The organism is Streptomyces omiyaensis, from assembly GCF_014650895.1.
GTDB lineage: Bacteria > Actinomycetota > Actinomycetes > Streptomycetales > Streptomycetaceae > Streptomyces > Streptomyces omiyaensis.
Window position 1 is genome coordinate 1 of sequence record NZ_BMVV01000034.1, and the last position, 54573, is coordinate 54573.

Here is a 54573-nt window from a genome sequence, read left to right on the forward strand (position 1 = left end):
CTGCAGGGGGGACCCTGTGGGAGAGTAGGACACCGCCGAACAATCATTGTGGGAAAGCCCCGCACCGTCATGGTGCGGGGCTTTTCTGCGTTCACCACCCCCTTCGAAGAGGTGCAGGCGGCCAACGAATTCTGCCTCGCCTGATTTCCCTCCGGGACCGCGAGGGGGAACATCGGGGCACTCTTCAGGCCGGGAGGAGCCGGCCCCTGCCGATGCCGACGACGGTCCGGTGGCACGGCCCTGAGCTGGGAATTCCCCTTGTGGGTGCCGGGGGCGGCGAGTCAGGATGCGGCATGAGCTTCGAGATCCGTACCGTCCTGGCCGACGAGTGGGAGAAGGCGCGCGAGCTGCGGCTCGCCGCGCTGCGGGACCCCGTCGCGCACCTCGCCTTCCTGGAGAACCACGAGGACGCCGCGGCGCGTCCCGACGACTTCTGGCAGGGGCGGACGGCGGACGCGGCGGAGACCGGCGCGGGGCGGGTGCGGCAGTTCGTCGCCGAGGCGCCGGACGGGCGGTGGCTCGGCACCGTGACGGTCCTCGTCGAGCGCCCGTCGGACGAGGTGCGGTTCGGGGAGCCGGCGAAGGTCGACCAGACGCACCTGGTGGGCGTGTACGTGCGTCCCGAGGCGCGGGGCGGCGGGGTGGTCGACGCGCTGTTCCGGGCGGCCGTCGCATGGTCCTGGTCGGTCGACGGGATCCGGCGGGTGCGGCTGTACGTGCACGAGGAGAACGCGCGGGCCGCCGCCTTCTACCGGCGGTTCGGCTTCGTGCCGTCGGGGGAGCGGGTCCCGATGCCGGGCGGTTCGGGTGCCTTCGAGGACGAGTACGAGCTGCTGCCGGCGGCCCGGCACGGGGCGTACGCGCTCCGGGCGATCCGCTCCGACGAGTGGGAGCGGGTGCGCGAGCTGCGCCTGGCGGCCCTGCGGGATCCGGTCGCGCCGCTCGCCTTCGTGGAGTCGTACGAGGAGGCGGAGGCGCGTCCGGACTCCTTCTGGCGGGAGCGGGCGGAGGGCGCTTCACAGGACCGGGGTTCCCGGATCCGGCAGTTCGTGGCCGAGGGGCCGGACGGCGGCTGGGCGGGCACGGTGACGGTCTTCGTGGAGCTCCCCGAGGACGGCACGAGCCTGTTCGGCGACGCGGTGACGGTGCCTCAGGTCGACGTGGTCGGGGTGTACGTGCGTCCCGGGGCGCGCGGGAGCGGTCTGGTGGACGCGCTGCTGCGGACCGTCCTGGAGTGGGCGTGGGGGCTGGACGCGGGCATCGAGCGGGCGCGGCTGTACGTGCACGAGGAGAACGCGCGGGCGGCCGCCGCGTACCGGCGCTTCGGCTTCGTGGCGACCGGGGGCCGGGCGGACACGGTCGGTTCGGGCGAGCCGCACGACCTCGAGTACGTGCTGGCGCGGCCGGGGCTCTAGGGGGTGTCCGCCGGCCGGGCTCCGGTCCGGCGGGGCTCCCTCTGGTGGAGCGAGCGCTCGGGCCAGCGGGCGCGGCCCTGTTCGGGGGAGCGCATCAGGGCCAGGGCGGGCAGGCCGCGGGCCGGGCCGTCGGCGAGGAGGTCCGGGAGCTCGGGGAGCGGGGCGACGGCGGCGACGTCGTCGAGGACCAGGGTGAGTGGTGGGTCGAGCCGACCGTCGGATGACCGTGCGGCCATGCGGCGGCCGTGCTCGACCACGTTCGACGCGAGCGCGGTGAGGAGGGGCATCGCGCCCGGGTGGGTGCGCGGGTCCTCGATCGGCTCGCCCACCACGTAGAGGGTGCCCCCTTCGGCGAGGAAAGATGCCAGGGCCAGCGAATCCGTTCGATTCGGGGTGCAGGCCTCGCGGATGTGGACCGAGGAGAAGGCGGAGAAGGCACGGGCCGTCAGTTCCTGGGCCAGGCGCCGGCTCTCGGGGTGGGCGGTGAGGGCCGCTTCGAGCAGTCCGGCGAGGCCGGCCGCGGCCTTGGGGTGGCCGCGGAGGATGCGTACCGGCTCGTGGGCGTCGGTGCCCTGGGCCCAGCGGTGGACCTGGCGGAAGGGGCGCCCGTCGACGGCCGCGGCGTGCAGCCAGCAGCGCAGGAGGGTTTCGGCGGTGGTGACGGTGGCGGCGTCGAGCCGTGCGTGCGGGCGGACCGGGGCGAGGAGGGCGGTGGCGCGGTCCCGGGCGGTGTCCGGGTCGGCGCAGCCCTCGGCCGGGGACCAGTGGAGGCGGGCCGGGGTGTCGCAGAGGTGGCCGGGGTCGTAGACGAGGACCGGGCCGAGCTTGCCGCGCACGTCCTTGGTGTCGGCCCAGACGGTGGGGTCGGAGGTGACGACCACCACCGGGCCCTCGGCGTCGCGGACGGCCTGGACGGCGAGGGGGCGGCGGGTCTCCGGTGGACCGTAGACGGTGCCGGAGGCCTCCGGCGGCAGGACGGGTCCGGGCGCGGGTGCCGGGGGCGCGGTCTTCTGGAGGGGTACGGACACGGGGGCGGGCCCGGGGGCGGACCGGGGCTCCTCCGCCGGGGCGGGCTCGGGGGCGGGCCTCTCCCGGACGGGCGCCCGCTCGGGCTCGGGTGCCGGGGCGGGGACTCCGGCGCGGGCGGCCGCCTTGCGGTGGGCGCGGACCGCCCGCCAGCGGGCGTAGGTGCCGAGGAGGAAGACGGCGAGGACGGCGAGGATCATCGCCTGGCCGATGACCAGGCCCCAGAAGAGGCCGTAGCCGGAGAGGCGGCCCGGCGGGGTGGCCGGCCAGGCGGCCGCCAGGTCGGTGGGGGCGGTTACCAGGGAGCGCAGGGCCTCCGGGGTGCTGGTGAGCGCGACCCCTTCCGGCCAGGCGCCGTGCGCGAGGAACGCGGACAGGCCGGTCGCGGACCAGACGAGCAGCGACAGGCCGAGGATCAGGACGAACAGCCCGATCAGGAAGCCGTCCGAGACGCCGCCGCCCTGTCCCTGGCGTGCCTGGGCCACCTCAGGCCACCGTCGACTGCGAGCTGTCGTTCATCTGCCGTTCCATCAGGAGCGCCCGCTGCTCGGTCTCCCACTCCAGTTCCGGGTCGGAGGGGCCGGAGGACTCGGTCATGGCGCGGTCGGTGTAGACGAGCGGGCGTTCCCGTTCGGTGATCAGGTGCTTGACCACCTGCACGTTGCCGTTGACGTCCCAGACGGCGATGCCGGGGGTGAGGGTCGGGATGATCTCGACCGCCCAGCGGGGCAGGCCGAGGACCCGGCCGGTGTTGCGCGCCTCGTCGGCCTTCTGGGCGTAGACGGTCCGGGTGGAGGCCATCTTCAGGATCGCCGCGGCCTCCTTGGCGGCGGCTCCGTCGACGACGTCGGAGAGGTGGTGGACGACCGCGACGAAGGAGAGGCCCAGGCGGCGGCCGAACTTGAGCAGGCGCTGGAACAGCTGGGCCACGAAGGGGCTGTTGATGATGTGCCAGGCCTCCTCGACGAGGAAGATGCGCTTCTTCCGGTCGGGGCGGATCCAGGTGTGTTCCAGCCACACGCCGACGATCGCCATGAGGATGGGCATGGCGATGGAGTTGCGGTCGATGTGGGAGAGGTCGAAGACGATCAGGGGCGCGTCGAGGTCGATGCCGACCGTGGTCGGGCCGTCGAACATGCCGCGGAGGTCGCCGTCGACGAGCCGGTCGAGCACCAGGGCGACGTCCAGGCCCCAGGCCCGCACGTCGTCTATGTCGACGTTCATGGCCTCCGCCGACTCGGCCTCGGGGTGGCGGAGTTGCTCGACGATGTCGGTGAGGATCGGCTGGCGGTCGGCGATGTGCTCGTTGACGTGGGCGTGGGCGACCTTGAGCGCGAAGCCGGAGCGCTCGTCGAGGCCGTGGCCCATCGCCACCTCGATGATGGTGCGCAGCAGGGCGAGCTGGCCGGTGGTGGTGATGGCGGGGTCGAGCGGGTTGAGGCGGATCCCGGAGTCGTTGGCGACCATGGGGTCCAGGCGGATGGGGGTTATCCCCAGCTCCTGGGCGATGAGGTTCCACTCGCCGACGCCGTCCTCGCCCTGGGCGTCGAGGACGACGACCTGCCGGTCGCGGAAGCGGAGCTGGCGGAGCACGTACGTCTTCTCCAGCGCCGACTTGCCGTTGCCGGACTCGCCGAGGACGAGCCAGTGGGGGGCGGGGAGCTGCTGCCCGTACAGCTGGAAGGGGTCGTAGACGTACCCCTTGCCGCTGTAGACCTCGCGGCCGATGATCACGCCGGAGTCGCCGAGGCCGGGGGCCGCGGTCGGCAGGTAGACGGCCTGGGCCTGTCCGGTGGAGGTGCGGACGGGCAGGCGGGTGGTCTCCACCTTGCCGAGGACGAAGGAGGTGAAGGCGTCGGTGAGGACGGACAGCGGATCTCGCATCGGTCGGTGCCCCTTCGGCCCTAGCGGCGGATGCCGGTCGCGAACGGCAGGGTGTTCACAAAGGCCCGGTGGTGCTCGCGGTCGCACCACTCCAGCTTGAGGTACGACTTGCCGGCGGAGGCCCTGATCGTGCGCTTGTCGCGGGCCAGGGCCTCGGGCGAGCGCGCCGATACGGTGATGTACCCGACGAGGTTGACCCCTGCCGCGCCGCTGGCGAGATCTTCACCCCGCTGGTCGAGCCGGCCGTGGGCGGCGATGTCGCGCGGGTCGACGGTGCGGTTCATCTTGGCCTGGCGGGAGGCCTCGGCCTCGTCGTTGGTCTTCTCGGTGAGCATGCGCTCGATCGCGACCTCGGTGGGCTCCAGGTCCATGGTGACGGCGACGGTGCGGATGACGTCGGGGGTGTGGACGAGGAGCGGGGCGAGGAAGTTCACGCCGACCGGGGTCATGGGCCACTCCTTGACCCAGGCGGTGGCGTGGCACCAGGGGGCGCGGGTGGAGGACTCGCGGGTCTTGGCCTGGAGGTAGGTGGCCTCCATGGCGTCGAGTTCGGCGGGCCAAGCGTTTCGTTTCGTCATGGCCTGGATGTGGTCGATCGGGTGGTCCGGGTCGTACATGGAGTGGACCAGGGAGGAGAGCCGGGACTGGCCGAGGGGCTGGCGGACGCGGATGTCGGCCTCGGTGAGGCGGGCGCAGATGTCGGTGAGCTCGCGGGCCATGACGACGGCGAGGCCGCCGTCGCGGTCGAGGCGGCGGGCGCCGGTGGCGTGCCGGGTGGCGTGGGCCATGGCGTTGGCCTCGGCGGCGAGTTCGCGGGTGTAGTGCATGCACGCGACGAGGTAGGCGCGGTGCTGCTCGCTGGAGGTGGAGACCATGGACTGGAGCTGGTCGTACGACTCCTGGAGCCAGCCGGGGGCGGTCGGGTCGCCGCGCTGGGCGACGTCCTTGGCGTGGGCGTCGGGGTCGGCGGGGAGGGTGCGGGCCAGCATCTGGAGGCGGGTGACGAAGCCGTCGCCGTTGGCGACGTGCTTGAGGAGGGTGCCGAACCGGTCGACCAGGGCCTCCTGGTCCTCGGAGTCGCGCAGGCCGACGCCGGGGCCCTCGATCTCGATGGCGGCGGTGACGGTGCGGCGGTCGGCGTGGAGGAGGACGGCGATCTCGTCGGGGCCGAAGGGGGCGGAGAGCCAGCTGACGCGGCCGATGCCGGGCGGCGGGCCGACCTCGACCTCGCGGCCGTCGAGGCGGGTGCCGGCCTCGGTGGCGGCGGAGCGGTAGGCGGTGCCGCGCTTGAGCATCCGCTTGTAGCTGCGGTTGATCTCGAACCACTTGTAGAAGGTGCGCTGCTTGTACGGGAGGTACACGGCGGCGATGGCGAGCACGGGGAGGCCGGCGAGGAGCGCGATCCGCAGGGGGAGGAGGGGGACGAGGAGTCCGCTCATCATGCCGAGGAAGGCGCCGACGACGATCAGGGCGATCTCGCCGGTCTCGCGGTTCTTGCCGACGATCGCGTTCGGCCGGGCGCGGCCGATGAGATACGTGCGGCGGGGCGTGACCGGCTGGGACTGGGTCGTCAACGCCCTGCACCTCCTGAGTTCTTGCGGTTGCTGTGCGGGGTGCCCGCGGTGGGGCTGCTGCTGCGGGGCGGGGGCGTGGAGCCGCCGCCCTGGGGGGTGCGGCTGCTGTGGGCGGCGACTCCGCCGGAGAGCTGGTTGGCGGGGCGGGGGGTGGCGGAGGAGGCCTGGCCGCCGCCGGGGCCGCTGTCGCGGGTGCTGTGGGTCTTGATGCCCTGGGAGACGAGGGAGGCGGGGGAGGAGATGACGGCCGCGGCCGCGTTCTCGCCGGAGCGGTGGAGGCGGTTGTTGCGGGAGGCGACGATCTCGTCGCCGAAGCCGGGGACGAAGCGGTAGATCATCGCGGAGGCGAAGATGGCCAGGAGGATGATCGCGAGGCCGGAGACGACGGCGGAGAAGGCGTCCGGGCCGGTGCCGGAGGAGAGGGCGCCGGCGAGGCCGAGGACGATCACGATGATCGGCTTCACCAGGATGACGGCGATCATGATGCCGGCCCAGCGGCGGACGTGGCCCCACATGTTCTTGTCGACGAGGCCGGAGTAGACGACGACGCCGAGGAGGGCGCCGACGTAGAGGAGCACGGCGCGGAGGAAGAGCTCCAGGTAGAGCACGCCGGCGGCGAGGACGGTCACCAGGCTGACGATGATCAGCATGATCGGTCCGCCGCTGATGCTGTCGCCCTTCTGGAGGGCCTGCTTGAACGCGCCGAAGAACACGTCGGTCTGCTGGCCGGTGCCGGAGGCGATGACCTCGGTGATGGCGTCGGTGGCGTTGACGACGGTGTAGAGGATCAGCGGGGTGAAGGCGGAGGCGAGGACCGTCAGCCAGAGGAACCCGATGGCCTCGGAGAGCGCGGTGGTGAGCGGCACGCCGCGCATGGCCCGCTTGGCGACGGCGAGGAGCCAGAGGAGGACGGTGAGGAAGGTGGCGGCGGCGAAGACGACGGCGTAGCGGGAGAGGAACTCGGTGTTGGTGAAGTCGACCTCGGCGGTCTCCTTCACCGCCTTGGAGAGGTAGTCGACGACGGCGACGGCGGCGTCGGCGCAGCCGCGGGCGAGGGAGGAGAGGGGGTCGAGGGCGCCGGCGGGGGCGTCCCCGGTACCGCCTCCGGTGCCGCCCGTCCCGCCGCCGGCCTGGCCCCGCTCGCAGATCTGACGGGCCTGGCCGAAGAGGAGGCTGCAGTCGTTGTTGCTGGGGGTGGGAGACGGGGTGGGCGTGGGCGTGGGCGCCGCGTGGGCGCGGGAGGCGAGGAGGAGGGGGAGGGTGAGGAGCGTGGTGGCGAGCACGGCCTTCACGCGTCCCGCCCGGCTGCGGTTAGCGGGCATAGGTGAACCCTCCGTACTGCTCGACGGCCTCGGCGATCTCGTCCGCGACGGAGGCACGGCTGTCTCCGTTGACCGGTGTCGGGCCCTCGTGCTCGTCGGTCGACGTGAGTCGCCAGCCCTGCGCGGTCCAGCTGAGCTTCTGGGTGCTGGTGAACCAGGCGGAAGTGACCGGCTTGGTGGAGCCCTCGCCCGCGAGGCCGGTGAGGTTGACGTACCAGACCTCGACGGTGGCCTTGTCCTCGGAGTAGGCGGTGACCTTGGTGCCGATCGGGACGGCGCGGGCGACGAAGGTGAGGCCGCTGGGAGCGAGGCCGTTGGGTTCGAGCCCGGTGTTCGCCATGAGCTCCGGCGAGTACGAGGCGTCGAGGCGCTTCACGAGGTCGTCGGCCACCTCGGGGGCGTAGACCGCGCGGACGAGGGCTTCGCGGGGGCCCTTCTGGAACATGTCGGTGGAGCCCAGGGCCGTCGCGTAGTTGGCGGCTGCGCTCTGGGCGCCCTGTTCGTCGTGGGCGTAGCCGGTGGGGACGGTGCCGTCGGTGCCGGTGACCGGGCGGGTGCCGGTGGGGGCGGTGGCGGACGTGCCGGGGGTGCCGGAGGAGGGGGACGAGTCCGCCGGGTCGCCGCCACCGCGGTTGGCGAAGGCGATGGCGGCGACGAGCAGCACCACCACGCCCACGGCCGTCAGGAGGGAGCGGGAGCCGCGGGCGGGGCGGCGGGCGCCGCCGTGGACGTCACCGGTGTTGCCCTCGGGCAGGCGGGTACGGGTCTGGCCCGAGCCGCCGTAGCCGTCGTGCTCGTCGCCGGGACTCATGCCGGGTACGCCCCCTCGTTCGTTCGAGTCGTGACAGTGGTGCGGGATGACCGGCCGTCGGGGGACGGGAGGTCAGATCGCCATTCCGTAGACGATGGTGAAGAGGGTTCCGAGGGAGCCGATGATGAAGACGCCGGTGAGGCCGGCGACGATCAGGCCCTTGCCCTGTTCCGCGCTGAAGGTGTCGCGGAGCGCGGTCGCGCCGATGCGCTGTTTGGCCGCGCCCCAGATGGCGATGCCGAGGCAGAGCAGGATGGCCACGGCCATCACGACCTCGATCATGATCTTCGCTTCGGCGCCCAGGCTCCCGAAAGGACCCCAGTTCGGGGCGATTCCACCGATGATGGTGGTGATGTCGCCCTTCTCGGCCGCCAGGTACATATAACTCACCGCCCCTGTCGGGTCGTTGGTCACCCCTGCCGGACGGCATGGGTCATCGCCACTATCTTCGCTGATGAAACCGCTCGCGTGTGACGGCTTGGCGGCTCTCTTTACCCGATCCCCGCACACTTGACCGGTTCGACCGTCTTGACCTGCGGCGGCGCGGCCGGATTCCATGCGAAGAAGCGTATGGTCACTCTGTGTATCACGGAGGGTGACTCCGGGCAATGATTGTCGTTGTTGCACTCTTGGGGCCGCGTCGGACGCGCACCGTCCCCAGGAGGGGGCGTCCCGCCTAGACTGGCGTCCCGGGGCGTACTGCCAGGAGCCGAGGGGTGGTTGACGGTGCGTAGGGCGGGCAAGGCGTGGCTGCTGACCGGTGGGGCCTTCGGGCTCTGTGCCGGGTTCCTGGCCCTGCTGCTGGTCGGCACGTACGCGGCGGCGGCCGGTCTCCTCGGCGGCGCGGGTTCGGCCGCGGTCGGCACGGTGTCGCTGGCCAAGGGCGCGGTGCCGGCGATGTACCAGGGGCTGGTGCAGAAGTGGGGCAACCTCTGCCCGGCCATCAACCCCGCGCTGCTCGCGGCGCAGCTCTACCAGGAGAGCGGCTGGAACCCGCGGGCGGTGTCGCCGGCGGACGCGCGGGGCATCGCGCAGTTCATCCCCGGGACCTGGGCGAGCCACGGCGTCGACGGCGACGGGGACGGGGACCGCGACATCTGGGACCCGAAGGACGCGATCCCCTCGGCCGCCTCGTACGACTGCGCGCTGGCCGGCTACGTGAAGAAGGTGCCCGGCGACCCGGCGAGCAACATGCTGGCCGCGTACAACGCCGGTGCCTACGCCGTCATCAAGTACGGCGGCGTCCCCCCGTACCGCGAGACGCAGAACTACGTGCGGATCATCCGGTCGCTGGAGAAGAGCTTCGCCCGCCCGCAGGGCCGGGTGGCGCCCTCGCAGCAGGCGGCCGGCGCGATCCACTTCGCGCAGGGCAAGCTGGGCACCCCGTACCTGTGGGGCGGGACGGGCACGGCGGCGCAGGGCGGGCGGTTCGACTGCTCGGGCCTGACCCAGGCCGCGTACCTCTCGGTCGGGGTGGAGCTGCCCCGGGTGGCGAACGACCAGTACAACGCGGGTCCGCATCCGCGCCGCGACGAGCTGCTCCCCGGCGACCTCGTCTTCTTCTCCGACGACCTGACGAACTCGCGGGCGATCCGTCACGTGGGCATCTACGTGGGCGGCGGCTACATGATCGACGCCCCGCGGACCGGGGCGGTGATCCGCTTCACGCGGATCGACACGCCCGACTACTTCGGGGCGACCCGGGTCACGAAGGACGGCGCCGCCGCCCTTCCGACCCGTCCGCCCGGGACGTGGGCGTGATCTGACGGGCCGCCTGGCCGGAACTCTCCGTCAGGCACAGGCCCTGAGCTGCGGGGCCGCGTCACTCTTCGGTAACGTCATCATGATCCACCGGCGACGGCGGAACGGGTGCCTCAGCGGGTTCGTTCCCCCTTGCGACGGCTCCGACCGCGTCGCGGCGCGTCCGGTGCGTCCGACCGGCCCGGCGGGTCCGACCGGTTTCGACCCGTCCGACCACGGGGGTTGGCGACCAGCAACGAGAGAGCAAGGGGCCGCGGCAGATGGCTGAACTCGCATCGGACGGTTCGAGTCCCGATGTCGGCCTGCTGTACGACATCAACGGGCTGGCCGAGGACGCTCCCCCGTGGTTCGACCGGGTCATGGGGTTCGCCGGCGAGTACGGGATCATGCTCGCGATGGTCCTCGTCGTGCTCTGGTGCTGGTGGACCGTCCGCCGGAGCGGCGCCCTCACCGACTCCGTCTCGGCCCTCGCCGGCATCGTCTGGGCCCCGCTCGCGGCCGGCGTCGCCCTCCTCGTCAACATCCCCATCCGCGGCTTCGTGGAACGGCCCCGCCCCTTCGAGGACCACGAGGGCCTGGAGGTCCTGGTCGAGGGGAAGACGGACTACTCCTTCGTCAGCGACCACGCCACGATGGCGATGGCGATCGCCGTCGCCCTCTTCGTCGCCCACCGCCGCTTCGGCCTCGCCGCCATCGGCCTCGCCCTCGCGGAGGGCTTCGCCCGCGTCTACATGGGCGTCCACTACCCGACCGACGTCATCGGCGGCTTCGCCCTCGGCACCGCCGTGGCGCTCCTGCTCGCCCCGCTGACCCTGGCGCTGCTCACCCCGCTGGTCTCCGCCGTCGCCCGCTCGCGCCGCGGGGCGTGGCTGGTCCGCTCCCGGCGGGCCGACGCCCCCGACGCCGCCCGCCCCGAGGCGGTCGGCATCCCCGAGCCGCGCCTCGGCGGCCCCGCCGAGGAGGGCCGGGACGAGAGGGGCCTCGCCGCCTGAGCCACCTCGGGCGGGAACGGGCCGGGGAACGGTTCCGGTGGGGACGCCCCGGCCCTGCGCGACCGTCTAGGTGGGGACGCCCCGGCCCTGCGCGACCGTGCCCCGGTGGGAGTCGGCGTCGGTTCTCGCGCGTTCGCGGGAGCGGCGCGCCGGCCCGGTCCAGCCGCAGGTGCAGCGGGCCAGGGCGAAGGAGCCGCGCTCCGTCGTCGTCGTGTCATGCGGGCCGGTCGCCGACTGCTCGTGCACGCCCCCACCGTACTGCGCGTGACGGCTCGCCCGTGCCGTCGTTATCCGCATCGGGAATCCAGGATGCGGGGGTCGGCGGGCGATGGTGGTGCACAGGGACGGGCGTCCTCGCGGGATCGGCGGCGGGGCGCTCGCCGTCACCGCCTCCCTGGTCGCCGCGGCGGTCGCCGGGTGCACCGCCCCCGAGGCCGCCGAGCCGCCGCCGGACCCGGCCGGCGCCGTGCGGGGAGCCGCCGACGCCCTGGTCCGCGCCGGCAGCTCCAAGGCGTCGACCGCGATGGAGATGGCCGCCGGAGGGACCCGCGTCACCATCCGCGGCGAGGGCGGCTACGACTTCCGCCGCCGCACCGGCCGGCTCCGGGTGGTGCTGCCCAAGGACGCCGCCGGCACCAGCGAGCACCGGCCGATCACCGAGCTGCTCACCCCCGGCGCGCTCTACATGAAGAACCGCGGCGCGGGCGTCCCCGCCGACAAGTGGGTCCGGGTCGACACCACGGCCCTCGACGACGGCAACCTCGTCACCGGCGGGGCCACCGACCCGGGCGCCGCCGCCGAGCTGCTGCGCGGGGCGCGGGACGTGACGTACGTGGGGGAGACCGAGCTCGCGGGCGTGAGGGTCCGGCACTACCGGGGCGTCGCCGACATCGGGGCGGCGGCCCGGCTCGCCGCGCCGCAGCTCAGGGGCGCGCTCACGGCGGCGGCGAAAGGGTTCACCACCGACGCCGTCCCCTTCGACGCGTATCTCGACGGGGACGGGCGGCTGCGGAAGGTGCGCCACCAGTTCAGCTTCAGCAACCAGGGGCGCACGGTCGCCGTCGCCTCGACGACGCTGCTCTACGGCTTCGGCGCGCGGGTCGAGGTGACGCTGCCGGAGGGGCGGGACATCTACGCGGGCAAGGTCGAGGTCTGACCGGGCGGGCCGGGGCCGGCGTGGTTCGGACCATCGCCAAATGGTCCGTCCGTGTCATGCGCGGTCCGTGGCCCGATCCCTACGCTGGGACACCGACTCCGGCAGGAAGAGGTGAAGGCGCGTGGCTCCGCCCGGTACCGCAACCGTGACCGCTGACCCCGACCGCGTCGCCCTCGCCGAGATAGAGCTGTGCGGCGAGCTGATGATCGCCGCCTCGGCCGCGGACGGGGAACGGCTCAGCGCCGACCTGATCGACGCGGTGCTCCGGGTCGAACCGGCCGGACGCTAGGCGCCTCCCGTGGGCCGCGGCTCAGGTGCGGAGCATCCGGCCGATCGCCTTGGTGGCCTCCTCGACCTTGGCGTCGAGGTCGCCGCCGTGGGCCGCCGCGTCCGCGACGCAGTGCCGCAGGTGTTCCTCCAGGAGCTGGAGGGCGAAGGACTGCAGCGCCTTCGTGGAGGCCGACACCTGCGTGAGTATGTCGATGCAGTAGACGTCCTCGTCGACCATCCGCTGGAGACCGCGGATCTGGCCCTCGATCCGCCGCAGCCGCTTGAGGTGCTCGTCCTTCTGCTTGTGGTAGCCGTGCACCCCGTGGGCGTGGTCGGCCGGCTCGACGGATTCGACGGCCTCGGGGGTGACCTGGTCCGCCTCGGTGGTCGTCATCGCGTCCTCCCGTTGTCCAGATAAGGGGGTGTATACCCCTCGTGGGTATATGGTACCGATCCCCGCCGACAGGGCGCGGGGGTCTCGTGCAGATCACTGTGCCTGATGGGCGACACTGAGAGGACGCCGGTTAGCCGTGGCCGGATGATGCGCCTAGCATCAGCCTGACCGAAACCCAGCACCCCGAGGACCTCACGTGCGATTTCGTCTGACCCCCAGGGAGACGAGCTTCTACGACATGTTCGCCGCGTCCGCGGACAACATCGTCACGGGCTCGAAGCTCCTGATGGAACTGCTCGGAGCGGACGTCTCCGCCCGGGCCGAGATCGCGGAGCGGATGCGGGCAGCGGAGCACGCCGGCGACGACGCCACCCACGCGATCTTCCACCAGCTGAACTCCTCGTTCATCACGCCGTTCGACCGTGAGGACATCTACTCCCTCGCCTCGTCCCTCGACGACATCATGGACTTCATGGAGGAGGCCGTCGACCTGGTCGTCCTCTACAACATCGAGGAACTGCCCAAGGGCGTCGAGCAGCAGATCGAGGTCCTGGCGCGGGCGGCGGAGCTGACCGCCGAGGCGATGCCGAACCTGCGGACGATGGCCAACCTCACCGAGTACTGGATCGAGGTCAACCGGCTGGAGAACCAGGCCGACCAGATCCACCGCAAGCTGCTCGCCCACCTCTTCAACGGCAAGTACGACGCCATCGAGGTGCTCAAGCTGAAGCAGGTCGTGGATGTGCTGGAAGAGGCGGCCGACGCCTTCGAGCACGTGGCGAACACGGTGGAGACCATCGCGGTCAAGGAGTCCTGAGGCTTCGTGGACACCTTCGCCCTGATCGTGACCATCGGTGTCGCGCTCGGCTTCACGTATACGAACGGCTTCCACGATTCGGCCAACGCGATCGCCACCTCGGTGTCGACGCGGGCGCTGACCCCCCGCGCGGCGCTCGCGATGGCCGCGGTCATGAACCTCGCCGGTGCCTTCATGGGCAGCGGCGTCGCCAAGACGGTCAGCGAGGGCCTGATCGAGACGCCGCACGGCGACAAGGGGATGGGGATCCTCTTCGCCGCGCTCGTCGGCGCGATCATCTGGAACCTCGTCACCTGGTACTTCGGCCTCCCGTCCTCCTCCTCGCACGCGCTGTTCGGCGGCATGGTGGGCGCGGCGCTCGCCGGTGGCACCGAGGTGATCTGGGGCGGCGTCCTCGACAAGGTCGTCATCCCGATGTTCATCTCGCCGGTCGTCGGCCTCGTCGCCGGTTACCTGGTGATGTGCGCGATCATGTGGATGTTCCGCCGGGCCAACCCGCACAAGGCCAAGCGCGGCTTCCGCATCGCGCAGACCGTCTCGGCGGCCGGCATGGCCCTCGGCCACGGCCTCCAGGACGCCCAGAAGACGATGGGCATCGTGGTGATGGCCCTGGTCATCGCCGACGTGCAGCAGGCCGGCGACGACATCCCGGTGTGGGTGAAGATCGCCTGTGCCGTGATGCTCTCGCTCGGTACGTACGCGGGCGGCTGGCGCATCATGCGCACCCTCGGCCGCAAGATCATCGAGCTGGACCCGCCGCAGGGCTTCGCGGCGGAGACCACCGGTGCCTCGATCATGTTCGGCTCGGCGTTCCTCTTCCACGCGCCGATCTCGACGACCCACGTCATCACCTCCGCGATCATGGGCGTGGGTGCCACGAAGCGGGTGAACGCGGTGCGCTGGGGCGTCGCGAAGAACATCATCCTCGGCTGGTTCATCACCATGCCGGCGGCCGCGATCGTGGCGGCGCTCAGCTTCTACGTGGTGCAGCTCTTCTTCGGCTGAGGTGGCCGTCCCGGCCGTCTCGGCCGAGGCGACGGATGGCCGGAAATGGTCGGGCCCGGCTCCCCCTGGGGGGAGCCGGGCCCTTCGTCGTGCGGTGGCACCGCCATGCAGCACCGCAGACGAGTCTCTATCCGAAGCGGCCGGAGATGTAGTCCTCGGTCGCCTGGACGCTCGGGTTGGAGAAGATGCGCTCGGTGTCGTCCAGCTCGATGAGCTTGCCGGGCTGGCCGACGGCGGCCAGGTTGAAGAAGGCGGTGCGGTCCGAGACGCGGGCGGCCTGCTGCATGTTGTGCGTCACGATGACGATCGTGAAGCGCTCCTTCAGCTCGCCGATCAGGTCCTCGATCGCGAGGGTCGAGATCGGGTCGAGGGCCGAGCAGGGCTCGTCCATGAGCAGGACCTCCGGCTCGACCGCGATGGCGCGGGCGATGCACAGGCGCTGCTGCTGGCCGCCGGAGAGGCCGGAGCCCGGCTTGTTGAGGCGGTCCTTGACCTCGTTCCAGAGGTTGGCGCCCTTGAGGGACTTCTCCACGATGTCGGCCAGCTCGGACTTCTTGTACGAGCCGTTCAGGCGCAGGCCCGCCGCCACGTTGTCGAAGATCGACATGGTGGGGAAGGGGTTGGGGCGCTGGAACACCATGCCGACGGTGCGGCGGACCGCGACCGGGTCGACACCGGAGCCGTACAGGTTCTCGTCGTCCAGCATCACCTTGCCCTCGACGCGGCCGCCGGGGGTGACCTCGTGCATGCGGTTCAGGGTGCGCAGGAAGGTGGACTTGCCGCAGCCGGAGGGGCCGATGAAGGCCGTCACCGAGCGGGGTTCGACGGTCATCGAGATGTCGTCGATCGCCTTGTGGCTGCCGTAGTAGGCGGAGAGGCCGCTGACGTCGATTCGCTTGGCCATATCAGTTCACATCCAGTTGCCGCGGTCAGCGGCCGGTCTTCGGGGCCTTCCAGCGGGCGATGCCGCGGGCCACCAGGTTGAGGATCATGACGAAGGCGATCAGGACGAGCGCGGCGGCCCAGGCGCGGGCCACGGCGGCGTCGGTGCCGACCGCGTACTGCTCGTACACGTAGAGCGGCAGCGAGGACTGGGCGCCTTCGAAGGGGTTCGGGTTGATGAGCTTCGTACCGAACACGAGGAGCAGGACGGGGGCCGTCTCACCGGTGATGCGGGCGACCGCGAGCATGACGCCCGTGGTGATGCCGCCGATCGCGGTGGGCAGGACCACCTTCAGGATCGTCCGCCACTTCGGGACGCCGAGGGCGAGGGAGGCCTCGCGGAGCTCGTTCGGGACGAGCTTGAGCATCTCCTCGGTGGAGCGGACGACGACCGGCATCATCAGGATGGCGAGGGCCATCGCGCCGGCGAAACCGGAGGGGCCGAAGCCCAGCATCAGGTTCCAGGTGGCGAGGATGAAGAGGCCGGCGACGATCGACGGGATGCCCGTCATGACGTCGACGAAGAAGGTGACGGCCTTGGCGAGCTTCCCCGTGCCGTACTCGACCAGGTAGACCGCGGTGAGCAGTCCGATCGGCGCGGCGATCAGGGTCGCGATGCCGACCTGCTCGATGGTGCCGAGGAGGGCGTGGTAGACGCCGCCGCCGGCCTCGGCGTCGAGGACGCCGTTCATCGAGTGGGTGAGGAAGTAGCCGTCGAGGACTTCCATGCCCTTGCTGACCGTCACCCAGGCGAGCGAGAGCAGCGGGACGACGGCGAGGACGAAGCTGACCCAGACGAGGCTGGTGGCGACGCGGTCCTTGGCCTGGCGGGCGCCTTCGACCTTGGCGGTGACGGCGTAGGTGGCCAGGACGAAGAGGAGCGCGGAGACCAGGCCCCACTGCACCTTGCTGTGCCAGCCGGCGAGGAGGCCGATACCGACGCCGGCGGCGACGGAGCCCGCCGCGACGGCGATCGGGGTCCAGCGCGGGAGGCGGGCGTGGGAGAGGGGACCGCGGGGCTTGGCGAACGCGACCGGGCGTTCCTGGACGGCGTGGCTCATGCGTTGGCCCCCGAGTACTCCTTGCGGCGGGCGATGATCATGCGCGCGGCGCCGTTGACCAGCAGGGTGATGACGAAGAGGACGAGACCGGAGGCGATCAGGGCGTCCCGGCCGAACTCGTTGGCCTCGTTGAACTTCGCGGCGATGTTCTGCGCGAAGGTGCCGCCGCCCGGATCGAGCAGGTGGCCGGAGAGGAGGAAGCTGGGGGAGAGGACCACGGCGACGGCCATGGTCTCGCCGAGCGCGCGGCCGAGGCCGAGCATCGAGGCGGAGATGATGCCGGAGCGGCCGAAGGGCAGCACCGCCATGCGGACGACCTCCCAGCGCGTGGCGCCGAGGGCGAGCGCGGCCTCCTCGTGCATCTTCGGGGCCTGGAGGAAGACCTCGCGGGTCACGTTGGTGATGATCGGGAGGATCATGATCGCCAGCAGGATGCCCACGGTGAACATGTTGCGGGCGACGCCGTCGCTGGACTTGTCGAAGATGTACGTCCAGCCCAGGTACTGGTCGAGCCACTTGTTGAGGCCGTCCAGGTACGGGACGAGGAAGATCGCGCCCCAGAGGCCGTAGATGATGCTGGGCACGGCGGCGAGCAGGTCGACGACGTACGCGAGCGGCTTGGCCAGCTTGCGCGGGGCGTAGTGCGAGATGAAGAGCGCGATGCCGATGGCGACCGGCACGGCGATGAGCATGGCGATGACCGACGAGACGATCGTGCCGAAGGCGAGGACGGCGATGCCGAAGACCGGCGGGTCGCCCGCCGGGTTCCACTCGAAGGTGGTGAAGAAGTTGACGCTGTCCTTCGAGATGGCGAGGACCGCGCGGTAGGTCAGGAAGCCCGCGATCGCGGCCATGATGACGAGCAGGGTGATGCCGGATCCCTTGGAGAGGCCGCTGAAGATGCGGTCTCCGGGGCGGGCCGCGCTCTTGGCGCGCCTGCTCCTGTTCCGGTCCGTTGCTGGTGGTGTGGTGGTAACCATCGGTTTCTCCGGTCTGCGGAGCCGTACGGGGTACGGATCCTGGCGGCGGTGCACCGGATGCCGGGGGCGGCACCTCCACGGGAGGTGGGGGGCCGCCCCCGGCCGGGGGTCAGGACAGGGTCGGGACGATCGCGCGGACCTTGGCCGCGATCTCGGCCGGGAGCGGGGCGTAGCCGGCGTCGGCGAGGACCTTCTGGCCCTCGTCGCTGACGGTGTAGTTGAGGAACGCCTTCAGGGTCGGCAGGGTCTCCGCCTTGTTGCCCTTGTCGCAGGCGATCTCGTAGGTGACGAGGATGAGCGGGTAGGCGCCCTCCGCCTTGGTGGCGTAGTCGAGGGAGAGGGCCACGTCGTTGCCGGTGCCCTTGACCTTGGCTGCGGCGATGGCCTTGGAGGCGTTCTCCGAGGTGGCCGCGACCGGGGCGGAGGCGCCGGTGTTGAGGCTGACCGTGGAGATCTTGTTCGCGGTGGCGTACGAGAGCTCGAAGTAGCCGATGGAGCCCTCGGCGTCCTTGACGGCGGTGGCGACGCCGGAGGAGCCGTTGGCGGCCTGGCCGCCCTGGGCCGGCCACGACTTGGTCTTCGGGTCGTGCTTCCAGTCTGCCGGAGCGGCGGTGGAGAGGTACTTGCCCAGGTTCTGGGTGGTGCCGGACTCGTCCGAGCGGTGGAAGGCCTGGATGGAGGAGTCGGGGAGCTTGGCGCCCGGGTTCAGCTTGGCGATCGCCGGGTCGTTCCACTTGGTGATCTTGTTGTCGAAGATCTTGGCGAGGGTGGAGGCGTCCAGGACGAGGTTGTCCACGCCCTCCAGCTTGTAGCCGATGGCGATGGGGCCGCCGACCATGGGCAGGTTGACGCCGGTGCCGCCCTTGCAGATCTTCTTCGACTCGGCGACCTCTTCGTCCTTCAGGGCGGAGTCGGAGCCCGCGAAGGCGACCTGGCCCTGGTTGAACTTGGTGATGCCACCACCGGAGCCGATGGCCTGGTAGTTGACCTCGACGCCCTCACAGGCGGCCTGGAAGTTCTTGACCCACAGGTCCATCGCGCCCTTCTGCGCGCTGGAGCCCGCGGCGAGCAGCTGGCCCTTGGCGCCGTCGCACTTGATGTTCGACGCCGCGGCGGAGGTCTTCTCGCCGCCCTTGGTGGGCTCGGTGTTGTTGTCGGAGCCACACGCCGACAGGACGAGCGCACCGGAGACGACGAGGGCACCGATCGCGGAGGCGCGAAGCCCGTTCTTGCGCGAAAGCTTCACTTTCGGGTGTTCCTTCCAGAGGCCGCCGTGTCCGGACCGGGTGTCCGTTGCGTCGAGGGCGGCGCGTGTCGGGTTGTGGGTGCATCGTCAGGCTCCGTGCACCGCGTAAGGCCGAAATTAGGCAGATCAGGTGAAGCCGTCAGCCGTGGAGAGTGAACGCGAGGTGAACCGTGCCGTAAGCCACGGTGCGGCCCGGCACGGGGTGCCGGTCCGGCGCGCCCGCGCGGCACGGGACGCCGTGCCCGCGCGGACCGGCCGGCCGGGGCGGGACCGGGGCGGTACGGGGCGGCGGGGCACGGTTCCGGGGACGGGGCCGGTACGGCGGGGTACTGCTCCGGGGCGCGGCCGGTACGGGGCGGCGCCCGTGCTCCGCGGGCCGGGCCGGACGGCCGGTGGGCGGGCCGGTGCGGCGGGGAGGGGGGCCGGTGCGGCGGGGAGAGGGGCTAGCAGGCGTCGGGTGGCTGTCGGTGCGGGGGCGCGGCGGTCGCCAGGAAGGCGTCGAGCAGCTCGCGGTCGCGTGGCTGGGTCAGGAGGGTGCGGGCCTCCTCCGGGGCGGGCCAGCGCAGCCGGTCCACCTCCCGGCCCGGCACGAAGGTGCCGCCGAGGGCCCGGGCCGCCCAGTAGACGACCTCCTTCGGCCGCCCGTCGACCAGGTAGCGGGCGGTGGGCAGCCGGGCACCCAGCGCGCAGCGCTGCCCGGTCTCCTCCAGGACCTCGCGGAGCGCGCACGCCTCGGCGCTCTCGCCGCGCTTGCGCTTGCCCTTCGGATGGGACCAGTCGTCGTACTTGGGCCGGTGGACGAGGGCGATCTCGATGTCCGGGCCGCCCGCCCCGGCCACCGGGCGCCAGAGGACGCAGCCGGCGGCGAGGACGGGGGGCGGGGCGGAGGTCACGGGACCGGGACGGCGGCGGTGAGCCAGGCGCGCTGGAAGGCGAAGCGGGCGGCCTCGACCTCGTGGCGCTGGTCGGCGTGGAGGACGCCGAGGGCGTAGGCGGTGGCCGGGGCGATGCGGGGGGTGCGGGCGGCGGCCGCCGCGGCCGCCGCGGCGTCGGCGGCGTCGCGGTGCCGGTCGAGGGCCCGGGCCGCCTCGTACAGCGGGGTGTCGGGCTCGGGGCCGAGGGCCGTCACCTCGGTCGCGTACCGGTGGAGCCGGAGCAGGAGGCGGGTGTGGTGCCAGGGCGCGTCCTGGCTCTCGCCGGCGGCGAGGGCGAGCGCCTCCGCGTTGTACGGGTGGGCGGCGCGGGTCAGCGGCAGGGCGTCGACCGCGTCGAGGAGGCGGCGGCGGGCGACCGAGGCGGAGGCGTCCAGGACCTCGGGGGCGGGCGCGGTCCCGGCCGGGCCGAGCGGCAGCTCGGAGGCGAGGAGGGCGACGGCGTCGGCGAGGGCGTGGAAGCGGGAGGAGCCGAGGGCCTGGAGGGCGGCCGAGTGGGCGCGGGTCCTGGCCAGGGTGAGCTGCCGCTCCAGGAGGGCGCCGGCCCGGGCGGCGCCGACGGTGAGCCCGGCGCTCTCCGAGCCGCGCGCGGCCGGCACCGGGCCGCTGCCGCCGGCCAGCCGGTGGAGCGCGTCCATCAGCCGGACCAGCCGCGAGGTGCAGGCCTGTTCCAGGGCGAGGGTGCCGGAGAGCCAGGCCAGCTCGGTGCGGAGCTGGTCGGCCCAGGCCGCGTCGAGCAGGGGCCGGAAGGTGTGCAGGCTGCCGCTGATGCGGCGGGCGGCCGCCCGCAGGGTGCCGGCGGCCTCCTCCGCTCCGGAGGTGTCCGCGCCGCTCTCGCCGTGCTGCCGCAGGCCGCGGAGGAAGTCCGCGGCCCGGGCGTGCAGGTAGGGGGCGAGGACTTCGCCCGCGGTCGCGTCACGCGTCGGTCGCGCGGCCTGCGGGGACTGCGTGGGGTCAGGGTTGTGCACGCCGGCGCCTCCGCGCGTCGATGAGCATCTCCTGCACGTGCCGCAGCGGCTTGCCCTCGGGGTCGGTCGCGTGGCGCGTCCAGTTCCCGTCCGGGCCGAGGTGCCAGGAGGAGGTCGTGTCGGACATCCCGGTCTCCAGGAGCCGGGTGAGGGCCGCCCGGTGGGCGGGGTCGGTGACCCGGACCAGGGCCTCGATGCGCCGGTCCAGGTTGCGGTGCATCATGTCGGCGCTGCCGAACCAGACCTCGGGCTCGCCGCCGTTGCCGAAGGCGAAGACCCGGGAGTGCTCCAGGAAGCGGCCCAGGACGGAGCGGACCCGGATGTTGTCCGAGAGGCCGGGGACGCCGGGCCGGACGGCGCATATGCCGCGGACCCAGATGTCGACGGGGACGCCCGCCTGGGCGGCCCGGTAGCAGGCGTCGATGACGGCCTCGTCGACCATCGAGTTGACCTTGATCTTCACGTAGGCGGGCCGGCCCGCCCGGTGGTGGGCGATCTCCTTGGTGATGCGGGAGACCAGGCCGTCGCGGAGCGACTTCGGCGCGGTCAGCAGGCGCCGGTAGGTCTCGCGCCGGGAGTAGCCGGAGAGCCGGTTGAAGAGGTCGGAGAGGTCCGCGCCGACCTGCGGGTCGGCGGTGAGCAGGCCGAGGTCCTCGTAGAGCCGGGCGGTCTTCGGGTGGTAGTTGCCGGTGCCGACGTGCGAGTAGCGGCGCAGCAGCTCGCCCTCCTGGCGGACGACGAGGGAGAGCTTGCAGTGGGTCTTGAGGCCGACGAGGCCGTAGACGACGTGGCAGCCGGCCTCCTCCAGCTTCCGCGCCCACTTGATGTTGGCCTGTTCGTCGAAGCGGGCCTTGATCTCGACGAGGACGAGGACCTGCTTGCCGGACTCGGCGGCGTCGATGAGGGCGTCGACTATGGGGGAGTCGCCGGAGGTCCGGTACAGCGTCTGCTTGATCGCGAGGACGTCCGGGTCGGCCGCCGCCTGCTCCAGGAAGGCCTGGACGGAGGTGGAGAAGGAGTCGTACGGGTGGTGCAGGAGCACGTCCCGCTCGCGCAGCGCGGCGAAGACGTCGGGCGCGGACGCGGACTCGACCTCGGCGAGGTCGCGGTGGGTGCCGGCGACGAACTTGGGGTACTTGAGCTCGGGCCGGTCCTGCGAGGCGACGCCGAAGAGGCCGGTGAGGTCGAGCGGGCCGGGCAGCGGGTAGACCTCGGCGTCGGAGATCTTCAGCTCGCGGACCAGCAGGTCGAGCACGTACGGGTCGATGGACTCCTCGACCTCCAGGCGGACCGGCGGGCCGAAGCGGCGCCGCATGAGCTCCTTCTCCAGGGCCTGGAGCAGGTTCTCGGCGTCGTCCTCCTCGACCTCCAGGTCCTCGTTCCTGGTCACCCGGAACATGTGGTGCGCCAGCACCTCCATGCCGGGGAAGAGCTCCTCCAGGTGCGCCGCGATGACGTCCTCCAGCGGCACGTACCGCTGCGGGGAGGCCTCCAGGAAGCGGGAGAGCAGCGGCGGCACCTTGACGCGGGCGAAGTGGCGGTGGCCGCTGACCGGGTTGCGGACGACCACGGCGAGGTTGAGGGAGAGCCCGGAGATGTACGGGAAGGGGTGCGCCGGGTCCACGGCGAGCGGGGTGAGGACGGGGAAGATCTGCTGCCGGAAGAGGGTGAAGAGCCGCGCCTGTTCCTTCTCCGTGAGGTCGGGCCAGCGGATCAGGTGGATGCCCTCGTCGGCCAGGGCCGGGGACACGTCCTGCTGGTAGCAGGCGGCGTGACGGGCCATCAGCTCGCGCGAGCGGGTCCAGATGAGGTCGAGGACCTCGCGGGGCTGGAGGCCGGAGGCGGAGCGGGTGGCGACGCCGGTGGCGATGCGGCGCTTGAGGCCGGCGACCCGGACCATGAAGAACTCGTCGAGGTTCGAGGCGAAGATCGCGAGGAAGTTCGCCCGTTCGAGGAGGGGGGTCGACGGGTCCTCGGCGAGTTCGAGGACGCGCTCGTTGAAGGCGAGCCAGCTGCGCTCGCGGTCGAGGAAGCGGTTCTGGGGCAGCTCCCCGCCGGTGCCGTCGCCGTCGTCGTCCCCGGCGTAGACCTCGTACGCGTCGAGGTCGGAGTCCAGGTCGGGCTCCAGGTCGCTCCCCGCCCCGCCGCTTTTGGCGTGCGGGCGGTGGGCCGCTATGGAACCCAGGGACGGCTGCGGGGACGCGGTGGCGGAGGTCTGGACCGGGACCTCGGCGGGCTGCTGGCTCATGGGCCCATTCTTCCGCGTGAACGGGTCCTCGGGCGCGTCGGAGCGGGCCGTGGGGGAGGGCAGTCTCCCCTTGGGGAGCCCTCCCGGAGAGATCACCCCGCCGGGCGTGGTCACGGATCGCTTCATTGCGTGAGCGTCGCAAGCGCGTCTGAATGGCGGGTGACGGCGACATGACGTACGGGAATCGGGGGCGGGGCCTGTGACGGGCCCCGGCCCCCGATGCACCCGTGCGGGTGAATCCTCGCTAGGGATGCCGGGCGCGGAGCACGCGGAAGGCGGCGAGGGCGGCGAGGGCGGCGAGGGCGAGGACGATGCCGGTCTCGATGAGCTGGGTGGGCCAGAGGTGGGACGAGGGGTGGAACTCGACGTACTCGGTGGTCACGCCGTTCCGGACGTAGCACTGGTTCGTCAGCTTGTCCCAGAGCCCCTCCTGGGTGTCCACGCCGGGGGCCTGCTGCACCTCGTTCCAGCAGATCGACGGGTCGAAGTCGGTGCCGGCCGGGGTGAGCATCCCGGAACCCATGTGGAGGTCGTCCGGGGTGATCCGGGGGCCGGAGTGGAGGGGGCCGGTCACCCGTTCCGTCGACAGCAGGGACCAGCGGTACGCGCTGAACGCGGCCAGCACCGCGCCCGTCACCAGACCCGCGAGGCTCATGGCGAGGAGGGTGCGGCGGACGAGCTGGCCGACGAGCGCGCCGACCGCGACGGCGGCGAGGACGTGGGCGAAGACGGTGATGCCGGAGGCGGCGTAGGTCCCGGGGTGGCCCCAGTGGTAGTCCCAGCCCTGCCGCACCCCGAGCCGGCCCAGCCAGTAGATCCCCATCACGGCGAGGGCGGCGAGGGCCGCGAAGGCGGTGGCGACGGTGAGCTTGGAGCGGAGCCACTCGGTGGGGCTCACCGACTGGGTGAGGGAGAGCTGGTACGTCCCCGACTCGTACTCGCGCGCCACCATCGGGCCCGCGACCACCGCGGCGACGACGCCGGGGAGGGCGATGGCGGCGAAACCGACGTACTCCAGGATCCAGCGGAGCTTGAGGTAGCCGTCGTTGTAGGGGGACGCGATCCAGACGCCGTCCTCCGCGGGGGCCACCGGGTCCTGCGCCGTCCAGATCCGCAGCCCCGCGACGACCGCCAGGGCGAGCAGGGCGAGGGCGAGGGCGAGCCACAGCGTCCGCCGGTACTGGCGGACCGTCACCCAGGCGGGGCCCTTGAGGGCGAGGGTGCTCACGCGGCGGCTCCTTCGGGGTGGCGGAGGTGGGCGAGGAGGAGTTCCTCCAGGGAGGGTTCCGAGGTCTCCCAGGGGCCTTCGACCGGGCCCTCCCGGCGGACCAGCGCGGTGAGCTGACGGCCCGTCGTGCGGGTGTCGACGACGGTGTGCGGGGCCAGGTCGCCGACGGGGCCGCGGAGCAGGGTGTGCGCGGCGAGGAGGTCGTCGACGGCGCCGTCGAGGCGGACGGCGCCGCGGGCGAGCAGCATCAGGTGGTCGCAGGAGCCCTCCAGCTCGGTGAGGATGTGGGAGGACATGACGACCGTGGTGCCGCGCTCGGCGGCGTCGGACATCAGCAGGCCCATCAGCTGGTGGCGGGCGAGCGGGTCGAGGTCGGCCATCGGCTCGTCCAGGAGCAGCAGTCCGGCGCGCTTGCCGAGGGCGAGCGCGAGGGCGACGCGGGTGCGCTGGCCGCCGGAGAGGTGGTGGACGAGGGTGTCGGAGGAGAAGCCGCCGCCCTCGATCACCCGGAGCGCGGCGGTCTCGTCCCAGCGGCCGGGGTTGAGCTCGCGGCCCATGCGGAGGGTGTCGGCGACGGTGAGCCGGGGGTGGAGCGGCTTGCTCTGGGCCACGTAGGCGAGGTCGTCGCGGGCGGGGCCGTCGAGGGTGCCCTCGGTGGGCCGCAGCAGGCCGGCGGCGAGGGCGAGGAGGGTGGACTTGCCGGCGCCGTTGGGGCCGACGAGGGCGCAGATCCGGCCGGCGGGGAGGGCGAAGGCGCACTCCCTGAGGGCCCATCCTCCCCTGCGTCCGCCGTATTTCATGCCCAGGTGGTCCGCCCGCAGGGCGATCCCCTCGGTGGTCGTGCTCATGCTTCGTCGTCCCCCTCGAAGTGCTGTGTCAGTACGGCGGTGAAGAGCGCCGCCACGTCCTCGCGGTCCATTCCCTCGGCGCGTGCGCGGCGGGCCCAGGCGTCGAGCTCGCCCCGGAGGGGGGAGTCGGCGGGGGCGGTGGTGCCGAGCGTGGCGCGGACGAAGGTGCCGAGGCCGCGGCGGGCCTCGACGAGTCCTTCGCGTTCGAGTTCGCGGTAGGCCTTGAGGACCGTGTTCGGGTTGATGGCCGTCGCCTCGACGACCTCGCGTGCGGTGGGCAGTCGGTCGCCGGGCTCCAGGAGGCCCATCCGGAGGGCCTGTTTCGTCTGCTGGACGATCTGGAGGTAGGTGGCGACGCCGCTGCGCCGGTCGATGCGGTACTCGACCACGTCCTTCCACCACCCTTTCACTAATCAAGTAGTGAAAGGGTGGTGGAAAGAAGGGGGCGGTGTCAACCGCCCCCTGGGAAACAGGCGTTACGACTCCGAGCGGTACATCAGGTCCACCTCGTGGGTCCGGAAGCCCAGCCCCTCGTAGACCCGCACCGCCGCCGTGTTGTCGGCGTCGACGTAGAGCATCGCCGTCGGCAGCCCTTCCGCCGCCAGGTGCCGCAGGCCGGTCGCGGTGAGCGCCTTGCCGAGGCCACCACCCTGCGCCTCCGGCAGGATGCCGACCACGTACACCTCGCCGAGCCGCTCCTCGGCGTGCGTCTTCGTCCAGTGGAAGCCGACCAGCCGGCCGCCGGCGTCCTCCGCGAGGAAGAAGCCCTTCGGGTCGAACCACGGCTCCGCGATCCGGTCGTCGAGGTCCCGCTGGGTCAGCGAGCCCTGCTCCGGGTGGTGGGCGAAGGCGGCCGCGTTGACCGCGAGCCAGGCCGCGTCGTCCCGGCCGGGGACGAAGGTGCGGAGGGTCACGCCCTCGGGGAGGACCGGCTCGGGGATGTCCAGGGGAGCCAGCGGGCGGCGCAGCTGGCGCAGTTCGCGGAAGAGGGTGAGCCCGAGGACCTGGGCGAGGTGGCGGGCGGACGGCTTGCCGCCGTGCGCCCAGGCCCGCAGCCGCTTGCCGGAGGCGCCGAGCAGGGCGGAGCCGAGCGCGCGCCCGTGGCCCCGGCCGCGCTGGTCGGGGTGGACGACCAGTTCGGCGGCGGGGGCCTCGACCGGGTCGGTCTCCTCCAGCTGGGCGTAGCCGTGGAGGCGGGGGCCGACGGTGAGCAGGAAGTGGCGCACCCCCTCGCGGCGCCCGTGGCGGAGGTAGAGGCGGCCCTGCTCGGACACGGCGTGCACGCCGTCGGCGCGGTCCGCGGCCGCGAGCAGGTCCATGACCTCCCGGACCTGCTCGGGGGTGAGCTCGTCGTACGTCTGGATCTGCCGTCCCGGTTCGAGGGCCGGTGCCGCGTCGGAAGTCATGGGACGAGCCTACGGCGAACACTCCGTCAGCCGGTGGCAACTGTCTTGTAACCGGCTACCCCCTGTTGCGCTACGCGCGTTGACTCTAGGCTGCGTCCGCAGGACGGGGGAACGATCAAAGCCGCGAATCGGGGCAAGGGGAAAAGGGGACCACGGGAGAGATGGCAGTGAACCGCAGGAAGAGCAAGGCCGGACGGCGCATTCTGGCCGTCGGCGCGGGGCTGGCGACGGTCGGGGCGCTCGTCGCCGCGATGCCGGCGGGCGCCGGGCAGTCGGACGACGGCGGCCACGGGACGAACGGCAAGGGCTGGGGCCGGATGGTCGACGTCCAGCTGCTGTCCTTCAACGACCTCCACGGCAACCTGGAGCCGCCGACGGGCTCGTCGGGCCGGCTCACGCGCCTCAAGGCGGACGGCTCGACCGAGCTGGTCCCCGACGTCGGCGGTGCCGAGTACCTCGCCACCCACCTGGAGCGGGCCCGCGAGGGCCACCGGTACTCGATCACGGCCGCCGCCGGCGACATGATCGGCGCCTCGCCGCTGCTCTCCGGGCTCTTCCACGACGAGCCGACCATCGAGGCGCTGAACGCGATGAAGCTCGACGTGAGCTCCGTCGGCAACCACGAGTTCGACGAGGGCGCCCGCGAGCTGAGCCGCATCCAGAACGGCGGCTGCCACCCGACCGAGGGCTGCTTCGAGGAGGGCAAGCGCTTCGAGGGCGCGGAGTTCCCGTACCTCACGGCCAACGTGACGGACGAGAAGAGCGGCAAGCCGCTGCTCGACCCGTACTTCGTCTGGGAGAAGGACGGCGTCCGGATCGGCTTCATCGGCGTCACGCTCGAGGGCACGGCGAACATCGTCTCCGCCGAGGGCATCAAGGGCCTGAAGTTCGGCGACGAGGTCGAGACGATCAACAAGTACGCCAAGGTGCTGGAGCGCAAGGGCGTGAAGTCGATCGTCGCCCTGCTCCACGAGGGCGGCCTGCCCGCCTCGGGCGCGTACAACTACGACTGCGACGCCCCGGGCGCCGGCGCCGGCATCTCTGGCCCGATCGTCGACATCGCCAAGAACGTCACCCCGCAGGTCGACGCCCTGGTCACCGGCCACACCCACCAGGCGTACGCGTGCACGATCCCGGACCCGTCCGGCAAGCCGCGCACGGTGACCTCGGCGGCCTCCTTCGGCCGGCTCTACACCGACACGACGCTCACCTACGACCGTCGGACGAAGGACATCGTCCGCACGGCCGTCGCCTCCGCTAACCACGTCGTCACCCGTGACGTGGGGGCGCACGGCAAGATCACCAAGCTGATCAACCGGTGGAAGGCCCTGGCCGCGCCGATCGCGAACCGTCCGGTCGGGCACATCGCCGAGAGCATCGAGAACCCCATCGACGTCTACGAGAAGCCGCTGGGCAACCTCATCGCCGACGCGCAGCTGGCGGGCCTGTCCCCGGCCGACAAGGGCGGCGCCCAGCTCGCGCTGATGAACCCGGGCGGCGTCCGCGCGCCGCTGACCCTGGGCGACGGCGTGGTGACCTACGGCGAGGCGTACACCGTCCAGCCGTTCACCAACATGATGACGGTGGTCGACCTGACCGGCGCCCAGCTGGTCACGGCGCTCCAGCAGCAGGTCAGCGGCGCCAACCTGGCGGCCCCGAAGATCCTCCAGGTGTCGAAGAACTTCACCTACACCCTGGACACGACGAAGGCGGGCGCCGACCGGATCGTGGTCGACTCGGTGCGGCTGAACGGTGAGCCCCTCGACCCGTCGAAGAGCTACCGGGTCGCGATGAACGAGTTCCTCACGGGCGGCGGCGACGGCTTCCCGGTCCTGGCCGCCGGCGCGAACAAGCTGGTCGGCGCCTCGGACCTGGACGTCTTCATCGCCTACCTGACGGCCAACTCGTCGCCCGCCGAGCCGCTCCGGGCCCCGGCGGTCGGCCGCATCACGGTCCTCCGCTAGTCCTCGGCTCCCGCCGAGCCCTCGGAGAAGGGGGCTGCCCTCCGCCGGTCCGGCGGAGGGCGGCCCCCTTTCCCGCTTCTCCGCGCGGCTTCCGCGCCCTGGCGCATGTTGACGCGGACCTGACATCATCCGGTCCCATGGAGCGACGACGCTTTCTCACCGGGGCCCTCGGGGCCGGAGCCGCACTGCTCGCCGGAGCGCCCCCGGCGCGGGCCGCGGCCGTGGACACGCGCGCGTGGATGGGCGCCCACGGGGACGGGACCGCGCTCGCGCGGCTCACCATCCCCGGCACCCACGACTCCGGGGCGCGCTTCGGCGGCCCGTGGGCGCAGTGCCAGACCACCACCGTCGCGCAGCAGCTCGACAGCGGGGTGCGCTTCCTCGACGTGCGCTGCCGGGTCACCGGAGGCTCCTTCGCCATCCACCACGGCGCCGCCTACCAGAACGCGATGTTCGGCGACGTCCTCGTCGCCTGCCGCGACTTCCTCGCCGCGCACCCCTCCGAGACCGTGCTCATGCGGGTCAAGCAGGAGTACTCCGAGGAGTCCGACGCCACCTTCCGGAGCGTCTTCGACGACTACCTCGACCGGCGCGGCTGGCGCTCCCTCTTCCGCATCGGCGACGGGCTCCCGGCACTCGGCGAGGCGCGCGGCCGGGTGGTCCTCCTCGCCGACAACGGCGGACTGCCCGGCCTGCGCTGGGCCGACTCCCGGTACTTCGCCGTCCAGGACGACTGGAACGCGCTCCCCGCCGCCAAGTACCCCAGGATCGAGGCCCACTTCCGCGCCGCCGCCGAGCGGCCCGGACCGCTGTACGTGAACTTCGTCAGCACCTCCGCCGGACTGCCGCCCCGCTGGAACTCCGACAACCTCAACCCGCGCGTCCACACCTTCCTGGACGGCTCCTGGGCGGCCGGCCGCACCGGACTCGGCATCGTGCCGCTCGACTTCCCCGCCACCCGGTCCGGCCTGGTGGAGGCCCTGCTGCGGCACAACTGAGCCGCGGACGACGCGGTGGCGCCGACCGCGCCCCCGTACGACCGTGCCCGCATGGAGAACAGCGGGCGGGACCGGGATGCGGCGGTGGACCACCGCCACCGTCCACACCGACATGTGGGCCGAGCCCGGCGAGGACCCGCGCGCGGACGGCGGCACGGCGGTGACCGACGAGCGCGGCGCGCTCCTCGACGCCCTGCGCCACTTCCGGCTCACCCTGGAGCTCACGTGCGAGGGGCTGGACGCCGAGCAGCTCGCCCGCCGCTCCGTGCCGCCCTCCGCCATGTCCCTGCTCGGCCTCGTCCGGCACATGGCCGAGGACGAGCGGCACTTCCGCCGCCTCGCCGGCGAGGCGGCGCCCCGGATCTACCGGACCCCGGACGACCGCGAGGGCGAGTGGACCGGCGCCGTCGCCGACCCCGCCGTCGTCGAGGAGGCCCTGCGCCGCTGGAAGGAGGAGGCCGGGGCGACCGACGCGTGCCTCGCCGCCGCCCCCGACCTCGGCGCCCGCACCCCCGACGGCACCCGGCTCCGCGAACTCCCCACCCTGCAGATCACCGAGTACGCCCGCCGCTGCGGCCACGCCGACCTGCTCCGCGAGCGCGTCGACGGGCGGGTGGGGCAGTAGGCGTCACGCCCCCTCCCCGCGCCCGTCCTCCAGCTCGGGCGGGGGCGTCGGCGCGCCCGGGAAGCGCAGCGTCGCCACCGTGCCGCCGCCCCGCGCGGGGGCGAGCGTCACCTCGCCACCGGTCTGCTTCACCGTCCGGGCCACGATCGACAGGCCCAGGCCGGAGCCGGGGAGGCTGCGGGCGGACGGGGAGCGCCAGAACCGGTCGAAGACGTGGGGGAGTTCGTCGGCGGCGATGCCCGGACCGTGGTCCCGCACCGTCAGCTCGCCGCGCATCAGCGTCACCTCGACCGTGCCGCGCGCCGGCGAGAACTTCACCGCGTTGTCCAGCACGTTGACCAGCGCGCGCTCCAGCCCGGCCGGCTCCGCCCGCACGTACCAGGGCGCGAGGTCGGTGGCGAAGGTGAGCTCGGGCCCGCGCAGCCGCGCCCGGTCGAGCGCGGACCGCAGCACGTTGTGGAGCGCCACCACCTCCAGCGGGCCCGGGCGCACCGCGTCCGGCCGGGCCAGCTCCTGGAGGTCGCCGATGAGCGACGCCAGCTCCGTCATCTGCGCCTTCACCGAGGCCATCAGCGCCCGCCGGTCCTCCGGCGGGATCGCCCGGCCGGTCCGCTCGCTGCGGGCGAGCAGCTCGATGTTGGTCCGCAGCGAGGTGAGCGGCGTCCGCAGCTCGTGCCCGGCGTCCGCGATCAGCCGCGCCTGCCGGTCCCGCGAGCTGGCGAGGGCCCCGGTCATCTGGTTGAAGGCCCGCGACAGGCGGGCGATCTCGTCCTCGCCCTCGGCCGGGATCCGGACCGTCAGGTCCTCCGTGGCGGCGACGTGCTCCACCGCCCCGGTCAGCCGGTCCACCGGCTCCAGCCCGGTCCTGGCCACCCACAGCCCGGCCGCGCCCGCGCCGACCACCCCGATGCCGGAGACGAGCAGCAGCACCCAGCCCAGCGTGGAGAGCGAGTTGTCGATCTCGTCGAGCGGCCGCGCGACGGAGACCGCGAGGCCGGCCGGACCCTGCTGCGGGTAGGTGTAGACGCGCATCTCGCGCCCGTCGGCGTCCTTCACCGTGTGCAGGACGCTCGCGACCGTGCCCCGGGCCACCGCCAGGTCGGCCTCGCCGACCGGGAGCGCCGCCCGGCCGTAGGTGCAGACCCCGCCGGCCGAGTCGATGATCTGGGCGGTGAAGGAGGCGGCGACCGGCGGCGGCGTCTCGCCCAGCCGGCACATCGTGCTCAGGCGCTGCACCTCCCGGGGGTCGATCCGGGTGTTGCGCAGCCCCGTGTCCATCTCGCTCTCCAGCTGCGCCCGCGTGACGAACCAGCAGGCGGCGGAGACGGCGGCGACCGCGACGGCCACCGCGAAGGCGGTGAGCAGGGCGAGGCGGGAGCGCAGCGGCCGGGAGCGGAACCAGGCCAGGGGGGTGCGGGGCCGGGTCATTCGGTCCCGCCTCCGCCGCGCAGCACGTACCCCACCCCGCGCACGGTGTGGACGAGGCGCGGCTCACCGCCCGCCTCCGTCTTGCGCCGCAGGTACATCACGTACACGTCCAGGGAGTTCGAGCTCGGCTCGAAGTCGAAGCCCCACACGGCCTTGAGGATCTGCTCGCGGGTGAGGACCTGCCGGGGGTGGGCCAGGAACATCTCCAGGAGCGTGTACTCGGTGCGGGTGAGCTCGACGGGCCGCCCGCCGCGGGTCACCTCGCGGGTCGCCAGGTCCATCCGCAGGTCCTCGAAGGAGAGCAGGTCCGCCGGGTCGGCGGGGGCGGCCGACGGGGCGGCGTAGGAGCTGCGGCGCAGCAGGGCGCGGATGCGGGCGAAGAGCTCGTCGAGCTCGAAGGGCTTCACCAGGTAGTCGTCGGCGCCCGCGTCGAGGCCGGTGACCCGGTCGCCGACGGTGTCGCGGGCGGTCAGCATGAGGAGGGGCACGGTCGATCCGGCGGCCCGGATCCGGCGGGCCGCCGTGAGCCCGTCCATGCGGGGCATCTGCACGTCGAGGACGACGAGGTCGGGGGCGTACGACTCCATGACGGCGAGCGCGTCGACCCCGTCGACGGCCTCCCGCGTCGCGTAGCCCTCGAAGGCGAGGGAGCGCCGCAGGGCCTCGCGCACGGCGGGCTCGTCGTCGACGATGAGGATGCGTTCGGAGTCGTTCGGCTGGCCGCTGCTCATGGGGCCAGCGTCCCATGCGTTCAGCTCTGCCCCCCCGAGCGGAGGGTGTCGAGGTCGGCCTTGAGGGTGTCCACCGGGATGGCGAATCCGAGGCCCACGCTTCCCGCGGTGGAACCGCTCGAAGAGCTGGGCGAATACATGGCCGAATTGATGCCGATGATCTCGCCGTTCATATTGATCAGCGCGCCGCCGGAATTCCCCGGGTTGAGCGAGGCGTCGGTCTGGAGCGCCTTGTAGGTGGTCTTCGACGAGCCGGTGTCGCCGTTGAACTGCTGTCCGCCGAACTCGAACGGCCAGCCCTGGCGCGGGTCCCACTGCTGCTGCCCGCCCTGGCCGCCGGCCTCGCTCCCCTCGTCGTCCTTGGCGACCGTGACGTCGCGGTCGAGGGCGGAGACGATGCCGCTGGTGACGGTGCCGGTCAGGCCCTCGGGGGAGCCGATGGCGACGACCTCGTCGCCGACCCGCACCTTCGACGAGTCGCCGAGGGCGGCGGCCTTCAGGCCGGAGGCGCCCTGGAGCTTGATGAGGGCGAGGTCCTTGTCGGGGTCCTTGCCGACGACCTCGGCCCGGTGGGTCTTGCCGTCGCTGGTCTGCACGGTGATCTCGGAGGCCCCGGAGATCACGTGGTTGTTGGTGACGATCTCGCCGTCGGCGGTGAGGATCACGCCGGAACCGGTGGACTTGCCGGAGGCGGAGCTCGCGGAGATCTCGACGATCGAGGGGGAGACCGCCGCGGCGACGCCGGCGACCGTGCCGGTGCTGCTCGCGGAGACGTTGGTGCCGCTCACGGCGGAGGAGGACGCGGCGGTGGCGGGGGAGTCCGCGGTCAGCTGCTGCACGAGGGTCGCGGTGCCGCCGCCGACGGCCGCGGCGGCGATGGCCACCGCCGCCATCAGGCCGACCCCGCGCCGGGCGCGGCGGTGGGGGACGGGGGAGGCGGTGGGCGCCGGGCCGGCCGTCGCGTACGAGGGGCCGGCCGGGGGAGGGGCGTACCCGCCGCCGGATCCGGACGGCCACACGGTGGTGCCCGGCTCGGTGCTGATCGGCCGCGTCGGCTCGTAGGGCGGGCGCGGCGGGTGGTACGGCTGCTGGGGCTGCTGGTGGTCCGTCATGGCTCCGACTCTCGGCGTGCGAGATGAGAACCGTCTGAGGAGCGGCTGAGAAGCCCGACAGAACCCTGTATGCCCGAAATAAAGACGGACGGGGGCGGCGCATGGGGACGGGGCGGGGGTGCCGCCCCGTCCGTGTCAGCGGCAGCCGCAGGAGCGGCGGATCACCAGGGCCGACGGGAACTGCTTGACGCGCTCGCGGCGCGATCCCGCGACGCGGATCGCGTCGTCGAGGACCAGGTCCACGGCGGCCCGGGCCATCGCCGGGCGGTCGGAGAAGACGGTGGTCAGCGGCGGGTCGGTGAGCGCCGCCTCCTTGACGTCGTCGAAGCCCGCCACGGCCAGCTCCGTCGGCACGTCGATGCGCAGCTCGCGGGCGGCCCGCAGCACGCCGAAGGCCTGGTCGTCGGTGGAGCAGAAGATCGCCGGCGGCCGGTCGGGGCCCGCGAGCAGCTTCAGGGCCACCTGGTAGGCGTCGTAGCGGTTGTACGGCGCCTCGAAGAGCCGGCCCTCGGTGGAGCGGCCGGCCTCCTGCATGGCGCGCCGCCAGCCCTCGACGTGGTCGGCGACCGGGTCGCCGACGGCGGGGGTGTTCGGGACGCCGCCGAGGCAGGCCACGTAGGGGTGGCCGTGCTCCAGGAGGTGCCGGGTGGCGAGCTGGGCGCCGCCGATGTCGTCGGTCACGACGGCCACGTCGTCGATCGCCTCGGGCCGCTCGTGCAGCAGCACCACGCGCGCGTCCCAGGCCTCGATCTCGCTCGCGGCCTGCTCGCTCATGCCCTGGCTGACCAGGATCAGTCCGGAGACCCGCATGCCGAGGAAGGCCCGCAGGTAGTGGATCTCGCGCTCGGTGCGGTAGTCCGAGTTGCCGACCAGGACCATCTTCCCGCGCTCGGCGGCGGCCTGTTCGACCGCGTGCGCCATCTCCGCGAAGAAGGGCTGGCGCGCGTCCGGGACGATCATGCCTATGAGGTCCGTGCGGCGGGACGCCATCGCCTGGGCCACCCGGTCGGGCCGGTAGCCCAGCTCCTTGATGGCTGCGAGGACACGCTCGCGCGTGGCCGGGGCGACCGGCCGGGGTCCGTTGTTGATGACGTAACTCACGACCGCGGTCGAAGTACCCGCCAGTCGCGCTACGTCATCCCGCGTCACCTTGGCCACGCGCGGAAGTCTACGCGGGGTGACCTACCTACCGGCAGGTCGCACTGTGGCATACGCCACGTTACCGTCCCCCTAACGGGCGGTGTCGGCCGTGGCGCCCTTGACTCCGGCACCGGAGCGGGCCTCTTCCCGGGTGTCCTGCCCCGGTTCCTCCCCCTTCGTCCCGGCCGGCTCCTTCGCCTCCTTGGCCCGCGCCTCCTCGGCGGCCCGCTCGACCTTCTCGGGCGTCACGAAGCGGTATCCCACATTGCGGACGGTGCCGATCAGCGACTCGTGCTCGGGACCGAGCTTCGCGCGCAGCCGCCGCACGTGGACGTCGACCGTCCGGGTGCCGCCGAAGTAGTCGTACCCCCACACCTCCTGGAGCAGCTGCGCGCGGGTGAAGACCCGGCCCGGGTGCTGCGCCAGGTACTTCAGCAGCTCGAACTCCTTGAAGGTCAGGTCCAGGACCCGGCCCTTCAGCTTGGCGCTGTACGTGGCCTCGTCCACCGACAGGTCGCCGTTGCGGATCTCCATCGGGGAGTCGTCCGCGACGATCTGCTGACGGCCCAGGGCGAGCCGCAGCCGGGCCTCGACCTCGGCCGGGCCGGCCGTGTCGAGCAGCACGTCGTCGATGCCCCAGTCCGCGGTGACGGCCGCCAGGCCGCCCTCCGTGACCACGAGGACCAGCGGACAGCCAGGGCCGGTGGAGCGCAGCAGCTGGCACAGCGAGCGGACCTGCGGCAGGTCCCGCCGGCCGTCGACGAGGATCACGTCGGCGCCCGGGGTGTCCACCAGCGCCGGGCCCTCCGCCGGGGCCACCCGCACGTTGTGCAGCAGCAGACCGAGGGCGGGCAGCACCTCGGTCGACGGCTGGAGGGCGTTGGTCAGAAGCAGCAGAGAACTCATCGCGACACTCCACCTGTCCGGATCGTCGGCCTCGTCGGTCGGTCGTGCTTCGTACGCTCGTCCATACGTCGGTTCCTCCTCGGTCCCTGCGAGGACGTCTGCGGTACTGCGGTCTCACGTGCGGCTCTCGCGCCCTGAGAGCTTTTGTTCATCCGTCCGTAACAACGGCCGGAAAACGCAAAAGGACCCGGCGGCGACGTCGCCCGGATCCTCTGCAAGGAGAATAGCCCACATGAGTTCCGAGGCAGAGGGCCGATTTCACATGATGGATGTTTCCTCGCTCACTTCCGGACCTCGCCGCGCAATGCTGCGGACGGATGACGGCGTCCGTATCGAGGCGGTGTACGAACCCTCTCCGGACAGCGTCGCCGACACCGCGGTCGTCGTCGCGCACGGCTTCACCGGCTCCCTCGACCGGCCCGCCGTCCGGCGCGCCGCCGAGACCCTCGGCCGGCACGCGGCGGCCGTCGTCACCTTCTCCTTCCGCGGCCACGGCGGCTCCGGCGGCCTCTCCACCGTCGGCGACCGGGAGGTCCTGGACCTCGCCGCCGCCGTCCGCTGGGCCCGTGAGCAGGGCCACGCGCGCGTGGCGACCGTCGGCTTCTCCATGGGCGGCTCGGTCGTCCTGCGGCAGGCCGCCCTCGACCGCGGCACCGGCACGGGGCCCGACGCGGTCGCCGCGGTCTCCGCCCCCGCCCGCTGGTACTACCGGGGCACGGCCCCCATGCGCCGCCTCCACTGGGTCGTCACCCGCCCCACAGGCCGCCTCGTCGGCCGCTACGGGTTCCGCACCCGCATCGACCGGCGCGCCTGGGACCCCGTCCCGCTCTCCCCGGTGGAGGCCGCCGCCAGGATCGCGCCCGTCCCGCTGCTCGTCGTGCACGGCGACCGGGACGCCTACTTCCCCCTCGACCACCCCCGGACGCTCGCCGCCGCCGGCGGCGCGGAGCTGTGGCTGGAGCCCGGCATGGGACACGCCGAGAACGCGGCCGGCGAGGAGCTGCTCGACCGGCTCGGCGCCTGGCTCGTCCGCCGATAGCCCATCATGGGGAGCGGCGCGCACACGAACGAAGGGAGCGCCGCTATGGCAGCGGGAACCATCCGCTACTGGGCCGCGGCCAAGGCCGCCGCCGGGGTCGCCGAGGAGCCGTACACCGCCGAGACCCTCGCCGAGGCCCTGGAAGCGGCCCGCGCGAACCACCCGGGCGAGCTCGTCCGGGTGCTCCGGCGGTGCTCGTTCCTCGTCGACGGCGACCCGGTCGGGACCCGGAGCCATGAGACGGTACGGCTTGCCGAGGGCGGCACGGTCGAGGTGCTCCCCCCGTTCGCAGGAGGGTGAACCCCACAGCATGAGCAACGAGCAGCAGTACGGCGGCAGGCCGCACGACCCGAACGCGTACGACCCCTCGGTCACCCAGACCTGGGAGGGCCAGACGTGGGACACCACGTACCAGCCCGCGGTCCGGCCGCAGGAGCAGGCGTACGGGTACGGCGACGGCCACCAGGCCCCGCAGACGCACCCGGCCCCGGCGGCCCCGCCGTCCTACGTCGCCCAGGCCCCGCAGGACGGCGGGTACGGCACCGGGGCGTACCCGCAGGAGCCGGCGTACGGGCGGCAGGCCCACGGGCAGGCGTACCCGCAGGCGGGGCAGCCGCAGCCGGCGCCCCCGCAGGCCTACGGCCAGGAGCCGTACGCCCCGCAGGCGTACGCCCAGGAGCCGTACGCCCCGCAGGCCCACGCCCAGGAGCCGTACGCCCAGCCGTACGGGCGGCCGCAGGCCGCGCACCCCGCGCACCCCGCGCAGCCCGCGCCGGCCGTCGAGCCGCAGCCGTCCGCCGTGGCCGCCCCGGAGCCGGAGGCCGCCGCGGCCCCGCCGGCCGACGGCGGACCCGCGTACTCCTCGCCGACCACCTCCGGCAACACCCGGATCACCGACGCCCAGCGCGCGCGTGCCGAGGGCCGGTCGCCGATCATCGAGCCCGGCATGCGGCCCGCCGCGCTCACCGCCGTCCTCGGCCTGCTGCTCGCCGGCGGCGCCGCGCTCGGCCCGTACGGACTCCTCCTGCCGCTGGTCGCGCTCCAGTCGCTGACCGCCGCCGGCTGGTTCCGGCTCAACGGCATGTGGCCCGCCCGCCAGGGCATCGCCCTCGCCTTCCTCGGCGGGCTCGTCGCCGACGGAGCCCTCCTGGCCACCGGCCGCGAGCACGCCGCCGCCGCGATCCTCGGCACCCTCGGCGTCTGGGTCCTGCTCTGCCTGGTCCTCCAGCTGCGCAGCCACGCCGACCCCGACGAGCGGATGTACGGCCTCATGGCCACGGTCGCCTCGTCCGCGCTCGCCGTCCTCGCCGCCGGGCACCTCGGCGCCGAGCCGGACGCGGTGGTGGCCGGCTCCGCCGCGGTGGCCGCGACCGTCCTCGCCCGCGCGCTCCCGCTGCCCGGCCCCGTCTCGCTGGTCGTCTCGCTGCTCGCCGCCGCCGGCGCGGGCGTCGCCGCCGGCACCTTCGGCGGCATGGGCTCCTCCGGGGCGCTCCTCGGCCTCGCCGCCGGCGTCTGCGCGCTCGTCGGCCTCCGGGTGGCCAGCTACGACTACCCGTCCCGCTTCGTCCACATGACCGCGGGCGTGGCCCTGCCGCTGACGGCGGCCGCGCCCGCCGTGTACCTTCTCGGCCGCGCCCTGGTCTGAGCGGGCGGCCGGACACCGGCCCGACCGCGCCGCCCGGGGGCACCGGGAACCACCCGGCCCCCCGGCACGTCGATCTTCGTGCCGGGGGGCCGGCACACATCTTCGGCAAACGGGGGAAGTCAGCCATGCGAGCACTGCGGATCCTGCCAGTCGTGGCCGTCGTGCTGGGCGGGCTCCTGCTGGGCGCCGACCGGCTGGCCGCCACCTGGGCCGAGTCGGAGGTCGCGGGACGCGCCTCGCTCGCCGGCGGCCGGACCGAGTCCGTCGAGGTCGACATCAAGGGCTTCCCCTTCCTCACGCAGGCCGTCGACGAGCGCTTCGACGAGGTCGAGGTGGTCGCGAAGGGCGTCCACACCCAGGCCGGCGGCAAGCCCGTCCGGATCGGCGAGCTCACCGTCGACCTGCGGAACGTCACCGTCACCGGCGACTGGGACGGCTTCCGGGCCGGCTCCGCGACCGGCACGGCGCTCATCTCCTACGCCGACCTCGTCGCCGCCTCCGAGCGCGCCACCGCCATGGAGTACGGCGGCCCCGGCAAGGTGAAGGTGACGGGCAGCGTCGAGGTCCTGGGCCGCAAGGTGACCCGTACCGTCGTCTCCTCGGTCACGCTCGGCGCGGGCGGCACGGTCAAGGTCCGGGCCGACGAGGTGCCCGGCGAGGGCATCCCGTTCCTGGAGGACATGATCCGCGAGCGCACCGACTTCGAGCGTCCGCTCGGCCAGGTCGCCGGGATGCGGGTCACCGGTGTGGAGCCCCGCCCCGAGGGGCTGGCGGTCACCGTGACCGGCAAGGACGTCGCCATCGCGGGCTGAGACGGGCCCACTTTCACATGCTGAGACGGTCGCGTCCGATCCGCAGAAGCAAGCGGGCGGACGGCAGTCCGCCGGCGCCCGGGACCTGCTCCGATCCGCATCCGGTCCCACACTTCGGACGATCGCGTCTCAAAATACGACACGCCGGTGACACGGCCGCCTGTCCGTCCCTACGATCGACGGCATGAAGCGACAGGCGGAACTCACGAAGCGGCGGGCAGTAGACCTGTGCCGCATCGCCGCCATGCTCTGTCGCTCCGTCTGAGCGGGACGCGCTCCGCGCCCGTATTCCCCCGGCCCGCCGACCCCGCGGTCGCGGCCGAAACGCGCAGCACCACGCCGTCGGGCGGACGCTCACGACGCGTACCCGCACATGCCCCACCCCCGCACCACACCGCCGCACACTGCCCCGGAGGAGAAAAGCATGGCTCGCAGCGACGTACTGGTCGACGCCGACTGGGTCGAGGCCAACCTCGACAACCCGGCCGTCGCGATCGTCGAGGTCGACGAGGACACCGCCGCCTACGACAAGAACCACATCCGGAACGCGATCCGGATCGACTGGACCAAGGACCTCCAGGACCCGGTCCGCCGCGACTTCATCGACCAGGAGGGCTTCGAGAAGCTCCTCTCGGCCAAGGGCATCGGCAACGACACCACGGTCGTCCTCTACGGCGGCAACAACAACTGGTTCGCCTCCTACGCCTACTGGTACTTCAAGCTCTACGGCCACCAGGACGTCAAGCTCCTCGACGGCGGCCGCAAGAAGTGGGAGCTCGACTCCCGCGACCTGGTCGACGGCTCCGAGGTCCCGGCCCGCCCGGCCACCGCGTACAAGGCCCAGGCCCAGGACCTCTCCATCCGCGCCTTCCGCGACGACGTCGTGGCCGCGATCGGCACCCAGAACCTGGTCGACGTCCGCTCGCCCGACGAGTTCTCCGGCAAGCTGCTCGCCCCGGCCCACCTCCCGCAGGAGCAGTCGCAGCGCCCGGGCCACGTCCCGTCCGCCCGCAACATCCCGTGGTCGAAGAACGCCAACGACGACGGCACCTTCAAGTCGGACGACGACCTCAAGGCCCTCTACGAGGCCGAGCAGGTCGACCTGGCGAAGGACACCGTCGCCTACTGCCGCATCGGTGAGCGCTCCGCGCTCACCTGGTTCGTCCTGCACGAGCTCCTCGAGGTCCCGAACGTCAAGAACTACGACGGCTCGTGGACCGAGTACGGCTCCCTCGTCGGCGTTCCGATCGAGCTCGGCGCCAACGGCTGAGCAGGGCCGGCACGGCCTTCCCCTCCCCAGGACCCCTCTAGGACAGGACAGAGAACATGTGTGGAGCTCCGATCGGCGGCCCCGACGTCAGCACCCTCAAGCCCGGTGAGACCGCCATCCAGGGCCAGGTGACCAAGGACGGCGAGCCCGTCACCGGTTACGTGCGCCTCCTGGACGCCTCCGGCGAGTTCACGGCCGAGGTCCCCACCTCCGCCACCGGCCAGTTCCGCTTCTACGCGGCCACCGGCGAGTGGACCCTCCGGGCCCTCGTCCCCGGCGCCCAGGCCGACCGCAAGGTCGTCGTCAGCGAGACGGGCAGCCTGACGGACGTCGCGATCGCGGTCTGAGCGACCCGACCGCGCGCGCGGTCCACGAACGGCCGGAGGGCCGTGCCTCCTGGGGGGTTGGACGCCATCACCAGGACTCGGGGCACGGCCCTCCGGTCTGTCCGCGCGGGGCGCGCGGACGTACGCTGGAGGGGTGTACGCACGGCGTCGGCACGTCTACTTCTGGATGATGGGTGCCTGCCTGGTGCTTTTCGTGGGCGCCTGGGCCGTCGTGCGGCTGTTCTCGATGCCGGTCGCCGTCGGCATGTGCGTCGTGGCCATGGTGATTCCGCCCGTGGCCGCGATGGTCGCCAACCGGCGGGGGCCCGAGGACCGGTGGTGGGACGACCCCTCGGGGGACCCGCAGTCGGACGAGTGGTGGGACGAGCTCGACGGCAGGAAGCGCCGGGACCGGTAGGACCGGATCAGTAGACGAGGGCCTGGGCGTCGTCGGCCATGGCCTCCTGGACGAAGACCTGCGCGCCCGCGATGCGGACGCCCTCCAGGACGTCCTTCTCGGTGATCTCGCGGCGGGCCGCGCACTGGGTGCACAGGGTGATCCGGCCGGCGGCCAGGATCGAGTCGACGAGGTCCGGCAGCGGCGCGGCGTGCGGGAGCTCGAACTCGGCTGCCCTGCCCGGGAGGGCGAACCACGAGGACTCGCCGGTCAGCCACAGCGACACCTCGACGCCGCTCGCGACGGCGACGGCGGCCACGGTGAAGGCCTGGGAGCAGCGTTCCGGGGCGTCGGCCCCGGCGGTCACCTTGATCACGAGCTTCTTCGCCATATGCCGAACTGTAATGCGGCGGCGTGCAACCTCATGCACACCTCACGGGTCAGGTGGGTGCGCGGATGACGGAATCCGCCGTTCACTTCTCGTGGAGGGAATGATTTGGAAGCCTCGGACGCGGTGGAATCCGCCCGGAACGCTCCGGCGCCCGCGCCGGAACCAGGCCCGGAGCCGTCGGGCCGGACGGCTCCGCGCCGCCGGGCCGTCCGCACGCTCGGCCTGATCGCCGTCGCCGCCGTCCTCGGCCTCGTCGGCGGCACGGCCGTCGGCTACGGCGTGCAGGCCCAGCGCGAGCCCACCCCGCTCCCGCCCCTGAACCAGCCGGGCCTCGCGTACCCGGTGAAGCCGCTGCCGAAGGGGCAGGAGCCCGCCCCGCTCGCGGCCTCGCAGGACCGCCAGGCGAAGTTCCAGGGTGACCTGCGGAAGCTGCTGGTGCCGCGCCCCGCGGGCACGAAGAAGGGGCGCTGGGACGGCTGGGTGTCGCTCTCCGCGTGGGTGCAGGGCTACACCCGCCCCGGCACGGCGCTCCAGTTCCAGCTGGAGAACGGCGTCCGGCGCGTCGCGGCCCGCTCCTGGGAGAAGGGGAACCGGTCGGTCGGCGTGGAGCTGGTCCAGTACCGGCCCGGCTCGGAGATCGGTGCCCGGGAATTCGTCGAGGACCAGCAGAGGTACGCGTCCGGCGACGGGGAGGCCGGCTACGCGGGCGAGCCGCTGAAGGGTTCGTCCGACGGCCTCTTCTACGTCTACCCGGTGCAGCGGAAGGCGGGCTACCTGGACCTCTACGAGGCGCGGGCCTACGCCCAGCGCGGCGACCTCGCCGTCGCCGTCGTCATCTTCGACACGCGCAAGATCGCCGAGAAGGACATCCGTTCTCTGGCCGAGCAGCAGCTGGGGCGCCTGTGAACGACACGGAGAAGACCGACACGGAGAGGACCCACGCGGAGAAGGCCGGCACGACCGGCACGGATGCCGTGCCGGATCCGGCGGGGACCGACGGCCCGGCTCCGGAGACCGGCGGGGACGGGCCCACCGGCCGGCGGCGGATCCTGCGCAAGGCGCTGGCCGCTCTGGCCCTCCTCGGCGTGATCGGCGGCGGGACCGCCTACACCGCGGTCACCGTCGACCGCGCGGACCGCACGGCCCCGACCGTCGCCTGGGAGGAGCCCGCGCCGCGCGCCGGGGCGAAGGACCCGGCCGAGGGAATCGACCGGGGCCGCGCCTCCACGCCGCTGAGCAGGCTCCTGCTGCCCACCCCCTTCGGCTACGGCCTCGGGTCGGACGTCGTCGGGTACGGCAACGACGCCGAGGTCGGCGCCGAGCAGGCCGTGGACCGGCTGAAGGACGCGGGGCGCGGGACGTACGGCAAGAAGCGCCGGGCCTGGGAGAAGGAGGTCGACAAGCTCGGCCTCCAGGGCCTCGCCCTGCGCACGTACGCGGCCTACGACGGAGGCATCCAGATCGAGGTCTCCGTCATGCGGATGAAGGACAGGAAGCTGATCCGCGGCTTCTTCGACCAGCAGAAGGAGTTCGCCGAGTGGGGCGGGCTGCTCAAGGGGCCCGTGGTCGAGGGGTACGAGCGCACCGCCACCTGCTCCCGCCTGCCGGAGGTCGAGGAGGGCGAGGAGGAGTGGGTGGAGGAGCAGCTCCGGGTGCTCACCTGCACCGCCTACGACGGCGAGGTGCTGGTCTCCGTCCACGCGTACGCGTCCGGACCCGGCTACGACGACGACGTGGCCGAGCTCCTCGCCCAGCAGCTCAAGCACATCGCATCTCCGGGGGAGTACGTATGACCGACCAGCTCACGGACGGACGCGCGGCACCGGAGGGCGGGGCCGCCGAGGCCCCGGAGCCGGCCGCGCCGGCCCCGGCCGCCGGACGGCCCGAGGCCGGCGCGGCCTCCGCGCCCGCCACCGATACCGCGCCCGCGACGGTCTCCGGCACCGGGCCGGAGCCTGCGGCCGTCCCCGTCACCGAGGCGGCCCCCGCCGGTACGGGTGCAGAGGCCGTCGTCGTGCCCGCCGCGGCCCCGCGGGGGCGTCGCGTGCTGCGGGCGGTCGCGCGCTGGACGGCGGCCGCCGTGGTGTGCGGCGGGGTCGGCGCCGGCACGGCGCTCGGCATCACCTCGCTCGACCGGCACCAGGTGCCCGGGCTCGCCACCGAGAGCGACGGCCGCTGGGCGTACCCGGCGCTCTCGCTGCCCGCCCTGCCCGCCGACCGCCCGCGCCCCTTCACCGGTGCCAACGACGCCGAGATCCACTGGGCCGACACCCGCCGCCTGCTGCTCCCCGAGCCGGCCGGGGCGACCTCCGACGCGCGGCTGACCGGCGGCTTCGTCCCGACGGAGCGGTACCTCGCCCTGTACGGGAAGGACTTCCGCGGCGAGATGCGGCAGGCGCTGGCCGACTCCGCGCTGCGGCACGTCGCGGCCCGGGGCTGGACGATGCCGGACGGCACCCGGACCTCCGTCCACGTGCTGCGCTTCACCTCCGTGGCGCACGCCCAGCAGTTCGAGGACGAGGTGATCCGCGGCGGCTACTCCACCGACGGCGTGAAGACCTTGCCGGACGGGGTCGAGCTGGTCCTCCCGGAGGCCTTCCCGGACGACATCGAGGTCCCGGACGTCCGGATCTCCGCCTACCGGGAGCAGCAGCCGTACGGCCCCGAGCAGACCCGGTTCGCCTACGTGCAGGCCGGCGACAGCATCGCGCTCGTCACCCTGGCCCGGAAGGACGGGGTGGCGACGGTGCCGTTCCAGCAGACCGTGACCCTCCAGGCGCAGTTGCTCGGCTGACGGCGCCGCCGGGAGACCCACCTCACCGAGTGGGCCGGGCCCCCGCCCACTAAGCTGGGGTCCGGCCCGTTCCGCCTCCACCGCTCAGCCGAGGAGCACCCTGTGATCATTTTCTTCGAGACCCTGCTGGTCCTGGTCGCCGTCGGCGTGCTCGCCTTCGCCGGGCTGACCGTGAAGAAGCTGTACCAGGGCCAGCGCTGACCCCTCCGGTCACCCTCCTGCACCGATCCCTCTTCACAGATCGTCTGAGCCGCTCATGATCCAGATCCCGTCCGACCTCGACCCGGCCCTCGTCCCGCTCGCGTTCCTCCTCGGAACCTGGGAGGGCGCCGGCGTCTCCGACTTCCCCGGCGCCGAGAAGTGCAACTTCGGCCAGTCCGTGACGTTCAGCCACGACGGCCGGGACTTCCTGGAGTACCACTCGCACTCCTGGGTCCTGGACCAGGAGGGCAACAAGGTCCGTCCGCTGGAGAGCGAGAGCGGCTACTGGCGGATCGACAAGGACCGCAAGGTCGAGGTCGTCATGGTCCGCGACGACGGCGTCGTCGAGGTCTGGTACGGCGAGCTCGCCGACCAGAAGCCGCAGATCGACCTGGCGACCGATGCCGTGGCCCGTACCGCCGCCTCCGGCCCGTACTCCGGCGGCAAGCGGCTCTACGGCTACGTGAAGAGCGACCTGATGTGGGTCGGCGAGAAGGCGACCCCCGAGGTCCCGCTCCGCCCCTACATGTCGGCGCACCTGAAGAAGGTCGTCAGCCCGGAGGAGGTCGCCGAGATGGCGCGCAACCTCCCGGACATGCCCGACGACGGCATCGCCTTCTTCAAGTAGGACCTCCGGTGTCGCGCCGCGCCCTCCTACACTGGGGGGCGTGGTGAGCACCGACTGGAAGAGCGACCTGCGGCAGCGCGGCTACCGGCTGACGCCCCAGCGCCAGCTTGTCCTGGAGGCGGTGGACGCGCTGGAACACGCCACGCCCGACGACATCCTGGTCGAGGTGCGGAAGACCGCCTCCGGGGTGAACATCTCCACCGTGTACCGGACCCTGGAGCTCCTGGAGGAGCTCGGGCTGGTCAGCCACGCGCACCTGGGCCACGGCGCCCCGACCTATCACCTCGCGGACCGGCACCACCACCTCCACCTGGTGTGCCGGGACTGCTCGGAGGTGATCGAGGCGGACGTGGAGGTGGCCGCCGACTTCACCGGGAAGCTCCGCGAGACCTTCGGTTTCGAGACGGACATGAAGCACTTCGCGATCTTCGGCCGCTGTGCCGACTGCTCCCGCAAGGCCGCCGCCGCGGGGTCGTGACGGCGGAGTCGTAGGCTTTTCCCATGCAGCGACCTTCACCGCACAGCCCTCTGTTGTCCCTGCCCGGCGCCGTTCCCGCCGAAGGGCGGGACGAAGGCGTCGCCGCACACTACGGCGACCTGTTCCGCGAGCAGCGCTCCCTCGCCGACGGCGCCGGTTTCGTCGACCTCTCCCACCGGGGCGTCGTCACCGTCACCGGCGACGACCGGCTGAGCTGGCTGCACCTGCTGCTCACCCAGCACGTCAGCGACCTTCCGGCCGGTCAGGCCACCGAGGCGCTGATCCTCTCCGCGAACGGGCACATCGAGCACGCCCTCTCCCTCGTCGACGACGGCGAGACGGTCTGGGCGCACGTCGAGCCGGGGACGCGGGACGAGCTGATCGCCTACCTGGAGTCGATGAAGTTCTTCTACCGGGTGGAGGTCGCCGACCGGACGGAGGAGTTCGCCGTCGTGCACCTGCCGGCCGGGTCCACCGCCGGGGCGCCCGGGGGCGCGGTCGTCCGGGAGACCGCGTACGGGCGCGACCTGTTCCTGCCGCGCGCGGAGCTGGAGTCCTTCGCCGCCGCGCACGGGCCGGCCGCCGGCGTCCTCGCCTACGAGGCGCTGCGGGTCGAGGGGCACCGGCCGCGGCTCGGCTTCGAGACCGACCACCGGACGATCCCGCACGAGGTCGGGCTCATCGGCACCGCGGTGCACCTGCAGAAGGGCTGCTACCGGGGCCAGGAGACGGTGGCCCGGGTGCAGAACCTGGGCAAGCCGCCGCGGCGGCTGGTCTTCCTGCACCTGGACGGCAGCGAGGTGACGCTGCCGGGCCACGGCACACCGCTGCGGCTGGCCTCGGAGGGGCCGGAGGGCCGGCAGCTCGGGTTCGTGACGTCGGCGGTCCGCCACCACGAGCTGGGGCCGATCGCCCTGGCGCTGGTGAAGCGGAACGTTCCGGTGGACGCGCCGCTGATCGCCGGGACGACGGCCGCCGCGCAGGAGACCGTCGTCGAGCCGTAGGCCGGACGCCGTGGGCCGGGACTCCGCCCGGACGCCGTGGGTCGGGACGCAGGCCGGGCGCCGTGGGCACGGGTCCGGGCCCGCCCGGCGTCCGGCGCCGGTCAGACGTCGACGAGGACGGTGAACGGGCCGTGGTTGGTGAGGCTGACGCGCATGTCGGCCCCGAAGCGGCCCGTCTCCACGCGGGCGCCGAGTTTCCGCAGCTGGGCGACGACCTCGTCGACGAGGGGTTCGGCGACGGGGCCGGGGGCGGCGGCGTTCCAGGTGGGGCGGCGGCCCTTGCGGGCGTCGCCGTAGAGCGTGAACTGGGAGATCACCAGGAGCGGGGCGTCCACGTCGGAGCAGGACCTCTCGTCCTCCAGGACCCGGACGGACCAGAGCTTTCTGGCCAATTGGGCGGCCTTCTCCGGAGTGTCGTCGTGGGTGACGCCCACCAGGACGCACAGCCCCTCGCCGGTGATCTCGCCGACCGTCTCCCCTGCGACGACGACCTTCGCGCCGTCCACTCTCTGCACCACAGCTCGCATGCGTCCCAACTTACCGATCGGGGATTTCTGGGGGCCGAACGGGTGCAGAGCGCCTGCACGCGCGCGTGCGGGGGTGGCACCATGCCAGGAGGCGGTGCGGCTGCGCACCGGTCGAGGGGACGATTCTCATGAGTGCATCCAGCACCGGGCCGACGCCGTCCGGCCCCGTACCGCTGATCCGCGCCGCCGGCGCGGTGCCCGGCGGGCCGGTCGCGCGGCCGCCCGCGCAGCGGACCGCGGAGCCGGGGCCGTCCGGCCGCCCGGGACCCGAGCTGGGCGGGCTGCGCCTGTCCGAGCTGCGGGCGCTGCGCCGGGACGCGCAGAGCGACGAGGCCGATCTCAGTTACGTACGGCGGATGCTCCAGGGCCGGATCGACATCCTGCGGGCCGAGCTGGCGCGCCGGACCGACCCGGAGGCGCCGGTGCTCGACCGGCTCTCGGAGATCCTGGCGGACGTGCCGTCGCGGCACCGTTCCTCGGCCCGGCACGTGACGCTCTCCACGCCGCGCGGCGAGGAGTACCGGCGGCTGGCGGCCGAGATGCTGTCGGAGGTCGAGCTGTCGGACCTGACGGCCCGGACGGACGAGGAGCTGCACACCGCGATGGGGCGGCTCGCCGGGTACGAGCAGCAGGTCTCGCGGCGCCGGCAGTCGCTCCAGCGGACCGCGGACGACTGCGGGGCGGAGATCGCCCGCCGCTACCGGGAGGGCGAGGCGCAGGTCGACGACCTGCTGGCCTGACCGGTGCCGGGGCCGCGGAAAACCCCGTGGCGGCACGGTCCGGCGTGCGTAGGGTCGGAGGATGTCTGTCGAACTGCGCGCGGTGACCGAGTCCGAATTCCCCGACTGGCTGCGGGCCCTGAGGACGGGCTTCCTGAACGAGCCGGTGGTCCCGGACGGGCTGGTCGCCGACCGGCTGCCGCACGTGGATCTGGACCGGACCCTGGCCGCGGTGGACGGGGGACGGGTGGTCGCCACCTTCCGTTCCTTCCGGCAGGAGCTGAGCACCGTCGGCGGCGGCACGCTCGTCTCGGACGCGGTCACCCAGGTGACGGTGGCGCCGACGCACCGGCGGCGCGGGCTGCTGAGCCGGCTGATGGCGCTGGACCTCGCGGCCGCCCGGGAGCGGGGTGACGCGGTCGCGACCCTGATCGCCGCCGAGTACCCGATCTACGGCCGGTACGGCTTCGGCCCGGCGAGCTGGACCACCGAGTGGCGGGTGGACCTGCGGCGGGCCGGTCTCGACCCGCGGCGCGGCGGCGGTCCCGGGGACGGCGGCCGGATCGACCTCGCGGACGCGGCGGAGGTCCGCCGGATCGGGCCCGCCGTGCACCGGCGGCTCGCGGGCGTCCGGGCCGGCGTCACCGACCGGTCCGCGCGGACCTGGGACGTGGGCACGGGCCTCGGCCACCGGCCGGAGTCGTGGACGGAGCCGTACTACGCGGTGTACCGCTCGGCGTCCGGGGAGCCCGAGGGGTACGTGTCGTACCGCTGCGACGACAAGTGGAGCGACGGCAGGCAGCCGGAGAACACGCTGACCGTGCGGGACCTGATCGCGGCGACGCCGGCGGCCGAGCACGCGCTGTGGCGGTTCGTCTGCTCGGTCGACTGGGTGGTCACCGTGCGGTCGGGGCAGCGGCCGCCGGACGACCCGCTGCCGCTGCTGCTGCCGGACCCGCGGGCCGCGCTGACCGTGTCCCACGCGGACATGCTGTGGCTGCGGATCCTCGACGTGGCGCGGGTCCTGGAGGAGCGGACGTATCCGGTGGAGGACGCGCTGGTCCTGGAGGTGAGGGACGGCGACGGGTTCGCGGCGGGGCGGTACCGGCTCGACGCCTCCCCGGAGGGGGCCTCGTGCGCCCCGACGACCGCCTCGGCGGAGCTGGTGCTCGACGTGGCGGAGCTGTCCCGGCTGGTGCTCGGCGACGAGTCGGCGGTGCGCCTGGCGCTGCTCGGCCTGGTCGAGGAGGCGGTGCCGGGCGCGGCGGCCCGGGCCGACCTGCTGTTCCGGACGCCGCTGCGGCCGTTCTCCCCGGACGTCTTCTAGCGGGTGCGGAGGCGGAAGAGGGCGCCGGAGGCGGCGACCGCCAGGGCGAGGAGGCCCGCGCACCAGGCGAGTGCCGTCCAGGCCGCGCCGCCGACCGGCTGGTCCAGGAGCAGGCCGCGCATCGACTCGATGAGCGGGGTGACGGGCTGGTGCTCGGAGAAGCCGTGCAGCCAGTCCGGCATGGTGTCGATGGGGACGAAGGCGCTGCTCGGGTAGGGCAGGAACATCATGAAGAAGGTGACCGCGCCCGCGGCCTCGGGCGTCCGGGCGACGAGTCCGGCCGCCGCGGCCAGCCAGGAGACGGCGGTGATGTAGGCGAGCAGCAGGCCGATGGCGGCGAGCCAGCCGGCGGCGGTGGCGGCGGGGCGGAAGCCGATGAGGGCGGCGACGCCGAGGACGAGCGTGGTGGCGAGGGCGTTGCGGGCGACGGCGGCGACGACGTGGCCGGCGAGGAAGGGGACGGCGCCGACGTCGAGGGTGCGCAGGCGGTCGACGGTGCCGCGCCGCATGTCCTCGCTGACGGAGACGGCGGTGCCGGCGGCGCCGAAGCCGGCGCACAGGACGAGGACGCCGGGGACGACGTAGGTGACGTACCGGGTGTCGCCGGTGTCGATGGCCCCGCCGAAGAAGTAGACGAAGACCAGCATGAGCATCACCGGCAGCATCAGCGAGGTGATGACGGCGTCGAGGTTGCGCCGGCTGAGGAGGATGCCGCGCCCGGCGAGGGCGGTGGCGGTGGCGAGGCCGTTCGCCGCGGTGTCAGACATGGCTGGGCTCCTTCTCGGTGCCGTCGGGGCCGGTCAGGGCGAGGAAGACGTCGTCGAGGGTCGCGCTGTGCAGGGTGAAGCGCTCGATGTCGGTGCGGTGCGGGTCGAGCGCGTCGAGCAGGGTGCGGACGTGGGCGGCGCTGCCGTCGGTGGGGACGCCGAGGGTGAGGGTGGCGGGGGTGTGGGCGGTGGCGTGCGGGGTGAGGCGGAGGTAGGCGTCCCGGTCGCGGGCGACGAGGTCGAGGCGGTGGCCCGCGTAACGGTTCTTCAGCTCCTCCGCGGTGCCTTCGGCGAGGGTCCGGCCGCCGCCGAGGACGGCGATGCGGTGGGCGAGCCGGTCGGCCTCCTCCAGGTACTGGGTGGTGAGGAAGACGGTGGTGCCGTGGCCGGACAGCTCGCGGACGACGTCCCAGAGCTCCTGGCGGCTGCGCGGGTCGAGTCCGGTGGTGGGTTCGTCGAGGAAGACGACGCGGGTGGTGCCGGGGTCGCGGACGAGGCCGGCGGCGAGGTCGAGGCGGCGGCGCATGCCTCCGGAGTAGGCGGCGGTCCGCCGGTCGCGGGCCCCGGTGAGCCCGAAGCGTTCGAGGAGTTCGTCGGCGCGGCGGGCGGCGGCCCTCCGGGGCAGGCCGGAGAGGCGGGCGGCGAGGCGGAGGTTCTCGGCGCCGGTCAGGGTCTCGTCGACGGCGGCGTACTGGCCGGTGAGGCTGATCGCGCGGCGGACGGCCCGGCGTTCGGCGACGACGTCGTGGCCCGCCACGCGCGCGTGGCCGCCGTCGGGGGCGGTGAGGGTGGTGAGGATCCGGACGGTGGTGGTCTTCCCCGCGCCGTTGGGGCCGAGGAGGGCGAAGACGGTACCGGTGTCGACGCGGAGGTCGAGGGAGTCGAGGACGCGGACGGAGCCGTAGCTCTTGGTCAGGCCGGCGGTCTCGATGGCGGGAGGCATGGGTGTCCCCTTCTGCGTGGCGCCCTGAGGCGTACTGCGTATGCCATACGCGTTACTGTGTAAGGGTTACGCATTACTAGGATGGGCGTCAAGCGAGCGAGGTGCGGAGGCGACGCGGATGTCGGGCGACAAGGACGCGAAGGCGGCCCCGGGGGACGGCGGGACGTTTCTTCCGCCGTCCATCGAGGCCGCGTGGGGACTGCGCGAGCGGCCCACCAAGGGCCCCCGGCCGGGACTGAGTCTCGACCGGATCGTCGCCGCGGCCGTCGCCCTCGCCTCCGCGGAGGGGCTCGCCGCCGTCTCCATGGGGCGGGTCGCCAAGGAGCTGGGCGTCTCGACGATGTCCCTCTACCGGTACGTCTCCGCCAAGAGCGAGCTGTACGTGCTGATGCAGGAGGCGGCGACGGGCGGCCCGCCGGAGGGACTCGTGGACCCGGAGGCCGGCTGGCGCACCGGACTGGAGCGGGTGGCCCTGGCGCTGCGGGAGATCTACCGGCGCTCCCCGTGGCTGCTGCGGGTGCCGGTCTCCGGGCCGCCCGCGACCCCGAACGGGGTGGCCTGGTGGGAGCAGATGCTGCTCGCGATGGCCGGCACCGGCCTGGACGAGGGCGAGAAGCTGGCGGTGACGCTGCTCGTGTCCGGGTTCGTGAAGAACGACGCGCTGGTGATGGTGGAGCTGGCGGAGGCGGTGGAGGCCTCCGGGGCCGCGCCCCAGGAGGCCATGCTCCAGTACAGCCGGACCCTGCGCCGGCTGGTCGACCCGGCCGTGTTCCCGCAGGTGGCGAAGGTGATCGACTCGGGGATCCTGGACCGGGCCGACGATCCGGACGACGACTTCCGCTTCGGTCTGGCCCGGATCCTGGACGGCGTCGCGGCCCTCGTGGAGGGCCGCGCGTCCTGAGGTCCGGTCAGGCGGCCGTGGTGACCGCGCCCTCGGCGGTGCGGTCCGGGGCCGCGGCCTTCCGGGGGCGGAGCACGGCCGCCGCCACCGCGAGGGCGGCGAGCAGCAGTCCGGCGCCGACCGCGAAGGCGAGCCGGTAGCCGCCGGTCAGGGCCTCCGCCGTGCTCCGGCCGGCCGCGTCCAGCGCCTCGGTGCGGGCGGCGGCCAGGGTGGTGAGGACGGCGACGCCGAGCGCCATGCCGATCTGCTGCGTGGTGTTGAAGAGGCCGGAGGCGAGGCCCGCGTCGGCCTCGTCGGCGCCCGACATGCCGAGCGCGGTCAGGGCCGGCAGCGCCAGGCCGAAGCCGGCGGCGAGCAGCATCACCGGGAGCAGGTCGACGGCGTACGAGGCGTGCACGGGCACCCGGGCCAGCAGGCCCAGCACGCCGACCAGCAGGGCGATGCCGGTGAGCAGCACCGCGCGCTCGCCGAAGCGGGTGATGAGGCGGGCCGCGGCGCCGAGCGAGACGGCGCCGATGACGAGGGCGGCGGGCAGCATGGCGAGGCCGGTCGCGGTGGCGCCGTACCCCTGGACCTTCTGGAGGTAGAGGGCGACCAGGACCTGGAAGGAGAACAGCGCGGCGACCATGAGGAGCTGGACCAGGTTGGCGCCGGCGACCGCGCGGGAGCGGAGGATCCGCAGCGGCATCAGCGGGGTGGCGGCCAGTCGCTGGCGGACCAGGAAGCCGGCGAGTAGGGCGAGGGCGAGGGCGCCGAGGCCGAGGGTGTGTGCGGAGCCGGCGCCGTGCTCCTCGACGCGCACGACCGCGTAGATGCCGGTCATCAGGCCCGCGGTGACCAGGAGCGCGCCGAGGGCGTCGGCGCCGGCGCGGAGTCCGAGGCCCCGGTCGGAGGGGAGGACGCGGGCGGCGAGGGCGATCGCGGCGACGCCGATCGGCAGGTTGATGAAGAAGATCCAGTTCCAGGAGAGGGCGTCGGTGAGGAGCCCGCCGAGGACCTGGCCGAGGGAGGCCCCGGCGGCGCCGGTGAAGCTGAAGACGGCGATGGCACGGGCGCGTTCGCGCGGTGCGGTGAAGAGCGTGACGAGGATGCCGAGGCTGACGGCGGAGGACATCGCGCTGCCCGCGCCCTGGAGGAAGCGGGCGGCGATCAGGACGGCGGGGGAGCCCGCGACGGCGGCGAGGACGGAGGCGGCGGTGAAGACGCCCGTTCCGGCGAGGAACATCCGTTTGCGCCCGAGGAGGTCGCCGAGCCGGCCGGCGAGCAGCAGGAACGAGCCGAAGGCGATCAGGTAGGCGTTGACGACCCAGCTGAGTCCGGCCGGCGTGAAGCCGAGGTCGGACTGGATGGCGGGCATGGCGACGGTGACGATGCTGCCGTCGAGGACGGTCATGAGCATGGCGCTGGCGAGCACGGTGAGCGCGAGCGAGCGGGGCTGGGCACGCATGGGGATCTCTCCTGTCCCTGGAGGTGCGCGACGGCGCGGGGAGGCGACAGGAGAGACGCTAGCAGAAGGTTTTGTTGCAGACTATTTTTTACGGAACTTGATGGGCGGGTTCCGGTCGCGGGGTGCGGCTCAGCTCTTCTGGCGGGCCCTGCGGGTGGTCGCCGGCCCCTCGGCCGGAGTCCTCAGGTGCCCCTCGGCCAGTCGCCCCAGGGCGCGGACCAGCGCCTCCCGCTCCTCGTCCGGGAGCGCGCCGAGGGCGCCCGCGTGCACGCCGTCCACGATCCGCCGGCTCTCCTCCGCGACCCGCGCCCCCGCCTCCGTGACGGCGATGACGCGGGCCCGCCGGTCCGTGCGGGACGGCCTGCGCTCCGCGAGCCCGGCCTTCTCCAGGGCGTCCACGGTGACGACCATCGTCGTCTTGTCCATGTCGCCGATCTCGGCCAGCTGCGCCTGGGTCCGCTCCTCCTCCAGGGCGTGGACGAGGACGCAGTGCATCCGGGCGGTGAGCCCGATCTCCGCCAGCTCCGCCGCCATGCGGGTGCGCAGGACGTGACTGGTGTGGTCGAGGAGGTAGGAGAGATCGGGCTCGCTGCGGCGGGGGCTCATGGCGGTCATGCCCGCCAGGGTAATCAGAAACGATCCGTTCCGGACGGTCCGGAAGCGGACGGATTCCTGCCGGAGCCGGAGCCGGAGCCGGAGTCGGAGCCGGTCCGCGCCGGAACCGGGCCGGCCCGCGCCGGAACCGGGCCGGGCCGCACCGGAATCGGTCCGCGCCGGAACCGGGCCGGTCCGCGCCGGGGCGGGGGCGGGCCCGGCGGGGCGGGCGGGCCCGGGGTCCGGAGCGGGGCGGCGGTCAGGCCTGGGCGATGCGGATCATGTTCCCGGCCGGGTCGCGGAAGGCGCAGTCGCGGACGCCGTACGGCTGGTCGATCGGCTCCTGGAGCACGTCCGCGCCCGCGGCCCGGACCTTCTCGAAGGCCGCGTCGACGTCGGCCGTGCGGAGGTTGACCCCGCGCAGCAGGCCCTTGGCGAGGAGCTCGGTGACGGCCTTGCGGTCCTCCTCGGTGGCGCCGGGGTCGGCCAGCGGCGGTTCGAGGACGATCTCGACGTCGGGCTGGGCGGGGGACCCGAGGGTCACCCAGCGCATCCCGCCGAAGTCCACGTCCTTGCGGACCTCGAAGCCGAGCGCGTCGCGGTAGAAGCCGAGGGCGGCCTCGTGGTCGTCGACGGCGATGAAGCACTGGTGCAGGTTGATGTCCATGCGCTCCAACCTAGGGAGCGTCGCCGGGCCGCGCTTCTCCGTTCCTGACCGGTCGCGTGACCACCTTGGCGACGCAGGCGGGCAGGGCGGCGTCGGCGCCGTGCTCGCGGGCCCGGTAGGCGCTCGGCGTCTCGCCCACCAGCTGGGTGAAGCGCGAGCTGAAGGAGCCGAGGGAGGTGCACCCCACCTCCATGCAGACGTCCGTCACCGACAGGTCCCCGCGCCGCAGCAGGGCCTTGGCGCGCTCGATCCGGCGGGTCATGAGATAGCTGTACGGGGTCTCCCCGAAGGCGCTGCGGAAGCTCCGCGCGAAGTGCCCGGCCGACATCAGGGCCGTCCGCGCGAGCGCCGGCACGTCGAGCGGTTGCGCGTAGTCCCGGTCCATCCGGTCCCGCGCCTTGCGCAGGCGCCGGAGGTCGTCGAGGGGTATGCGGGTGGCCACGGGTCCACGGTAGCGGGGCGGCCGACACGCCGCGAGCACTATTGCAAGCAAGTGCTTGCAATAG

At 73.1% G+C, this 54573-nt stretch carries 57 protein-coding genes and 2 pseudogenes; 27 read left to right on the forward strand and 32 right to left on the reverse strand.

The genetic code is table 11. The features are described from left to right. Window positions 1–293: 293 nt before the first annotated feature. Both IE287_RS38905 and IE287_RS33890 read left to right on the forward strand, forming a co-directional pair. Window positions 294–833, forward strand: a pseudogene (locus IE287_RS38905) (GNAT family N-acetyltransferase); the annotation flags it as partial. A gap of 42 nt (window positions 834–875) precedes the next feature. After that, window positions 876–1415 (forward strand): annotated as a pseudogene (locus IE287_RS33890) (GNAT family N-acetyltransferase); the annotation flags it as partial. On the opposite strand, the gene IE287_RS33895 reads toward IE287_RS33890, so the two are convergent. The 6 genes from IE287_RS33895 to IE287_RS33920 all read right to left on the reverse strand — a co-directional run bounded on the left by IE287_RS33895 (window position 1412) and on the right by IE287_RS33920 (window position 8413). Continuing rightward, the gene (locus IE287_RS33895; protein ID WP_189853111.1) at window positions 1412–2926 is read right to left on the reverse strand and encodes a type IV secretory system conjugative DNA transfer family protein; all 1515 of its coding nucleotides are present in this window, start codon (window positions 2924–2926) and stop codon (window positions 1412–1414) included. The pseudogene IE287_RS33890 and the gene IE287_RS33895 sit on opposite strands and share 4 nt — an antisense overlap. Window position 2927: 1 nt before the next feature. Continuing rightward, on the reverse strand, window positions 2928–4325 hold the full coding sequence (locus tag IE287_RS33900; protein ID WP_189853112.1) for an ATP-binding protein: 1398 nt from the start codon (window positions 4323–4325) through the stop codon (window positions 2928–2930). 20 nt (window positions 4326–4345) lie between these two features. Continuing rightward, window positions 4346–5899, reverse strand: coding sequence for an SCO6880 family protein (locus tag IE287_RS33905; protein WP_189853113.1), 1554 nt, complete (start codon window positions 5897–5899; stop codon window positions 4346–4348). After that, complete coding sequence (locus IE287_RS33910; protein WP_189853114.1) at window positions 5896–7221, reverse strand: hypothetical protein; 1326 nt, start codon at window positions 7219–7221, stop codon at window positions 5896–5898. The genes IE287_RS33905 and IE287_RS33910 overlap by 4 nt, the downstream gene beginning before the upstream one ends. Beyond that, the gene (locus IE287_RS33915; protein ID WP_189853115.1) at window positions 7211–8032 is read right to left on the reverse strand and encodes a DUF8175 domain-containg protein; all 822 of its coding nucleotides are present in this window, start codon (window positions 8030–8032) and stop codon (window positions 7211–7213) included. The genes IE287_RS33910 and IE287_RS33915 overlap by 11 nt, the downstream gene beginning before the upstream one ends. A 72-nt stretch (window positions 8033–8104) precedes the next feature. After that, entirely contained in the window at window positions 8105–8413 is a 309-nt protein-coding gene (locus IE287_RS33920) for a DUF8827 family protein (RefSeq protein WP_030495498.1), read from the reverse strand. A 339-nt stretch (window positions 8414–8752) separates the two neighbouring features. Between IE287_RS33920 and IE287_RS33925 the strand changes: the two genes are divergently transcribed. Beyond that, a complete protein-coding gene (locus IE287_RS33925) occupies window positions 8753–9793 on the forward strand; it encodes a C40 family peptidase (protein ID WP_308436912.1) in 1041 nt (346 codons plus the stop codon). A 260-nt stretch (window positions 9794–10053) separates the two neighbouring features. Then, window positions 10054–10785, forward strand: a complete 732-nt coding sequence (locus tag IE287_RS33930; RefSeq protein WP_189853116.1) for a phosphatase PAP2 family protein — start codon at window positions 10054–10056, stop codon at window positions 10783–10785. A gap of 66 nt (window positions 10786–10851) precedes the next feature. Here IE287_RS33930 and IE287_RS33935 read toward each other — a convergent pair whose 3' ends face one another. Further along, on the reverse strand, window positions 10852–11031 hold the full coding sequence (locus IE287_RS33935) for a hypothetical protein (RefSeq protein ID WP_189853117.1): 180 nt from the start codon (window positions 11029–11031) through the stop codon (window positions 10852–10854). An 82-nt stretch (window positions 11032–11113) separates the two neighbouring features. Between IE287_RS33935 and IE287_RS33940 the strand changes: the two genes are divergently transcribed. Together IE287_RS33940 and IE287_RS33945 are read left to right on the forward strand one after the other, a co-directional pair. Further along, entirely contained in the window at window positions 11114–11941 is an 828-nt protein-coding gene (locus IE287_RS33940; RefSeq protein WP_189853118.1) for an SCO4651 family lipoprotein, read from the forward strand. Window positions 11942–12086: 145 nt separating this feature from the next. Next, window positions 12087–12230: a hypothetical protein gene (locus IE287_RS33945; protein ID WP_189853181.1), complete on the forward strand. Its 144-nt coding sequence runs from the start codon at window positions 12087–12089 to the stop codon at window positions 12228–12230. A 21-nt stretch (window positions 12231–12251) separates the two neighbouring features. Here IE287_RS33945 and IE287_RS33950 read toward each other — a convergent pair whose 3' ends face one another. After that, complete coding sequence (locus tag IE287_RS33950; protein WP_229883913.1) at window positions 12252–12605, reverse strand: metal-sensitive transcriptional regulator; 354 nt, start codon at window positions 12603–12605, stop codon at window positions 12252–12254. A gap of 196 nt (window positions 12606–12801) precedes the next feature. Between IE287_RS33950 and IE287_RS33955 the strand changes: the two genes are divergently transcribed. After that, window positions 12802–13422 (forward strand): DUF47 domain-containing protein, encoded by a 621-nt coding sequence (locus tag IE287_RS33955; RefSeq protein ID WP_189853119.1) that lies wholly within the window; start codon window positions 12802–12804, stop codon window positions 13420–13422. A 6-nt stretch (window positions 13423–13428) separates the two neighbouring features. Then, the gene (locus IE287_RS33960; RefSeq protein ID WP_189853120.1) at window positions 13429–14427 is read left to right on the forward strand and encodes an inorganic phosphate transporter; all 999 of its coding nucleotides are present in this window, start codon (window positions 13429–13431) and stop codon (window positions 14425–14427) included. A 127-nt stretch (window positions 14428–14554) separates the two neighbouring features. Here IE287_RS33960 and pstB read toward each other — a convergent pair whose 3' ends face one another. From pstB to mshD, 11 genes are all read right to left on the reverse strand, one after another. After that, complete coding sequence (pstB, locus tag IE287_RS33965) at window positions 14555–15331, reverse strand: phosphate ABC transporter ATP-binding protein PstB (RefSeq protein ID WP_189853121.1); 777 nt, start codon at window positions 15329–15331, stop codon at window positions 14555–14557. 25 nt (window positions 15332–15356) lie between these two features. Continuing rightward, window positions 15357–16430, reverse strand: coding sequence for a phosphate ABC transporter permease PstA (gene pstA, locus IE287_RS33970; protein ID WP_189853122.1), 1074 nt, complete (start codon window positions 16428–16430; stop codon window positions 15357–15359). Next, on the reverse strand, window positions 16427–17410 hold the full coding sequence (gene pstC, locus IE287_RS33975; RefSeq protein ID WP_189853123.1) for a phosphate ABC transporter permease subunit PstC: 984 nt from the start codon (window positions 17408–17410) through the stop codon (window positions 16427–16429). Before pstC ends, pstA begins: the two co-directional genes overlap by 4 nt. A gap of 109 nt (window positions 17411–17519) precedes the next feature. Then, window positions 17520–18656, reverse strand: a complete 1137-nt coding sequence (pstS, locus tag IE287_RS33980; RefSeq protein WP_189853124.1) for a phosphate ABC transporter substrate-binding protein PstS — start codon at window positions 18654–18656, stop codon at window positions 17520–17522. Between the two features lie 443 nt (window positions 18657–19099). Next, window positions 19100–19549 (reverse strand): NUDIX hydrolase, encoded by a 450-nt coding sequence (locus tag IE287_RS33985; RefSeq protein ID WP_189853125.1) that lies wholly within the window; start codon window positions 19547–19549, stop codon window positions 19100–19102. Further along, window positions 19546–20556, reverse strand: a complete 1011-nt coding sequence (locus IE287_RS33990; RefSeq protein ID WP_189853126.1) for a CHAD domain-containing protein — start codon at window positions 20554–20556, stop codon at window positions 19546–19548. Before IE287_RS33990 ends, IE287_RS33985 begins: the two co-directional genes overlap by 4 nt. Beyond that, window positions 20543–22804, reverse strand: coding sequence for an RNA degradosome polyphosphate kinase (locus IE287_RS33995; protein WP_189853127.1), 2262 nt, complete (start codon window positions 22802–22804; stop codon window positions 20543–20545). The genes IE287_RS33990 and IE287_RS33995 overlap by 14 nt, the downstream gene beginning before the upstream one ends. 244 nt (window positions 22805–23048) lie before the next feature. Beyond that, on the reverse strand, window positions 23049–24032 hold the full coding sequence (locus IE287_RS34000; protein ID WP_189853128.1) for an ABC-2 membrane transporter-related protein: 984 nt from the start codon (window positions 24030–24032) through the stop codon (window positions 23049–23051). Then, window positions 24029–24880, reverse strand: a complete 852-nt coding sequence (locus tag IE287_RS34005; protein ID WP_189853129.1) for an ATP-binding cassette domain-containing protein — start codon at window positions 24878–24880, stop codon at window positions 24029–24031. Before IE287_RS34005 ends, IE287_RS34000 begins: the two co-directional genes overlap by 4 nt. After that, window positions 24877–25269: a GntR family transcriptional regulator gene (locus tag IE287_RS34010; RefSeq protein WP_189853174.1), complete on the reverse strand. Its 393-nt coding sequence runs from the start codon at window positions 25267–25269 to the stop codon at window positions 24877–24879. The genes IE287_RS34005 and IE287_RS34010 overlap by 4 nt, the downstream gene beginning before the upstream one ends. Before the next feature lie 87 nt (window positions 25270–25356). Continuing rightward, window positions 25357–26286 (reverse strand): mycothiol synthase, encoded by a 930-nt coding sequence (mshD, locus tag IE287_RS34015; protein WP_189853130.1) that lies wholly within the window; start codon window positions 26284–26286, stop codon window positions 25357–25359. Window positions 26287–26447: 161 nt separating this feature from the next. Between mshD and IE287_RS34020 the strand changes: the two genes are divergently transcribed. From IE287_RS34020 to IE287_RS34030, 3 genes are all read left to right on the forward strand, one after another. Next, window positions 26448–28250: a bifunctional metallophosphatase/5'-nucleotidase gene (locus IE287_RS34020; protein ID WP_189853131.1), complete on the forward strand. Its 1803-nt coding sequence runs from the start codon at window positions 26448–26450 to the stop codon at window positions 28248–28250. Window positions 28251–28387: 137 nt separating this feature from the next. Then, window positions 28388–29248, forward strand: coding sequence for a phosphatidylinositol-specific phospholipase C (locus IE287_RS34025; RefSeq protein ID WP_189853132.1), 861 nt, complete (start codon window positions 28388–28390; stop codon window positions 29246–29248). 76 nt (window positions 29249–29324) lie between these two features. Further along, window positions 29325–29873, forward strand: coding sequence for a mycothiol transferase (locus IE287_RS34030; protein WP_189853133.1), 549 nt, complete (start codon window positions 29325–29327; stop codon window positions 29871–29873). 3 nt (window positions 29874–29876) lie between these two features. Here the strand turns inward: IE287_RS34030 and IE287_RS34035 are convergent, their stop codons facing one another. From IE287_RS34035 to IE287_RS34055, 5 genes are all read right to left on the reverse strand, one after another. Further along, complete coding sequence (locus tag IE287_RS34035; RefSeq protein ID WP_189853134.1) at window positions 29877–31301, reverse strand: sensor histidine kinase; 1425 nt, start codon at window positions 31299–31301, stop codon at window positions 29877–29879. After that, complete coding sequence (locus tag IE287_RS34040; RefSeq protein ID WP_189853135.1) at window positions 31298–32032, reverse strand: response regulator transcription factor; 735 nt, start codon at window positions 32030–32032, stop codon at window positions 31298–31300. The genes IE287_RS34035 and IE287_RS34040 overlap by 4 nt, the downstream gene beginning before the upstream one ends. Before the next feature lie 20 nt (window positions 32033–32052). Continuing rightward, on the reverse strand, window positions 32053–33144 hold the full coding sequence (locus tag IE287_RS34045; RefSeq protein WP_189853136.1) for a S1C family serine protease: 1092 nt from the start codon (window positions 33142–33144) through the stop codon (window positions 32053–32055). Between the two features lie 135 nt (window positions 33145–33279). Beyond that, the gene (locus IE287_RS34050) at window positions 33280–34302 is read right to left on the reverse strand and encodes a LacI family DNA-binding transcriptional regulator (RefSeq protein WP_189853137.1); all 1023 of its coding nucleotides are present in this window, start codon (window positions 34300–34302) and stop codon (window positions 33280–33282) included. Between the two features lie 72 nt (window positions 34303–34374). Continuing rightward, entirely contained in the window at window positions 34375–35190 is an 816-nt protein-coding gene (locus IE287_RS34055; protein ID WP_189853138.1) for a response regulator transcription factor, read from the reverse strand. Between the two features lie 232 nt (window positions 35191–35422). Here IE287_RS34055 and IE287_RS34060 point away from each other — a divergent pair, with 232 nt between their 5' ends. The 7 genes from IE287_RS34060 (at window position 35423) to IE287_RS34090 (ending at window position 40700) form a co-directional block, all read left to right on the forward strand. Further along, a complete protein-coding gene (locus IE287_RS34060) occupies window positions 35423–36229 on the forward strand; it encodes an alpha/beta hydrolase (protein ID WP_189853139.1) in 807 nt (268 codons plus the stop codon). A 45-nt stretch (window positions 36230–36274) separates the two neighbouring features. After that, a complete protein-coding gene (locus IE287_RS34065) occupies window positions 36275–36529 on the forward strand; it encodes a MoaD/ThiS family protein (RefSeq protein WP_189853140.1) in 255 nt (84 codons plus the stop codon). A 10-nt stretch (window positions 36530–36539) separates the two neighbouring features. After that, a complete protein-coding gene (locus tag IE287_RS34070) occupies window positions 36540–37874 on the forward strand; it encodes a hypothetical protein (protein WP_189853141.1) in 1335 nt (444 codons plus the stop codon). Window positions 37875–37999: 125 nt separating this feature from the next. Further along, window positions 38000–38686: an LmeA family phospholipid-binding protein gene (locus tag IE287_RS34075; RefSeq protein ID WP_189853142.1), complete on the forward strand. Its 687-nt coding sequence runs from the start codon at window positions 38000–38002 to the stop codon at window positions 38684–38686. A gap of 424 nt (window positions 38687–39110) precedes the next feature. Continuing rightward, entirely contained in the window at window positions 39111–39956 is an 846-nt protein-coding gene (locus tag IE287_RS34080) for a sulfurtransferase (RefSeq protein WP_189853143.1), read from the forward strand. Between the two features lie 56 nt (window positions 39957–40012). Beyond that, complete coding sequence (locus tag IE287_RS34085; RefSeq protein ID WP_189853144.1) at window positions 40013–40303, forward strand: DUF1416 domain-containing protein; 291 nt, start codon at window positions 40013–40015, stop codon at window positions 40301–40303. Between the two features lie 133 nt (window positions 40304–40436). Beyond that, on the forward strand, window positions 40437–40700 hold the full coding sequence (locus IE287_RS34090) for a DUF3099 domain-containing protein (protein ID WP_189853145.1): 264 nt from the start codon (window positions 40437–40439) through the stop codon (window positions 40698–40700). 7 nt (window positions 40701–40707) lie between these two features. On the opposite strand, the gene IE287_RS34095 is transcribed toward IE287_RS34090, so the two are convergent. Next, on the reverse strand, window positions 40708–41070 hold the full coding sequence (locus tag IE287_RS34095; protein WP_189853146.1) for a DsrE family protein: 363 nt from the start codon (window positions 41068–41070) through the stop codon (window positions 40708–40710). 123 nt (window positions 41071–41193) lie between these two features. Between IE287_RS34095 and IE287_RS34100 the strand changes: the two genes are divergently transcribed. The 6 genes from IE287_RS34100 to ygfZ all read left to right on the forward strand — a co-directional run bounded on the left by IE287_RS34100 (window position 41194) and on the right by ygfZ (window position 46175). Further along, the gene (locus IE287_RS34100; protein WP_229883914.1) at window positions 41194–41976 is read left to right on the forward strand and encodes a hypothetical protein; all 783 of its coding nucleotides are present in this window, start codon (window positions 41194–41196) and stop codon (window positions 41974–41976) included. Next, on the forward strand, window positions 41973–42863 hold the full coding sequence (locus IE287_RS34105; protein WP_229883915.1) for a hypothetical protein: 891 nt from the start codon (window positions 41973–41975) through the stop codon (window positions 42861–42863). Before IE287_RS34100 ends, IE287_RS34105 begins: the two co-directional genes overlap by 4 nt. Next, the gene (locus tag IE287_RS34110; protein WP_189853147.1) at window positions 42860–43864 is read left to right on the forward strand and encodes a hypothetical protein; all 1005 of its coding nucleotides are present in this window, start codon (window positions 42860–42862) and stop codon (window positions 43862–43864) included. The genes IE287_RS34105 and IE287_RS34110 overlap by 4 nt, the downstream gene beginning before the upstream one ends. 256 nt (window positions 43865–44120) lie before the next feature. Continuing rightward, window positions 44121–44693 (forward strand): heme-binding beta-barrel domain-containing protein, encoded by a 573-nt coding sequence (locus IE287_RS34115; RefSeq protein ID WP_189853148.1) that lies wholly within the window; start codon window positions 44121–44123, stop codon window positions 44691–44693. A gap of 40 nt (window positions 44694–44733) precedes the next feature. Next, window positions 44734–45171 carry a Fur family transcriptional regulator gene (locus IE287_RS34120; RefSeq protein ID WP_189853149.1) on the forward strand — a complete coding sequence of 146 codons (438 nt, stop codon included), beginning with the start codon at window positions 44734–44736 and terminating at the stop codon, window positions 45169–45171. Between the two features lie 23 nt (window positions 45172–45194). Continuing rightward, entirely contained in the window at window positions 45195–46175 is a 981-nt protein-coding gene (ygfZ, locus tag IE287_RS34125) for a CAF17-like 4Fe-4S cluster assembly/insertion protein YgfZ (protein WP_189853150.1), read from the forward strand. Between the two features lie 101 nt (window positions 46176–46276). Here the strand turns inward: ygfZ and dtd are convergent, their stop codons facing one another. Then, complete coding sequence (gene dtd / locus IE287_RS34130) at window positions 46277–46702, reverse strand: D-aminoacyl-tRNA deacylase (RefSeq protein ID WP_189853151.1); 426 nt, start codon at window positions 46700–46702, stop codon at window positions 46277–46279. A 128-nt stretch (window positions 46703–46830) separates the two neighbouring features. Here dtd and IE287_RS34135 point away from each other — a divergent pair, with 128 nt between their 5' ends. Then, window positions 46831–47442, forward strand: a complete 612-nt coding sequence (locus IE287_RS34135; protein ID WP_189853152.1) for an RsiG family protein — start codon at window positions 46831–46833, stop codon at window positions 47440–47442. 61 nt (window positions 47443–47503) lie between these two features. Continuing rightward, window positions 47504–48748: a GNAT family N-acetyltransferase gene (locus IE287_RS34140; RefSeq protein ID WP_189853153.1), complete on the forward strand. Its 1245-nt coding sequence runs from the start codon at window positions 47504–47506 to the stop codon at window positions 48746–48748. On the opposite strand, the gene IE287_RS34145 is transcribed toward IE287_RS34140, so the two are convergent. Beyond that, window positions 48745–49515, reverse strand: a complete 771-nt coding sequence (locus tag IE287_RS34145) for an ABC transporter permease (protein WP_189853154.1) — start codon at window positions 49513–49515, stop codon at window positions 48745–48747. The two genes, IE287_RS34140 and IE287_RS34145, sit on opposite strands and share 4 nt — an antisense overlap. Beyond that, complete coding sequence (locus IE287_RS34150; protein ID WP_189853155.1) at window positions 49508–50458, reverse strand: ATP-binding cassette domain-containing protein; 951 nt, start codon at window positions 50456–50458, stop codon at window positions 49508–49510. The genes IE287_RS34145 and IE287_RS34150 overlap by 8 nt, the downstream gene beginning before the upstream one ends. 118 nt (window positions 50459–50576) lie before the next feature. Here IE287_RS34150 and IE287_RS34155 point away from each other — a divergent pair, with 118 nt between their 5' ends. After that, window positions 50577–51359, forward strand: coding sequence for a TetR/AcrR family transcriptional regulator (locus tag IE287_RS34155; RefSeq protein ID WP_229883916.1), 783 nt, complete (start codon window positions 50577–50579; stop codon window positions 51357–51359). A 7-nt stretch (window positions 51360–51366) separates the two neighbouring features. Here the strand turns inward: IE287_RS34155 and IE287_RS34160 are convergent, their stop codons facing one another. From IE287_RS34160 to IE287_RS34175, 4 genes are all read right to left on the reverse strand, one after another. Further along, window positions 51367–52806 (reverse strand): MFS transporter, encoded by a 1440-nt coding sequence (locus IE287_RS34160; protein WP_189853157.1) that lies wholly within the window; start codon window positions 52804–52806, stop codon window positions 51367–51369. Window positions 52807–52935: 129 nt separating this feature from the next. Next, window positions 52936–53421 carry a MarR family winged helix-turn-helix transcriptional regulator gene (locus IE287_RS34165; protein WP_189853158.1) on the reverse strand — a complete coding sequence of 162 codons (486 nt, stop codon included), beginning with the start codon at window positions 53419–53421 and terminating at the stop codon, window positions 52936–52938. Window positions 53422–53659: 238 nt separating this feature from the next. Beyond that, window positions 53660–54067 carry a VOC family protein gene (locus tag IE287_RS34170; RefSeq protein ID WP_189853159.1) on the reverse strand — a complete coding sequence of 136 codons (408 nt, stop codon included), beginning with the start codon at window positions 54065–54067 and terminating at the stop codon, window positions 53660–53662. Between the two features lie 10 nt (window positions 54068–54077). Next, window positions 54078–54497, reverse strand: a complete 420-nt coding sequence (locus tag IE287_RS34175) for a helix-turn-helix transcriptional regulator (protein ID WP_189853179.1) — start codon at window positions 54495–54497, stop codon at window positions 54078–54080. Window positions 54498–54573: the final 76 nt, after the last annotated feature.

Excerpts from the sequence above, each read along its gene's own strand:
- IE287_RS33900 (WP_189853112.1), bottom strand. The coding sequence starts at position 4,325 with ATGCGAGATCCGCTGTCCGTCCTCACCGACGCCTTCACCTCCTTCGTC.
- IE287_RS34060 (WP_189853139.1), top strand. The coding sequence starts at position 35,423 with ATGAGTTCCGAGGCAGAGGGCCGATTTCACATGATGGATGTTTCCTCG.
- IE287_RS33915 (WP_189853115.1), bottom strand. The coding sequence starts at position 8,032 with ATGAGTCCCGGCGACGAGCACGACGGCTACGGCGGCTCGGGCCAGACC.
- IE287_RS34035 (WP_189853134.1), bottom strand. The coding sequence starts at position 31,301 with ATGACCCGGCCCCGCACCCCCCTGGCCTGGTTCCGCTCCCGGCCGCTG.
- IE287_RS34145 (WP_189853154.1), bottom strand. The coding sequence starts at position 49,515 with ATGTCTGACACCGCGGCGAACGGCCTCGCCACCGCCACCGCCCTCGCC.
- IE287_RS34045 (WP_189853136.1), bottom strand. The coding sequence starts at position 33,144 with ATGACGGACCACCAGCAGCCCCAGCAGCCGTACCACCCGCCGCGCCCG.
- IE287_RS34065 (WP_189853140.1), top strand. The coding sequence starts at position 36,275 with ATGGCAGCGGGAACCATCCGCTACTGGGCCGCGGCCAAGGCCGCCGCC.
- IE287_RS34085 (WP_189853144.1), top strand. The coding sequence starts at position 40,013 with ATGTGTGGAGCTCCGATCGGCGGCCCCGACGTCAGCACCCTCAAGCCC.
- IE287_RS34005 (WP_189853129.1), bottom strand. The coding sequence starts at position 24,880 with ATGAGCACGACCACCGAGGGGATCGCCCTGCGGGCGGACCACCTGGGC.
- pstB (WP_189853121.1), bottom strand. The coding sequence starts at position 15,331 with ATGGCCAAGCGAATCGACGTCAGCGGCCTCTCCGCCTACTACGGCAGC.
- IE287_RS34030 (WP_189853133.1), top strand. The coding sequence starts at position 29,325 with ATGCGGCGGTGGACCACCGCCACCGTCCACACCGACATGTGGGCCGAG.
- IE287_RS34070 (WP_189853141.1), top strand. The coding sequence starts at position 36,540 with ATGAGCAACGAGCAGCAGTACGGCGGCAGGCCGCACGACCCGAACGCG.
- IE287_RS33950 (WP_229883913.1), bottom strand. The coding sequence starts at position 12,605 with ATGACGACCACCGAGGCGGACCAGGTCACCCCCGAGGCCGTCGAATCC.
- pstC (WP_189853123.1), bottom strand. The coding sequence starts at position 17,410 with ATGGTTACCACCACACCACCAGCAACGGACCGGAACAGGAGCAGGCGC.
- IE287_RS33930 (WP_189853116.1), top strand. The coding sequence starts at position 10,054 with ATGGCTGAACTCGCATCGGACGGTTCGAGTCCCGATGTCGGCCTGCTG.
- mshD (WP_189853130.1), bottom strand. The coding sequence starts at position 26,286 with ATGACTTCCGACGCGGCACCGGCCCTCGAACCGGGACGGCAGATCCAG.
- IE287_RS34055 (WP_189853138.1), bottom strand. The coding sequence starts at position 35,190 with ATGAGTTCTCTGCTGCTTCTGACCAACGCCCTCCAGCCGTCGACCGAG.
- IE287_RS34080 (WP_189853143.1), top strand. The coding sequence starts at position 39,111 with ATGGCTCGCAGCGACGTACTGGTCGACGCCGACTGGGTCGAGGCCAAC.
- IE287_RS34020 (WP_189853131.1), top strand. The coding sequence starts at position 26,448 with ATGGCAGTGAACCGCAGGAAGAGCAAGGCCGGACGGCGCATTCTGGCC.
- IE287_RS34140 (WP_189853153.1), top strand. The coding sequence starts at position 47,504 with ATGTCTGTCGAACTGCGCGCGGTGACCGAGTCCGAATTCCCCGACTGG.
- IE287_RS34170 (WP_189853159.1), bottom strand. The coding sequence starts at position 54,067 with ATGGACATCAACCTGCACCAGTGCTTCATCGCCGTCGACGACCACGAG.
- IE287_RS34160 (WP_189853157.1), bottom strand. The coding sequence starts at position 52,806 with ATGCGTGCCCAGCCCCGCTCGCTCGCGCTCACCGTGCTCGCCAGCGCC.
- IE287_RS33995 (WP_189853127.1), bottom strand. The coding sequence starts at position 22,804 with ATGAGCCAGCAGCCCGCCGAGGTCCCGGTCCAGACCTCCGCCACCGCG.
- IE287_RS34075 (WP_189853142.1), top strand. The coding sequence starts at position 38,000 with ATGCGAGCACTGCGGATCCTGCCAGTCGTGGCCGTCGTGCTGGGCGGG.
- IE287_RS34165 (WP_189853158.1), bottom strand. The coding sequence starts at position 53,421 with ATGACCGCCATGAGCCCCCGCCGCAGCGAGCCCGATCTCTCCTACCTC.
- dtd (WP_189853151.1), bottom strand. The coding sequence starts at position 46,702 with ATGCGAGCTGTGGTGCAGAGAGTGGACGGCGCGAAGGTCGTCGTCGCA.
- IE287_RS33910 (WP_189853114.1), bottom strand. The coding sequence starts at position 7,221 with ATGCCCGCTAACCGCAGCCGGGCGGGACGCGTGAAGGCCGTGCTCGCC.
- IE287_RS34095 (WP_189853146.1), bottom strand. The coding sequence starts at position 41,070 with ATGGCGAAGAAGCTCGTGATCAAGGTGACCGCCGGGGCCGACGCCCCG.
- IE287_RS34115 (WP_189853148.1), top strand. The coding sequence starts at position 44,121 with ATGATCCAGATCCCGTCCGACCTCGACCCGGCCCTCGTCCCGCTCGCG.
- ygfZ (WP_189853150.1), top strand. The coding sequence starts at position 45,195 with ATGCAGCGACCTTCACCGCACAGCCCTCTGTTGTCCCTGCCCGGCGCC.
- IE287_RS34040 (WP_189853135.1), bottom strand. The coding sequence starts at position 32,032 with ATGAGCAGCGGCCAGCCGAACGACTCCGAACGCATCCTCATCGTCGAC.
- IE287_RS34155 (WP_229883916.1), top strand. The coding sequence starts at position 50,577 with ATGTCGGGCGACAAGGACGCGAAGGCGGCCCCGGGGGACGGCGGGACG.
- IE287_RS33940 (WP_189853118.1), top strand. The coding sequence starts at position 11,114 with ATGGTGGTGCACAGGGACGGGCGTCCTCGCGGGATCGGCGGCGGGGCG.
- IE287_RS34135 (WP_189853152.1), top strand. The coding sequence starts at position 46,831 with ATGAGTGCATCCAGCACCGGGCCGACGCCGTCCGGCCCCGTACCGCTG.
- IE287_RS33920 (WP_030495498.1), bottom strand. The coding sequence starts at position 8,413 with ATGTACCTGGCGGCCGAGAAGGGCGACATCACCACCATCATCGGTGGA.
- IE287_RS34150 (WP_189853155.1), bottom strand. The coding sequence starts at position 50,458 with ATGCCTCCCGCCATCGAGACCGCCGGCCTGACCAAGAGCTACGGCTCC.
- IE287_RS34110 (WP_189853147.1), top strand. The coding sequence starts at position 42,860 with ATGACCGACCAGCTCACGGACGGACGCGCGGCACCGGAGGGCGGGGCC.
- IE287_RS34025 (WP_189853132.1), top strand. The coding sequence starts at position 28,388 with ATGGAGCGACGACGCTTTCTCACCGGGGCCCTCGGGGCCGGAGCCGCA.
- pstA (WP_189853122.1), bottom strand. The coding sequence starts at position 16,430 with ATGAGCCACGCCGTCCAGGAACGCCCGGTCGCGTTCGCCAAGCCCCGC.